This is a genomic window from Bordetella genomosp. 5, assembly GCF_002261475.1.
Classification (GTDB): Bacteria; Pseudomonadota; Gammaproteobacteria; order Burkholderiales; family Burkholderiaceae_B; genus Bordetella.
The window spans coordinates 173,015-230,202 of record NZ_NEVN01000011.1; the positions used below are offsets into that span (position 1 = coordinate 173,015).

General features: G+C 66.3%; 48 protein-coding genes, 1 tRNA gene and 1 pseudogene (2 of these 50 running past the window's edge). 30 read left to right on the forward strand and 20 right to left on the reverse strand.

What is annotated here, in order from left to right:
* The 3 genes in view from CEK29_RS20330 to CEK29_RS20340 are tightly spaced (at most 35 nt apart) and all read right to left on the reverse strand, a layout consistent with a single transcriptional unit that may run on beyond the window.
* Positions 1 to 715, reverse strand: the 5' end (the start) of a protein-coding gene (locus CEK29_RS20330; protein ID WP_217903893.1) for an efflux transporter outer membrane subunit. It extends 761 nt beyond the left edge of the window; 715 of the gene's 1,476 nt are visible here — the first part of the coding sequence; its start codon is at positions 713 to 715; its stop codon lies beyond the left edge, outside the window.
* Positions 716 to 720: 5 nt separating this feature from the next.
* A complete protein-coding gene (locus tag CEK29_RS20335; protein WP_094804184.1) occupies positions 721 to 3,852 on the reverse strand; it encodes an efflux RND transporter permease subunit in 3,132 nt (1,043 codons plus the stop codon).
* Positions 3,853 to 3,887: 35 nt separating this feature from the next.
* On the reverse strand, positions 3,888 to 5,072 hold the full coding sequence (locus tag CEK29_RS20340) for an efflux RND transporter periplasmic adaptor subunit (RefSeq protein ID WP_094804186.1): 1,185 nt from the start codon (positions 5,070 to 5,072) through the stop codon (positions 3,888 to 3,890).
* A 198-nt stretch (positions 5,073 to 5,270) separates the two neighbouring features.
* Between CEK29_RS20340 and CEK29_RS20345 the strand changes: the two genes are divergently transcribed.
* The 3 genes from CEK29_RS20345 to CEK29_RS20355 all read left to right on the forward strand — a co-directional run bounded on the left by CEK29_RS20345 (position 5,271) and on the right by CEK29_RS20355 (position 9,087).
* Complete coding sequence (locus CEK29_RS20345; protein ID WP_094859156.1) at positions 5,271 to 5,828, forward strand: TetR/AcrR family transcriptional regulator; 558 nt, start codon at positions 5,271 to 5,273, stop codon at positions 5,826 to 5,828.
* A gap of 269 nt (positions 5,829 to 6,097) precedes the next feature.
* The gene (locus CEK29_RS20350) at positions 6,098 to 8,398 is read left to right on the forward strand and encodes a TonB-dependent receptor (RefSeq protein WP_094859157.1); all 2,301 of its coding nucleotides are present in this window, start codon (positions 6,098 to 6,100) and stop codon (positions 8,396 to 8,398) included.
* A gap of 8 nt (positions 8,399 to 8,406) precedes the next feature.
* Positions 8,407 to 9,087 carry a Fe2+-dependent dioxygenase gene (locus CEK29_RS20355; protein ID WP_094859158.1) on the forward strand — a complete coding sequence of 227 codons (681 nt, stop codon included), beginning with the start codon at positions 8,407 to 8,409 and terminating at the stop codon, positions 9,085 to 9,087.
* A 33-nt stretch (positions 9,088 to 9,120) separates the two neighbouring features.
* On the opposite strand, the gene CEK29_RS20360 is transcribed toward CEK29_RS20355, so the two are convergent.
* Positions 9,121 to 9,939, reverse strand: a complete 819-nt coding sequence (locus tag CEK29_RS20360; protein WP_094804194.1) for an SAM-dependent methyltransferase — start codon at positions 9,937 to 9,939, stop codon at positions 9,121 to 9,123.
* A gap of 528 nt (positions 9,940 to 10,467) precedes the next feature.
* Between CEK29_RS20360 and CEK29_RS20365 the strand changes: the two genes are divergently transcribed.
* From CEK29_RS20365 to CEK29_RS20375, 3 genes are all read left to right on the forward strand, one after another.
* Positions 10,468 to 10,989 (forward strand): sigma-70 family RNA polymerase sigma factor, encoded by a 522-nt coding sequence (locus tag CEK29_RS20365; RefSeq protein ID WP_094804196.1) that lies wholly within the window; start codon positions 10,468 to 10,470, stop codon positions 10,987 to 10,989.
* A 7-nt stretch (positions 10,990 to 10,996) separates the two neighbouring features.
* Complete coding sequence (locus CEK29_RS20370; RefSeq protein ID WP_094804198.1) at positions 10,997 to 12,022, forward strand: FecR domain-containing protein; 1,026 nt, start codon at positions 10,997 to 10,999, stop codon at positions 12,020 to 12,022.
* A 112-nt stretch (positions 12,023 to 12,134) separates the two neighbouring features.
* Positions 12,135 to 14,573: a TonB-dependent receptor gene (locus CEK29_RS20375; protein ID WP_176456944.1), complete on the forward strand. Its 2,439-nt coding sequence runs from the start codon at positions 12,135 to 12,137 to the stop codon at positions 14,571 to 14,573.
* 72 nt (positions 14,574 to 14,645) lie between these two features.
* Here the strand turns inward: CEK29_RS20375 and CEK29_RS20380 are convergent, their stop codons facing one another.
* A complete protein-coding gene (locus CEK29_RS20380) occupies positions 14,646 to 15,800 on the reverse strand; it encodes a hypothetical protein (RefSeq protein ID WP_141218367.1) in 1,155 nt (384 codons plus the stop codon).
* 102 nt (positions 15,801 to 15,902) lie between these two features.
* Here CEK29_RS20380 and CEK29_RS20385 point away from each other — a divergent pair, with 102 nt between their 5' ends.
* On the forward strand, positions 15,903 to 16,934 hold the full coding sequence (locus CEK29_RS20385) for a WG repeat-containing protein (protein WP_217903894.1): 1,032 nt from the start codon (positions 15,903 to 15,905) through the stop codon (positions 16,932 to 16,934).
* A gap of 114 nt (positions 16,935 to 17,048) precedes the next feature.
* On the opposite strand, the gene CEK29_RS20390 is transcribed toward CEK29_RS20385, so the two are convergent.
* From CEK29_RS20390 to CEK29_RS20425, 8 genes are all read right to left on the reverse strand, one after another.
* Positions 17,049 to 17,747, reverse strand: a complete 699-nt coding sequence (locus CEK29_RS20390; protein WP_094859161.1) for a glutathione S-transferase N-terminal domain-containing protein — start codon at positions 17,745 to 17,747, stop codon at positions 17,049 to 17,051.
* 54 nt (positions 17,748 to 17,801) lie between these two features.
* Positions 17,802 to 20,420, reverse strand: coding sequence for an aconitate hydratase AcnA (gene acnA / locus CEK29_RS20395; protein ID WP_094859162.1), 2,619 nt, complete (start codon positions 20,418 to 20,420; stop codon positions 17,802 to 17,804).
* Between the two features lie 77 nt (positions 20,421 to 20,497).
* Entirely contained in the window at positions 20,498 to 21,223 is a 726-nt protein-coding gene (locus CEK29_RS20400) for an amino acid ABC transporter ATP-binding protein (protein ID WP_094859163.1), read from the reverse strand.
* Positions 21,220 to 21,936 carry an amino acid ABC transporter permease gene (locus tag CEK29_RS20405; RefSeq protein WP_094859164.1) on the reverse strand — a complete coding sequence of 239 codons (717 nt, stop codon included), beginning with the start codon at positions 21,934 to 21,936 and terminating at the stop codon, positions 21,220 to 21,222. Before CEK29_RS20405 ends, CEK29_RS20400 begins: the two co-directional genes overlap by 4 nt.
* A gap of 1 nt (position 21,937) precedes the next feature.
* Entirely contained in the window at positions 21,938 to 22,639 is a 702-nt protein-coding gene (locus CEK29_RS20410) for an amino acid ABC transporter permease (protein WP_094804209.1), read from the reverse strand.
* A gap of 25 nt (positions 22,640 to 22,664) precedes the next feature.
* Positions 22,665 to 23,483 (reverse strand): ABC transporter substrate-binding protein, encoded by an 819-nt coding sequence (locus CEK29_RS20415; protein WP_094859165.1) that lies wholly within the window; start codon positions 23,481 to 23,483, stop codon positions 22,665 to 22,667.
* Positions 23,484 to 23,586: 103 nt separating this feature from the next.
* Positions 23,587 to 24,798: an aminotransferase class I/II-fold pyridoxal phosphate-dependent enzyme gene (locus CEK29_RS20420; RefSeq protein ID WP_094804213.1), complete on the reverse strand. Its 1,212-nt coding sequence runs from the start codon at positions 24,796 to 24,798 to the stop codon at positions 23,587 to 23,589.
* The gene (locus tag CEK29_RS20425; RefSeq protein WP_094804215.1) at positions 24,795 to 25,469 is read right to left on the reverse strand and encodes an RraA family protein; all 675 of its coding nucleotides are present in this window, start codon (positions 25,467 to 25,469) and stop codon (positions 24,795 to 24,797) included. Before CEK29_RS20425 ends, CEK29_RS20420 begins: the two co-directional genes overlap by 4 nt.
* 182 nt (positions 25,470 to 25,651) lie before the next feature.
* Here CEK29_RS20425 and CEK29_RS20430 point away from each other — a divergent pair, with 182 nt between their 5' ends.
* From CEK29_RS20430 to CEK29_RS20475, 10 genes are all read left to right on the forward strand, one after another.
* Positions 25,652 to 26,551, forward strand: a complete 900-nt coding sequence (locus tag CEK29_RS20430; protein ID WP_094859166.1) for a LysR family transcriptional regulator — start codon at positions 25,652 to 25,654, stop codon at positions 26,549 to 26,551.
* Between the two features lie 132 nt (positions 26,552 to 26,683).
* On the forward strand, positions 26,684 to 27,658 hold the full coding sequence (locus CEK29_RS20435) for a Bug family tripartite tricarboxylate transporter substrate binding protein (protein WP_094804219.1): 975 nt from the start codon (positions 26,684 to 26,686) through the stop codon (positions 27,656 to 27,658).
* Positions 27,659 to 27,826: 168 nt separating this feature from the next.
* Positions 27,827 to 28,282: a hypothetical protein gene (locus CEK29_RS20440; RefSeq protein WP_094804221.1), complete on the forward strand. Its 456-nt coding sequence runs from the start codon at positions 27,827 to 27,829 to the stop codon at positions 28,280 to 28,282.
* 211 nt (positions 28,283 to 28,493) lie between these two features.
* Entirely contained in the window at positions 28,494 to 29,465 is a 972-nt protein-coding gene (locus tag CEK29_RS20445) for an aliphatic sulfonate ABC transporter substrate-binding protein (RefSeq protein WP_094804223.1), read from the forward strand.
* Between the two features lies 1 nt (position 29,466).
* Entirely contained in the window at positions 29,467 to 30,339 is an 873-nt protein-coding gene (locus tag CEK29_RS20450; RefSeq protein WP_094859167.1) for an ABC transporter permease, read from the forward strand.
* 21 nt (positions 30,340 to 30,360) lie between these two features.
* On the forward strand, positions 30,361 to 31,095 hold the full coding sequence (locus CEK29_RS20455) for an ABC transporter ATP-binding protein (protein ID WP_094804227.1): 735 nt from the start codon (positions 30,361 to 30,363) through the stop codon (positions 31,093 to 31,095).
* Positions 31,096 to 31,475: 380 nt separating this feature from the next.
* Positions 31,476 to 34,019, forward strand: a complete 2,544-nt coding sequence (gene pgaA, locus CEK29_RS20460) for a poly-beta-1,6 N-acetyl-D-glucosamine export porin PgaA (RefSeq protein ID WP_094859168.1) — start codon at positions 31,476 to 31,478, stop codon at positions 34,017 to 34,019.
* Positions 34,020 to 34,031: 12 nt separating this feature from the next.
* Positions 34,032 to 36,143, forward strand: coding sequence for a poly-beta-1,6-N-acetyl-D-glucosamine N-deacetylase PgaB (gene pgaB, locus CEK29_RS20465; protein ID WP_094859169.1), 2,112 nt, complete (start codon positions 34,032 to 34,034; stop codon positions 36,141 to 36,143).
* Positions 36,143 to 37,405 carry a poly-beta-1,6-N-acetyl-D-glucosamine synthase gene (gene pgaC / locus CEK29_RS20470; protein ID WP_440588338.1) on the forward strand — a complete coding sequence of 421 codons (1,263 nt, stop codon included), beginning with the start codon at positions 36,143 to 36,145 and terminating at the stop codon, positions 37,403 to 37,405. The genes pgaB and pgaC overlap by 1 nt, the downstream gene beginning before the upstream one ends.
* A complete protein-coding gene (locus CEK29_RS20475) occupies positions 37,398 to 37,889 on the forward strand; it encodes a hypothetical protein (RefSeq protein WP_094859170.1) in 492 nt (163 codons plus the stop codon). Before pgaC ends, CEK29_RS20475 begins: the two co-directional genes overlap by 8 nt.
* A gap of 77 nt (positions 37,890 to 37,966) precedes the next feature.
* Here the strand turns inward: CEK29_RS20475 and CEK29_RS20480 are convergent, their stop codons facing one another.
* The gene (locus CEK29_RS20480; protein ID WP_094859171.1) at positions 37,967 to 38,521 is read right to left on the reverse strand and encodes a class I SAM-dependent methyltransferase; all 555 of its coding nucleotides are present in this window, start codon (positions 38,519 to 38,521) and stop codon (positions 37,967 to 37,969) included.
* Positions 38,522 to 38,971: 450 nt separating this feature from the next.
* Between CEK29_RS20480 and CEK29_RS20485 the strand changes: the two genes are divergently transcribed.
* From CEK29_RS20485 to CEK29_RS20495, 3 genes are all read left to right on the forward strand, one after another.
* Positions 38,972 to 39,499, forward strand: a complete 528-nt coding sequence (locus tag CEK29_RS20485; RefSeq protein ID WP_094859172.1) for a TetR/AcrR family transcriptional regulator — start codon at positions 38,972 to 38,974, stop codon at positions 39,497 to 39,499.
* Positions 39,496 to 40,638 carry an MFS transporter gene (locus tag CEK29_RS20490; protein WP_094859173.1) on the forward strand — a complete coding sequence of 381 codons (1,143 nt, stop codon included), beginning with the start codon at positions 39,496 to 39,498 and terminating at the stop codon, positions 40,636 to 40,638. The genes CEK29_RS20485 and CEK29_RS20490 overlap by 4 nt, the downstream gene beginning before the upstream one ends.
* Before the next feature lie 74 nt (positions 40,639 to 40,712).
* A complete protein-coding gene (locus CEK29_RS20495) occupies positions 40,713 to 41,624 on the forward strand; it encodes a bifunctional GNAT family N-acetyltransferase/nucleoside diphosphate kinase regulator (protein ID WP_094804297.1) in 912 nt (303 codons plus the stop codon).
* A 148-nt stretch (positions 41,625 to 41,772) separates the two neighbouring features.
* On the opposite strand, the gene CEK29_RS20500 is transcribed toward CEK29_RS20495, so the two are convergent.
* The 3 genes from CEK29_RS20500 to CEK29_RS20510 form a co-directional block, all read right to left on the reverse strand.
* Positions 41,773 to 42,531, reverse strand: coding sequence for an SDR family oxidoreductase (locus CEK29_RS20500; RefSeq protein WP_094859174.1), 759 nt, complete (start codon positions 42,529 to 42,531; stop codon positions 41,773 to 41,775).
* A 129-nt stretch (positions 42,532 to 42,660) separates the two neighbouring features.
* Positions 42,661 to 43,611 carry a GlxA family transcriptional regulator gene (locus tag CEK29_RS20505; protein ID WP_094859200.1) on the reverse strand — a complete coding sequence of 317 codons (951 nt, stop codon included), beginning with the start codon at positions 43,609 to 43,611 and terminating at the stop codon, positions 42,661 to 42,663.
* Between the two features lie 120 nt (positions 43,612 to 43,731).
* Positions 43,732 to 45,090 carry an MATE family efflux transporter gene (locus tag CEK29_RS20510; RefSeq protein ID WP_094859175.1) on the reverse strand — a complete coding sequence of 453 codons (1,359 nt, stop codon included), beginning with the start codon at positions 45,088 to 45,090 and terminating at the stop codon, positions 43,732 to 43,734.
* A 751-nt stretch (positions 45,091 to 45,841) separates the two neighbouring features.
* Here CEK29_RS20510 and CEK29_RS20515 point away from each other — a divergent pair.
* The 3 genes and pseudogenes from CEK29_RS20515 to CEK29_RS24215 all read left to right on the forward strand — a co-directional run.
* Positions 45,842 to 46,459, forward strand: coding sequence for a hypothetical protein (locus CEK29_RS20515; RefSeq protein WP_141218369.1), 618 nt, complete (start codon positions 45,842 to 45,844; stop codon positions 46,457 to 46,459).
* A 77-nt stretch (positions 46,460 to 46,536) separates the two neighbouring features.
* Positions 46,537 to 49,467: a hypothetical protein gene (locus tag CEK29_RS20520; RefSeq protein WP_141218370.1), complete on the forward strand. Its 2,931-nt coding sequence runs from the start codon at positions 46,537 to 46,539 to the stop codon at positions 49,465 to 49,467.
* 111 nt (positions 49,468 to 49,578) lie between these two features.
* A pseudogene (locus CEK29_RS24215) lies at positions 49,579 to 49,735 on the forward strand (IS3 family transposase); the annotation flags it as partial.
* A 316-nt stretch (positions 49,736 to 50,051) separates the two neighbouring features.
* On the opposite strand, the gene CEK29_RS20525 reads toward CEK29_RS24215, so the two are convergent.
* Positions 50,052 to 50,125, reverse strand: a tRNA-Gly gene (locus tag CEK29_RS20525).
* A gap of 79 nt (positions 50,126 to 50,204) precedes the next feature.
* Entirely contained in the window at positions 50,205 to 50,552 is a 348-nt protein-coding gene (locus CEK29_RS20530; protein ID WP_094859178.1) for an antibiotic biosynthesis monooxygenase family protein, read from the reverse strand.
* Positions 50,553 to 50,856: 304 nt separating this feature from the next.
* On the opposite strand from CEK29_RS20530, the gene trmB reads away from it, so the two are divergent.
* From trmB to thiS, 3 genes are read left to right on the forward strand one after another with little or no spacing between them, the layout of a single operon-like run.
* Positions 50,857 to 51,651, forward strand: a complete 795-nt coding sequence (gene trmB / locus CEK29_RS20535; protein ID WP_094859179.1) for a tRNA (guanosine(46)-N7)-methyltransferase TrmB — start codon at positions 50,857 to 50,859, stop codon at positions 51,649 to 51,651.
* Positions 51,652 to 51,684: 33 nt separating this feature from the next.
* Positions 51,685 to 52,626 (forward strand): prolyl aminopeptidase, encoded by a 942-nt coding sequence (pip, locus tag CEK29_RS20540; protein WP_094859180.1) that lies wholly within the window; start codon positions 51,685 to 51,687, stop codon positions 52,624 to 52,626.
* Positions 52,627 to 52,637: 11 nt separating this feature from the next.
* The gene (gene thiS, locus CEK29_RS20545; protein WP_094804258.1) at positions 52,638 to 52,838 is read left to right on the forward strand and encodes a sulfur carrier protein ThiS; all 201 of its coding nucleotides are present in this window, start codon (positions 52,638 to 52,640) and stop codon (positions 52,836 to 52,838) included.
* 357 nt (positions 52,839 to 53,195) lie between these two features.
* On the opposite strand, the gene ffh is transcribed toward thiS, so the two are convergent.
* On the reverse strand, positions 53,196 to 54,602 hold the full coding sequence (ffh, locus tag CEK29_RS20550) for a signal recognition particle protein (RefSeq protein ID WP_094804260.1): 1,407 nt from the start codon (positions 54,600 to 54,602) through the stop codon (positions 53,196 to 53,198).
* 87 nt (positions 54,603 to 54,689) lie between these two features.
* On the opposite strand from ffh, the gene CEK29_RS20555 reads away from it, so the two are divergent.
* The 4 genes from CEK29_RS20555 to CEK29_RS20570 form a co-directional block, all read left to right on the forward strand.
* Positions 54,690 to 55,532 (forward strand): cytochrome C assembly family protein, encoded by an 843-nt coding sequence (locus CEK29_RS20555; RefSeq protein WP_094804262.1) that lies wholly within the window; start codon positions 54,690 to 54,692, stop codon positions 55,530 to 55,532.
* 6 nt (positions 55,533 to 55,538) lie between these two features.
* Positions 55,539 to 55,799 carry a PP0621 family protein gene (locus CEK29_RS23975; RefSeq protein ID WP_176456945.1) on the forward strand — a complete coding sequence of 87 codons (261 nt, stop codon included), beginning with the start codon at positions 55,539 to 55,541 and terminating at the stop codon, positions 55,797 to 55,799.
* Between the two features lie 142 nt (positions 55,800 to 55,941).
* Entirely contained in the window at positions 55,942 to 56,535 is a 594-nt protein-coding gene (ampD, locus tag CEK29_RS20565; RefSeq protein ID WP_094804266.1) for a 1,6-anhydro-N-acetylmuramyl-L-alanine amidase AmpD, read from the forward strand.
* Positions 56,536 to 56,595: 60 nt separating this feature from the next.
* Positions 56,596 to 57,188: the 5' portion of a glutathione S-transferase family protein gene (locus CEK29_RS20570; RefSeq protein ID WP_094859182.1), read on the forward strand. The gene runs 28 nt beyond the window's last position; 593 of the gene's 621 nt are visible here — the first part of the coding sequence; it begins with the start codon at positions 56,596 to 56,598; its stop codon lies beyond the right edge, outside the window.

Sequence of the window (57,188 nt, forward strand, 5' to 3'; positions counted from 1 at the left end):
CGAGCTCGGCGCGCGCCTGCTCGGTGAGGCCCAGCGCCTCCTGATAGTCCAGCGCGGTGGCCGTTCCGGCCTTGCGGCGCTCCTGGATCAGCCCCAGCGAGGACTCCCGGGTGCGCAGCGTGTCCGCCGTCAGGAGACGCCGCCGCAGTGCGCCGTCGCGCGTCAGGTAGGCCTGCACGACTTCGGCCACGAGCGTGATCTCGGCGCTGCGTGCGCCGCTTTCGGTGGCGAGGTACTCCTGCAGCGCCGATTCGGACAGGTTGCGCACGCGACCGAACAGATCGATCTCGAACGCGGCCAGGCCCACGCCTGCCTGCCATTGCGATTGCACCTGCGACTGCTGGGTCGCGCTCAGGTCGGCGGGCACGCGCTGGCGCGTGCCGCTGCCCTGCGCCTCGATGCCGGGCAGGCGGTCGGCACGCTGCACGCGGTATTGGGCGCGCGCGGCCTGCACATTCAGGAGCGTCTGGCGCAGGTCGCGATTGTTCGCCAGCGCCATGTCGATCAGCTTGCGCAGATCGGCGTCGACGATGAAGTCCTGCCAGTTCAGGGTGGCCGCGGCCGACGCCGGCGCGGCGTCGGTCGCGCCCTGTCCCGGCCACTGCGCCGCGATCGGCGCGGCCGGACGTTCATGGGTCGGCGCCAGAGAGCAGCCGGCCAGCACCGCGGCGAGCGTGAGCACCATGCCGGTACGGAGAATTGCGTGTTGCGTCATGATGGTCATTCCTCGATTGCGCGCGGGGCGGTGGCGGCGCGTTCCTTGCGGCGCCGCGCGAACGACAGCACCCAGACAAAGAAGATCGGCACGAACAGCACGCCCAGCGTGGTCGCGGTCAGCATGCCGCCGATCACGCCGGTGCCGATCGCGCGCTGACTCGCGCCCCCCGCGCCCGACGCGATGGCCAGCGGCACCACGCCCAGGATGAAGGCGAGCGAGGTCATCACGATGGGCCGGAAGCGCAGGCGCGCGGCATGGATGGCGGCGTCGAATACCGACTTGCCCTGCTCCACCTCGTTCTTGGCGAACTCCACGATCAGGATCGCGTTCTTGGCCGACAGACCGATGATGGTGATGAGGCCGACCTTGAAGTACACGTCGTTCGGCATGCCGAAGGCCATCACGGCCAGCACCGCGCCGATGGCGCCGATCGGCACGATCAGCATCACCGCGGCCGGCACGGCCCAGCTTTCGTACAGGGCCACGAGCACGAGGAACACCACCAGGAACGCCAGACCGATCAGCATCGGCGCCTGCGAGCCCGCCAGACGCTCCTGGAACGACAGGCCGGTCCATTCGTAGCCGATGCCCTCGGGCAACTCGGCCACGATCCGCTCGATTTCGGCCATGGCCTCGCCGCTGCTGTAACCCGGCGCGGCATCGCCTGCGATGCGGAACGCCGGATAGCCGTTATAGCGGGCGATCTGCACCGGGCCGATTTCCCAGTCGATCTTGGTGAACGCGCTCAGCGGCACCTGCTCGCCCCGGCTGTTGGGCACGTTGAGTTCGAGCAGGCGTTCGGGCGTCATGCGGTCGGCCACGTCGGCCTGCACCACCACGCGTTGCAGACGGCCGGCGTTGGCGAAGTCGTTGACGGTGGCCGAGCCATAGGCGCTCGAGATCGCGGTGTTGATGATGTCGAAGCTGATGCCGAAGGCCTCGGCCTTGTCGCGGTCGATGTCCAGGCGCAGCTGCGGCGCGTCTTCGAGCCCTTCCGTCATGGCGTAGAGCAGCACCGGCGACGCATTGGCCTTGGCCAGCAGCTCGTTGCGCGCAGCCACCAGGGCTTCGCGGCCGAGACCACCCCGGTCCTGCAGGCGCAGCGCAAAACCCCCGGCATTGCCCAGGCCTTCGATCGGCGGCGGATCCACGGCCATCACCCGGCCGTCCTCCAGGCTGGCGAAGTGGGCGTTGAAGGCCGCCACGTCATCCGAGGCCGAGCCCTCGCGGTCGGACCAGTCGTGCAGCGTCGGGAAACCCAGCGCGGCGTTCTGACCCGTGCCCGAGAAGCTGAAGCCCAGCACCATCACCGTCTGCTGCGTCGCATCGCGCTTGAGCAGATACTCGTCGAGCTCGCGCACCACCTTCTCGGTGCGCTGGTACGTCGCGCCCGGCGGCAGTTGCACGTCGACGATGTAGTAGCCCTGATCTTCGGTGGGCACGAAGGCTTCGGGCAGGCGCGTGTACATGAAGCCCAGGATCGCGACGATCACCGCGTAGATCACCATGTAGCGGCCGGCGCGGCGCGAGAGCCGTGCGCTGAGCCACTCGAACTTGCCCGTGAGGGCGCCGAACTTGCGGTTGAACCAGCCGAAGAAGCCCTTCTTCTCGTCGTGATGACCCTTGGGGATGGGCTTGAGCAGCGTCGCGCACAGCGCCGGCGTCAGCGTCAGCGCCAGGAACCCGGAGAACAGGATCGACACCGCCAGCGACAGCGAGAACTGGCGATAAATCACGCCCACGGATCCGCTCATGAAAGCGAGCGGGAAGAACACCGCCGAGAGCACCAGCGTGATGCCCACGATCGCGCCCGACACCTGCTGCATGGCCTTGATGGTGGCGTCGCGCGGACTCAGGCCCTCTTCGGCCATGATGCGCTCGACGTTCTCCACCACCACGATCGCATCGTCGACCAGAATACCGATGGCCAGCACCATGCCGAACATGGTCATCATGTTCACGGAGAAGCCGAGCCCGTACATCACGCCCAGGGTGCCCGCCAGGCACACCGGCACCACGATCGTCGGAATCAGGGTGTAGCGGAAATTCTGCAGGAACAGGAACATCACCAGGAACACCAGCACCACGGCTTCGATCAGCGTGTGCACCACCTTCTCGATGGCCACCTGCACGAAGCGCGATGTGTCGTACGGCACCTGGTATTCGATATCGGCCGGGAAGCCGGCGGACAATTCCTGCAGGCGCGCCTTGACGGCCTCCGCGGTCTGCAGCGCGTTGGCGCCCGACGCGAGCTGCACCGCGCCGCCCACGGCCTTGGCGCCCCCGGCCAGCATGTCGAAGTTGTAGTCCTGGCGGCCGATTTCCATGCGCGCCACGTCGGACAGTCGCACCGACGAGCCGTCCGGATTGGCACGCAGCACGATCCGGCCGAATTCTTCGGGGGTGTCGAGCATGCCCTTGACGGCGATGGTGGCGCTCAGCTCCTGGTCCGGAGAGCCGGGGCGGCTGCCGAAACTGCCGGCCGGCACCTGGACGTTCTGCGCGGCGATCGCCGCGTTCACGTCGGCGATCGACAGGCCGTAACCCAGCAGCTTCTGCGGATCCACCCACACGCGCATCGCGGCCTCGGCCGCGAAGAACTGCAGGCGGCCCACGCCTTCGACGCGGCGCAGCTCGTTATTGATGTTGCGCGCGGCATAGTCGGCCAGCTGCACCACATCCTTGTTTTCGGCGCCGTCTTTGTAGGTGAGCGTGTAGATCAGCAGAAAGCCGGCGTTGGCCTCCTCGACCTGCAGGCCCTGCTGCGTCACCGCGGCGGGCAGGCGTGCCTCCGCCTTCTTGATGCGGTTCTGCACGTCGACCTGCGCCAGCGCCGGATCGGTGCCGGGCTTGAACGTGACGGTGATCTCGCCGCTGCCCGAAGAGCTGCTCGACGACTCGTAGTACAGCAGGTCTTTCGCGCCGTTGAGCTCTTCCTCGATGACGCTCGTGACGGAGTCGACCACGGTGGATGCCGAGGCGCCCGGGTACGTGGCCATGATGGAGATCTGCGGCGGCGCGACCACCGGGAATTGCGAGACCGGCAGCGCCTTCATGGCGAGCAGGCCGGCCAGCGTGATGAAGATGGCGATCACCCACGCGAAATTGGGGCGATCGATAAAAAACTTTGGCATGTCTGAACCTCGATGGGCAGCGGCGCGGGCCGTGTTCAGCCGCGCGGCGCGGCGGTGGCGGCTTGCTTGGGTGCGTCGCCGCCGGCGGCGGGCGCGGCCACTTCGACCTTCTGGCCGGGCTGGGCGTTGCCGCCCACGATGACCTGCTCACCGGCCTTCAGGCCCTGCACGATGTGCCAGTCGGCGCCGCGCATCGTGCCGGTGACGACCTCGCGGGCCTGCGCCGCGCCCTCGCCATCGACCACCATGACCTGCGCCTTGCCATCGGGAGCGCGTTGCACGGCGCGCTGCGGCACGAGGATCGCCTGGGGATCGGTGCCCTGCTGGGTGTGCACGCGTACGTACATGCCCGGCATCAGCATGCCGTCGGCGTTGTCGAACTGGCCGCGCAGCGACACCTGCCCCGTGCCCCGGTCGACCGTAATGTCGGAGAACAACAGGTGGCCGTCGCGCGTCTTGTCGGTGCCGTCGATCGTGATCGAAATCCGCGCGCCCTTGTCCTTGTCCTGCGCCAGGCGGCCCTCGGCCAGCGCCTCGCGCATGCGCAACACCTCGGCGATGGGTTGCTTGAAGTCGGCGTAGACGGGGTCGAGCTGTTGAATCGTCGCCATCGGCGTGGCTTCGTTCTGACCGACCAGCGCGCCTTCGGTCACGAGCGCGCGCCCGATGCGACCCGAGATCGGCGCGGTCACCGTGGCGTAGTCGAGGTTGAGCTGCGCGGTTTCGACGCCGGCACGCGCGGATTGGCGGGCGGCCTGCGCGCTCTTGTAGCGCGCCACCGCCGCATCGAACTCCTGACGGCTCACGGCCTCGATCTTCACGAGCGGCTCATTGCGGCGCACGACGGCCTGCGCGTCGAACAGCGTGGCTTCGGCCTGGGCCAGCTCGCCCTGCGCGCGCGACAGCGCGGCCTTGAACGGAGCCGGGTCGATCTGGAACAGCACCTGGCCCGCCTTCACATCGGCGCCTTCTTCGAAATTGCGCTTGAGCACGATGCCCGCGACGCGGGCCCGGACTTCCGCCACCCGCACCGGCTCGATGCGGCCGGGCAGTTCGCTGGCCAGGGTGAACGACTGCGGCTGGACCGTGACGGTCTGAACGCGAGGCGCCTGGGCCTCCTGCGGCGGACCGCCTTCCTGGCCGCACGCCGCCAGCGCCAGCACCAGGGCCGCCAGCACCAGCCGGCCGGCCGGCTTCGATCCAAGTCGATGCACCTTCATGATTTTTATCCAGATTAACCCTTAGAGGTCGCTTATGTTATAGAAAAGCGTAAAATGAATCCACTTAGATTCATTTGGGGTTATTCTTGACCAAACCGGTATACTGTGAGCAAAGAGACAACCCCGCCCCTGGGTGAGACGATTCCGCGGCGATTCGCCCCCGGTTCCGCCACCCTCGCTACGCGCCTCCGCCCGCCCATGGCCCATTCCACTCAAACGGAAGACCCCAAGTTCCTCGCCGCCCTGGCCATCGCCCTGGTGGAGCGCCCGCGCGCCAGCCTGCAGGAGCTCGCGCGCGCCGTGGGGGTGAGCAAGGCCACGCTGTATCGCTTCTGTCATACGCGAGAGGAGCTGATCGAGCGCCTCATGGCGCACGGCATCGAGATCTTCAGCCAGGCCATCGATGAAGCTGGCCTCGACGACTCGCCGCCCGCCGATGCGCTGCGCCGTCTGGCCCAGATCAGCTTCGAGCACCGCGAGATCAACGCCTTCCTGATGTACTACTGGAAGCCCGACTCGCCGATGGAAATGCAGCTGCAGGCGGAGTCGCGCTGGTCTTCCGCCCTCGACCGTTTCTTCCTGCGCGGCCAGCAAGCGGGGGTTTTCCGCGTCGACGTCACGGCGGCCGCGCTGACCGAAATGTGGGTGTCGCTGCACTGTGGCCTGATCGACGCGGAGCGCCGCGGCCGCATCGCCCGCTCGGGCCTGGCCCACGTGCTCGAGAGCATGTTCATCGAAGGCGCCCGCGCGCGCTGACACGCTCGGGCGGTTCGCCCGGCTCGGCGCATAGGCCTCGGGCGGCTCGCCCGGCTCGGCGCATGGGCCTCGGGCGGCGGCTGCACGACCGCCTCTGCGGGTTCCCGCCCCCTCCCCGTCCGTGCAGGCCCCTGTCCGCCCCTGCCGCCCGCGTCTTAACGCAGCGTTGACAAAGCCCTCCCTACACTGCGCCGCCAACAAGACGCATTTTCATTACAGGGACGGGAAAGATGGCGGAATCGACACAGGCGCGGCGCACCGCGCGACACATGCGCGCGACCGCGCTGCAGGCGGCGCTGGGTCTGGCGTTCGCGTCGACGGCACAGGCGCAATCCACCGATGCCGGCGCCACCACGCTGGCGCCGGTGCAGGTGCAGGGCGAAGCGCCGGGCTATCAGGCCGAGCGCCTGAGCTCCGGCAAGTTCACGCAGCCGTTGCTGGACACGCCGCAGAGCATCACCGTGGTGCCGCGCGAAGTCATCGAAGAACAGCGCGCGCAGAGCCTGCAGGATGTGCTGCGCAATGTGCCGGGCATCACCTTCACATCGGGTGAAGGCAATCTCGGCTGGGGCGACATGTTCACGATTCGCGGATTCTCCGCCGAGCAGAGCATCATGGTCGATGGCATCCGCGACGCGGGCCTGGCCAGCCGCAGCGATACCTTCAACCTGGAACGCGTCGAGGTGTTCAAAGGCACGGGCAGCCTGGAGTCCGGCGTTTCGGCCGTCGGCGGCGCCGTGAATCTGGTCAGCAAGGAGGCCCGCCTCGGCAGTTTCCGCGATGTCTCGGCCACGCTGGGCACCGACGAGTACCGCCGCGTGACGGCCGACATCAACGAGCAACTCGGCGATTCGAGCGCCCTGCGCGTCAACCTCATGCGCCACGGCAACAACGTGTCGGAACGCGCCGTGACCGACAACGATCGCTGGGGCCTGGCCGGCTCGCTCGCGCTCGGGCTGGGCACCCCCACCCGCATCACCGTCGACTACCTGCACCAGGAGGACCGCAATACGCCCGATGGCGGCGTGCCCATCCTGCGCGGCACCCACGGCAAACGCATGCCGGGCGTGGCGCGCAATGCCTGGTACGGCGACCCTGACCTCTACCGCGACGACACGCGCACCGACGTGGCCACGCTCAAGCTCGAGCACGATCTGTCGGACGACACCCGCATCTCGAACATCACGCGCTACGAGCGCACCACCCGCCTCACCGTGCTGTCGCCCGCGCGCTTCAACGAAGCGGCCGGCAATTCGTATGGCTATGCGGGCGTGGGCCCGCTCACGAACGCCTCGGGCGTGCCCTCGTACAGCGGCTATACCGCCATCGCCAACGGCGATTCGACCACGGCGCGGCTGCGCGGCAACGATTTCGGCTTGTCCAAGCGCTACACGATCCTCGCCAACCAGACCAACCTCGCGTTCACCGCCGACACGGCGGGCGTGCACCACGATCTCGTGGCCGGCGTGGAGTTCTACCGCGAACGCTATGGCGATCTCAAGCGCGGCGTGCGGGTGCCCTCGATCAATCCGTTGATCGATCTGCGCGAGCAGCACGGCACCGACCTGGGCGGCGTCGACGGCGTGAAGGGCGCGGCGGGCAACTACGCCGAGATCCAGAACACGGGCTTGTATCTGGCCGACACCGCCACGCTCAACCCTGCCTGGAAGCTGATGGGCGCGCTGCGCTACGACCGCTACCACGTGAAGCAGGTCAACGGCACCGCCGGCGCGCACACGACCGAGCGCAGCACGGATGGCGCGTGGAGCGGCCGCGTCGGCCTGAACTACAAGCCGATGGACAACGGCAGTATCTACGTGAGCTACAGCCAGGCCGCGCAGCCCTCCGCCGTGGGCGCATCGTCCAACAACATCATCTACGGCAACACCAGCAGCGAGCGCTTCAAGCCCGCCGTGTCGCGCACCTGGGAGGCCGGCACCAAGTGGGACCTGTTCGGTGAATCCATGTCGGTCACGGGTGCGGTGTTTCGCACCGAGCTGACGGATTCGTGGGACTACGGCGATGACGCGACGGTGGTGCGTTCGCTGCCGGCCAAGGCCGTGCACGGCCTGGAGCTGGGCCTGGCCGGGCAGATCACGCCGCGCTGGTCCGCCTTCGCGGGCGTGGCACTGATGAAGAGCCGCATCACCAAGGGCGAGAACAAGGGCGCCGAAGCGAAGAACGTTCCCGACGCCACGTTCAACCTCTGGACCACCTACGCCGCCACCGACAAGCTCGCGCTGAGCTACGGCGTGCAATACATGGGCAAGCGCCGCTACAGCGACAACAAGTACGTGGGCGGCCTGAACAACAACAGCAGCACCGTCAACGGCGCGCTCGGTCGTCATCCCGTCTACGTCAAGGACGGCGAAAAGGCGCCCTCGTACTGGCTGCACTCCGTGGCCGCGCGCTATCGCGTCGACGACACGCTCACGCTCGGCCTGAACGTGGATAACCTGTTCAACACGTTCTACTACAGCCGCGTGGGGGCCTCGCTCGACGGCTTCCAGCTCTACGGCGTGCCCGGGGCGGGCCGCACGGTCACGCTCTCGGCCGACCTGCACTTCTAGGCGCCATCATGATGGTCACCATCCCCGCCGTGTTCTCGCCGGCCGAAGCGCGCATGCTGTGCGACGAACTGCTAGCCGCCGACTGGGTAGATGGCAGGCAGACCGCCGGCCAGCAATCGGCCCGCGTCAAACACAACCGTCAACTGGCCGCGGAGGATCCGCTGGCGGCCCGTATCGGCCAGCACATCATCGACCGCCTGGCGCAGAACGCGGTGTTCATGGCGGCGTCGCTGCCGGCCAGGATCTATCCGCCGCTGTTCAACCGTTACGCGGGCGGCGAGGCCTTCGGCGCGCATGTGGACAATGCGGTGCGCGGCGTGCGCGCCAGCCGTGAACGCGTGCGCACCGACCTTTCGGCCACGCTGTTTCTGGCCGAGCCCGACACCTACGACGGCGGCGAGCTGGTGGTGCAGGACACCTATGGCGAGCATCGCGTGAAGCTGCCCGCCGGCCACTTGGTGCTGTACCCGGGCTCGAGCGTGCACCGCGTGGAGCCCGTCACACGGGGCGAACGGATCTCATCGTTCTTCTGGATCCAGAGCCTCGTGCGCGGCGATGCGCAGCGCAATCTGCTGCTCGACCTTGATGTGGCGATCCAGCAGCTGACGCAGCAACAGGCCCCGAACGAACCGCTCGTGAAGCTGACCGGCTGCTATCACAACCTGCTGCGCATGTGGGCGGAGGTGTAGGCGGCGCGGGCGTGCGCACGCCCGCGCAACGCTTTACATACGCGCGGCCTGCCAGGCGGCGCCGCTCGACGTGGTGCCGGCCATCGTCTTGCCGTTGACCTGGCCGGTGTAGCGTTCGCTGCCGACGCTGAACTCGATATTGGCGCCATCGAGACGCGTGTTGCTGAGCGCGAGTGCGTTGTCGCCCTGGCCCAGCTTGCCCGTGAACTTCTGGAACTTCTGCTCGAGCGCCAGCGGCTTGCCGCCCAGCGTCCAGTTGCCCTCGACCTTGGCCGGCACGATCCACAGGAATGCATTGCAGAAGCTGTTGCAGCCTTCGGAAACGCGCGCCGAATCATCGGGCTCCCAGTCGTCCATCGTGAACGAGTTGGACACCACGCGCGTGCCCGGCTTCATGTCCAGCAGCGTCGGCCGCAGGCGCAGGTTGAGGTCGGACAACAGGAACAGCGTCACGACCGACGCCTTGGTGAAATCGGTCTTGAAGATGTCGGCCTGTTCGAAGGTCGCCGTCTCGGCCACGCCCTCGCGCTGCGCGGCGCGCTTGGACACCTCGACCAGATCGCCGTTGAACTCGATGCCGTGCGCCCGCGTGCCGCGCTTGGCCGCGGTGATCACGGTACGGCCATCGCCGGAGCCCAGATCCACCAGATAGTCCTCGGGCTTGATTTTCGCGAGCCCCAGCATGCTGTCGACCAGATGCTGATTGGTCGGCACCCAGATCACGTCCTTGCCCGACTGCCCCACGGTGGGCTCGTAGGCCGCGCCCCCGGCGGGCGGGGTCTGCGCCGAGGCGCAGGCGCCCAGCGCGATCGTGCACACCGCGGCAGCGACGGTTTTACGGAAACTCAACATGGGCCTGACTCCTGAAAGATGACGGTCCTGCGACCGGAAGATGGGGATGCGTTGCGGACGGTCCGCAAGCGGGCGATGGGAAATAGCCTCCATAGCGGCCGGCACCGGGGTGCGGCCGGACAAACGTTCAGCTTGGTCGTTCAGCTTGGTGACAGATACCGAGCATAGCGTCCTCGCCCGCGCGGGCCAACCCGCGCGCGCGGCGAACTGTTCGGCAGGAGATGGACTGGTGAGGCGCGGCCGGCCAGGCGCGGCCGGCCAGGCGCGGCTGGCGAGGTGCGCCCGGCGAGGTGCGGCCCGGTTGCGGCCCGGTTGCGGCCCGGTTGCGGCAAAGTGTCGGCCACGAATGGCGGGCGCGGCGGTTTACCAACACCTTGCAGGGGAATTTGCACCACGTCGGTGCATCGGCGGCCTGTCGCATTGACAGACGCAGCGGCACTCAAAATAATAACCATTTCCATTTCAGTATTCTGCGGTTGTTCGGCGCCGATCCGTGAGGAGGTAGTCGCTCGATCTGAAGGTTCGACCTTGACTACGCCCCACAGCCTCGCCTCACCGACCGTCGAATCGCTGTACTGCAGCCATCATTCCTGGCTGCGGTCCTGGCTGCAGCGCCGGCTGGGCAATGCCGAGCAGGCCGCCGACCTCGCGCAGGACACCTTCATCCGCCTGCTGTCGAGCGACCGGGTGCCGCCGCGGCTCGACGAGCCCCGCGCGTTTCTCACGACCGTGGCGCAACGCCTGCTGTCCAACCACTGGCGCCGCGAAAAGCTCGAACGCAGCTATCTCGACGCGCTGGCTCAGGCGCCCCAGGAACTCGCCCGCTCGCCCGAAGAGCGCGCGCTGATCCTCGAAACGCTGCACGAGCTCGACCGCCTGCTCGACGGCCTGCCCGAACCGAGCCGCCGCGCCTTCCTGATGTCGCAGCTCGAGGGCCAGACGCACGCGCAGATCGCGCAGGCGCTGGAAGTCTCCATCCCCACGGTGAAACGCTACATCGCGCGCGCACTGCAGCGCTGCTATTTCGCCGACCTGAGCTTCACGGGCTGAACGCGCCATGTCCGCTTCGCCCTGGTACCGCGCCACGCCCGATGTCGGCGAGCTCTCGCCCGAGGTCGCGCAACGCGCGCTCGAATGGCTCGTCGACCTGCAGGACGCCCCGGCCTGTCCGGCGCTGCTGCAAGGCTGGCAGAGCTGGCGCGCCGCGCATCCCGATCACGAACGCGCGTGGCAGCGCATCGAATCCGTACAGCGCCGCCTGCAGCCGCTCTCCGGCCCGGGGCCTGCCGGCCTGGCGCAAGCGGCGCTCGCCGCCCCCCGTAACGGCGCGCCGCGTGCGCCGGATCGCCGCCGCGCGCTCAAGGCGCTGGCCGTCATGGCGATCGCCGGCGGCGCGGCATGGCAACTGGAGCCGAGCGTGCCGTGGCGCCGCTGGGCCGCCGACTTCCGCACGGTGGCGGGCGAACGCCGGCGCGTCGTGTTGGCCGACGGCACGCAGGTCACGCTCAATACCGGCAGCGCGATCGACGTGCGCTTCGACGCCCGGACGCGCCGCGTGGCCCTGATCGCGGGCGAAATCCTCATCGTCACCGCGCGCGACACCGAGGCCGCGTCGCGGCCGTTCCTGGTGGAGACCGAGCACGGCACCGCGCGCGCGCTCGGCACCGAATACGCCGTGCGTCGCCACGACGAAGGCACCGAGGTCAATGTGTTCGCCGGCGCCGTGCAGGTGCGGGCCCGTCTCAACAACGATGAGACGCGCGTGCTGCATGCGGGCCACCGGGCCTGCTACAACGCGCGCGCCATCAACGACGACGGCCCCACCGACGAGACCAGCGTCGCCTGGAAAGATGGCTTCATCGTGGCGCGCGGCATGCGCCTCGATGCCTTCGTGGCGGAGCTGGCGCGCTACACCGACCAGACCCTCGTCTGCGACCCGGCCGTGGCCGCCCTGCGCGTGTCGGGCTCGTTCCCGGTGGCCGACGTCGGCATGGTGCTCGACACCGTCAGCGCCACGCTGCACATCCGCACCGAGACGCGGGCACGCTTCTGGCGCGACGAACGCCACCTGCTGCCGGCCTGAGGTGCCGTCGCGCCGCCGTTACAAAATAATCGGCCCGGCCCTGATCCCTTTTTGAATCTCGCGGGTCATGTCAGATGACACCTCCCCTTTTCGTCTTCCCGAAGGCACTGACATGACGCAAACCCCGGCCACCCGGCGAGCCGCCCCCCGCCTCTTCCAGCGCACCGTGCTGGCCTGCGCCACCGGTCAGCTGCTGCTCGGCGCCCTCGCCGGCACCGCCGGCCTGGCCGTGCCGCTGGCGGCCCATGCGCAGGCAGCACCTTCCCGCGCCTACGACATCCCGGGCGGCACGCTTGAAGACGTGCTGGGCCGCTTCGGCCGCGAATCCGGCATCATGCTGTCGTTCACCCCCGAGGTCACGAGCGGCTTGCGCAGCCCCGGCCTGAAGGGCAGCTACACCGTGCGCGGCGGCCTCGACGCCCTGTTGGGCAGCACCGGCATCGCCGCCACCCGCCAGGCCAACGGCAGCTACGTCCTCAACCGGATACAGACGGGAGACGCCGCGACGCTGCCCACCGTGACCGTGGCCGCCAGCGTGGCGGACGGCCTGCAGCCCGCCTATGCCGGCGGCCAGATCGCGCGCGGCGGCAGCCTCGGCGTGCTCGGCACGAGCGACGTGATGGACACGCCGTTCAGCACCGTCAACTTCACCGCCCAGACGCTCGACAACCAGCAGGCCCGTTCGCTCGGCGACGTGGTCGTCAACGACTCGTCGGTGCGCATGCTGACCGGCAGCGGCGGCTTCGGCGAAGAATTCCAGATCCGGGGCTACAACGTGAACGCCGGCGACGTCGGCGTGAACGGCCTGTACGGCATGGCGTCGGGCAGCCGTATGCCGGCCGCCATCATGGAACGGGTCGAGTTGCTCAAGGGCCCCGGCACGCTGATGAACGGCATCGGCCCCAACGGCAGCATCGGCGGCAGCATCAACGTCGTGACCAAACGCGCCGGCGACGATCCGCTCACCCGCGTGACCGCCACCTACGAAAGCAAGGCGCAGTTCGGCGGCCAGCTCGACATGGGCCGCCGCTTCGGCGAGAACAAGGAATGGGGCGTGCGCGTGAACGGCGCCTACCGCAATGGCGAGACCGGCATACGCGGCAGCGACCAGCAGCTGGGCCTGGGCGCGCTCGCGCTCGACTACCGCGGTTCGCGGCTGCGCTGGTCGCTCGACGCCTACGATCAACGCGAACACATCGACGAGTTCCGTCCGCAGGTGGCCTTTCTGCCGAACCTGACCAGCCTGCCCTCGGCGCCCTCGGCCCGCGAAAACTTCTATCCGGGCACCAATCTGCAGCTGCGCGACACGGCGGTCATGTCGCGCCTCGAATACGACATCACCGATCAGCTCACGGCCCACATCGCGGGCGGCTACCGCTACGGCACGTCGGACCAGGATTTCCCTGGCACCGTGTGGGGCTCGCAAGTCGACCGGAACGGCGACTTTCGCGTGCAGAACGCTTACTACGATGCCTATTCGCACTCGCGCACCGCCGACGTCGGCCTGCGCGCGCGCTTCGATACGTTCGGCGTCAAGCATCAGCTCAGCCTGAGCGCCACGCGCCTGGAGCAGCAGATCGGCTATGCCTACGCCACCTCGCTCACGAGCGCCCCGTCGAACATCTACGACCCGGCGCCGCTGCCGCCCATGAGCGGCGACCGCGAGTCGCCCTCCAAGACCTCGAAGAACGAGCTCACCAGCTTCACGCTGGTCGACACGCTGTCGTTCGCCAACGATCGCGTGCTCATCACCGGCGGCCTGCGCCAGCAGCGTGTGCGCACCGACAACTTCAGCATCGCCACGGGCGAGCGCACTTCGTCGTATGACGAGAGCGCGATCTCGCCGTTGGCCGGCTTCGTGGTCAAGCCGCTGGAAAACGTGTCCGTCTATGGCAACTTCACCGCGGGCCTGTCCAATGGCGGCACCGCGCCCGCCGGCACGGCGAACGCCGGTCAGGCCTTCGCGCCGTCCAAGTCCAAGCAGTACGAAGCCGGCGTCAAAGTCGACTGGGGCAGCATCATCACCACGGCCTCGGTGTTCCAGATCGATCGCCCGAGCGGCATCACCAACCTCGCCACCAACACCTACAGCCTCGATGGCGAGCAGCGCAATCGTGGCGTCGAGCTCTCGGCCATCGGCGAAGTCACGCGCGGCCTGCGTGTGATGGCGGGCACCACGTTTTACGACGCCAAGCTCAAGCGCACCAACGGCGGCCTGAACGACGGCAACAAGGCCAACAGCGTGCCGGACTACACCTTCAGTCTCGGCGTGGACTGGGACACGCCGTGGGTCCAGGGCCTGAGCCTGAACGCTCGCGCCATCCACACCTCGTCCACGTACTACAACGCCGAGAACACCGCCAAGGTGCCGTCCTGGACGCGCTACGACATCGGCGCGCGCTACGCGACCGACATCGCCGGCCGCGCCGTGGTGTTCCGCGCCAACGTCGAAAACCTCTTCAACAAGAGCTACTGGCTCTCGAGCAGCAGCTCGTATGCGACCGTCGCCGCGCCGCGCACGTTCCTGCTGTCGGCCCAGATCGATTTCTGATCGCCGCGGTGGCTTGCTCGAACGAAAGGGGCCGCGAGGCCCCTTTTTCATGCATGTCGCCGGACGCGCGTGTCAGCGGCGCGGCAGCGCCACGGTCAGGACACCGTTGGCGACCGCCAGCATCAGCGGCGGATTCTGCCAATCGACCGGTAGCGCGACGCGCCCCGATCGCACGGGCTCGCGCGTTTCGCCGTCGGCGGTCCAGGTGCTCTGGTGGGCCTCGAACAGGATGTGGCCGTCATCGGTGACGCTCAGCGGCCGCGTGAAATACGGCGTGATGCTGCCGCCCACGGCCGGGCGGATGGCCGCCTCGACATGGGCGCGCAGCGAAAACCAGCGGCCCGCATGCCACGCATGCCAGAGCCCCTCGTCCGGCACCATGGCCTCGTTCAATCGATAGCCCCGCACCACCACGCATTGGCCGCCGGGGCTTTCGAACACCTCGTCGAGCGCAAGCACATGACGCTGGCTCTCGGCGCCATCCAGCGTGAGCGCGTAAGGCGGCGCGCCCGCCAGCCGCAGCGGATGCGGGGTCAGGCGCAGATCATTGGGCAGCAGCAAATGCGCGGCGAGACGATGGCCGCGCGGCGTTTCGAGCCTCAGCATGGACGACGGCGGATGGCGCGTCGCCGCGTGGTTTTCGGGCAGCCACAGGCCGCGGAAAGGCTGGAACGCGATGACGTGGCCGGCGGCCTCGAAGCAGGCACGGGTCTGGGCCGCATCGCCGTGCAGACGCCGGTACAGCACGTCGGCCGGACCGGCGTCGGCCTCGAGCACCGCCATCCGCTTTTGCGCGGGGCTGTAGATGGCCACGCGCTCGGCGGCGTGCTCGACCAGCACCAGACCGACCCTCAGCCCCGCGGCATCGGGCGCCGCATAGCCCGCGGCCGTGCCGTCCACCACCGCTCCATCGCTGAGCATCCAGCTGATGGCGACGGGCCCACCCATGCCGATCTCGTGCTCGCTCAGCGCCGTGTCGCCCCGCGGCTCCGGCCCCACGGGCGCCCATTGCGCCGCGGACCGCAGACGCGCGCCGCCATGCGGTGCGCCATCGGGCACGACGCCACAGGCGCGATCGATGCGGTCGGTCAACACCGACAGCCCGATCAGCACCGCGAAGGCGCCGACGGCACCCTCCGCCGATTGCAGCAACAGGAACACCAGGCCCGATACCAGCACGGGCAGGAGTTTGAACCAGACGCGATAGCGCAACCAGAGCTGTGACATGGCGCACATCCTAGCAAGATTCCGGCGGCCGACCCACCGCGTGGCGCGCGCGGCGCCGCCGAATTTGGCAGAATGAAAGCCCCTTTCCGCCAGCGAGCCGTCATGCCCCACCCCGCCGTGCGCCTGTCTTCCCTCCTCCGTCTCATCGCGCCGTATGGCGCGAAACCGGCATCTGCCCATGCCTCGCGCCACCCGGCGCGCCGCGCGGGCGTGGCGCTCGCCCTCGGCGTGGGCATGACGCTGACGGCGGGGCTGGGCCTGCCCGGCGGCGCCCACGCGCAGACGGACGATGGCGCCATGGACGCCGTGGGCGTCACCGAGGCCGATGGCAGCCTCACCACCTACAGCGATCCTTTCTGCGCCGGCTATGCCGTGGCGTTCGCCGCCAACGGCGGCGACAAGACGCTCACCCCCGAGTGCCCCGAAGAGCCCGTCGAGCCGCTGTCCCTGTCGGGCCACGCCAAGGGCGAACGCGCCGGCAAGGCCTCGGCGCAGGCCTTCCAGCAGTTCATGAAGCAGCAGGCGGCGGTGCGCCAGAAGCGCCCGGAGCAGATTTTTCTGCCGGGCTTCTACGATAAATCGCGCGACATCTGGGCGACGTCGGAACCCGGCATGTATCGCGTCACGAGCTTCGACGGCGGACGCTTCGCGGTGGTCAACCGGGAAGACGTGGGCCTGGGCGTCGTCGACAAGACCGGCGCGCTCATCGTGCCGATCGAATACCCGCAGATCGGCTTCGAGCAGGGCGAAACCTTCATCACGGCGCAGAAGGACGGCAAGACGGTCGTCTTCGACGGCCAGGGCAAGGTGATCGTCCCGGCCCGTTACGAGCGCGTGCTCATCCTCGACAAAAACTATCTCATCGCGCAGAACGACGGCCGCAACGAGGTCTACGATCCGCAGGGCAAGCTGCTTTTCGCGCTCGACAAAGACGTGATCCCCGCGGGCGAAGGCCTGTTCTGGTTCATGCAGGAGCCCCAACGCTGGGGCCTCGTGGATGGCGCCGGCAAACCCGTGGTCAAGCCCGAGTTCACTTACACCTCGAGCTTCCAGAAGGGCAAGCTCACCTCGCAGAAAAGCGACGGTGAAAACTACACCATCTTCGCCAATGGCAAGGTCGTGAAGCAGCCCTGAGCGCGGCGCCCGGGCTCAGGGCGCGAGCGAAGCGGCGCGGTCCGGGTTGAGAAACGATGGCCCGGCCGACGCCGGCCGGGGATATCGCGCGGCCCGCGCGCCTGCGTGGCCGCGTCAGCCCGGAATCGTGAGGCCGCGCGCCACGGCGGGACGGGCGACGAAGGCGTCGAGCACGCGTTGCACGTGGCTGAACTCATCGAACGCGACGAGTCCACCGGCGCCGTAGAAACCGACCAGATTGCGCACCCACGGGAAGATCGCGATGTCGGCGATGGTGTACTGATCGCCCATCATCCATTCGCGGTCGTGGAGGTGCTTGTCGAGCACGCCGAGCAGCCGCTTGCTCTCGGCCACGTAGCGGTCGCGCGGGCGCTTGTCTTCGTAGTCTTTGCCGGCGAACTTATGAAAGAAGCCGAGCTGGCCGAACATGGGGCCGATGCCGCCCATCTGGAACATCACCCATTGCAGCGTCTCGAAGCGGCCGGCATCGTCTTTTGGCATGAAGGCGCCGGTCTTGCTCGCCAGATACACCAGGATGGCGCCCGACTCGAACAGACCGAAGGGTTTGCCGCCGGGCCCGTTGGGGTCGAGGATCGCCGGGATCTTGTTGTTGGGGCTGAGCGACAGGAACTCGGGGGAGAACTGATCCTGCGTGTCGAAGCTGACCTTGTGCACCTCGTACGGCAGGCCGGTTTCTTCGAGCATGATCGATGCCTTGACGCCATTGGGCGTGGGCAGCGAGTAGAGCTGAATGCGGTCGGGGTGGCTGGCGGGCCACTTGCGGGTAATGGCGAAGGTATCCAGGGCGGTCATGCGAGGGGTCTCCCGTAACGGCGGCGGTGTGCCGGACCTCGCGAAATCATAATCCTACCCGCCCGCCGCGCGTGCCAGCGTCTGGCGCAAAATGGCGGGGATCACGCCCCCCGACCCCAGCAGCATCGCCTCGAGCTGGGTTTCGACGGCGGCCGTGGCCTCGAACCGCAGTTCCTCGCCATTCGCGCGCATTACGGTCACCGGCACGCGCACGCGCGGCGCGATCTCGTGCGCCTCGACCCGGATCCGGTCACCCGGCCGCAGATCCAGCGCGTCCGGGCCGAACGACGCGGGCAGCCGCAGCGGCAATACGCCCATACCGATCAGATTGGAGCGATGAATGCGCTCGAAGCTCGACGCCAGCACGGCGCGGATACCGAGCAGCCGCTGGCCCTTGGCCGCCCAATCGCGCGACGAGCCGGTGCCGTAGCGTTCGCCCGCCACCAGCACCACCGGCTCGCCCGCCTCCCGATGCCGTCGCGCCACCTCCCACAGCGGCAGCACCTCGCCCGACGGCGCATGCACGGTGTGCGCCACCGGTGCGCCGGGCGCCAGCCGGTTCACGAGCGTTTTGCTGTGAAACGCGCCTCGCAGCATCACTTCCCAGTTGCCCCGGCGCGATGCGAACACGTTCAGGTCGTCGCGCTGCTCGCCGCGTGCCACCAGGAAGTCGGCCACCAGGCTGTCTGGCGGGATCGCGCTCGCCGGTGAGATGTGGTCCGTGGTGATGTCATCACCCAGCACCAGCAGCGGATAGGCCTCGTATCGGCCCAGCTGCGACCCGTGGTCCAGCGCGGCGAAGGGTGGCCGGCGCAGCGTGGTGGAGGCGGGATCCCACGGGAAACGTGGGCTGTCACTCGTCGTCAGCGCATGCCAGCGCGGGTTGGCCTGGGCGAGCGTGAAGCATTGTTTGAAGTCATGCGGATCCAGTGCCTGCGCCAACACCCGCGAGATCTCTTCGTGCGTGGGCCACAGGTCCACCAGCAAAACGGCGCGGCCATCCGCCGTATGGGCCACCGGCTCGTCGCGCAGATTGCGCGCCGCATCGCCCGCCAGCGCATACGCGATCACCAGCGGCGGCGACATCAGAAAACCCAGTTCGAGATCGGGATGAATGCGGCCGGGAAAATTGCGGTTGCCCGACAGCACCGCGACGGGCCGCACCTCGCCCGCGCGCGCGGCGTCGACGATCTCGTCGGGCAAGGCGCCCGAGTTGCCGATGCAGGTCGTACAGCCATATCCCACGATGTCGAAGCCCACCGCGCCCAGATCGTCCAGCAGGCCCGCGCGGGCCAGATAGGCCGCGGCCGCGGGCGATCCCGGTCCGAGCGAGGTCTTCACCCACGCCGGCACGCGCAGCCCGAGCGCGCGTGCCCTGCGCGCCACCAGCGCCGCCGCGATCAGCAAGGCCGGGTCGGAGGTGTTGGTGCAACTCGTGATGGCCGCGATCGCGACCGGATGACGGGGCAGTCGAGCCGGCGTGCGGGGCGACGTATCGAGCCCCGCCAGCGTGGCCGGAATGCGGGCGATCTCGAGCAGATCCTGCGGCCGGCGGGGGCCGGCGGCGTGCATGCCGATCGCCGCGAGGTCGATCTCGACGACCCGCGTATAACGCGGCCGCGCGGATGGATCGAACCAGAGGCCGGTGCGCTGCGCATAGGCCTGCACGCGCTCGACCGCCGCCGCGCCCCGCCCGGTCTGGCGCAGATAATCGAGCGTGCGCGCATCGATCGGAAAGTAGCCGGTCGTGGCGCCATACTCGGGCGCCATATTGGCCACCACTGCGCGCTCTCCGGCCGACAGCGTGGCCACGCCCTCGCCAAAAAACTCCACGAACTCGCCCGCGACACCGATGGCCCGCAGCCGCTGCGTGACCACGAGCGCGAGGTCCGTCGCCATGACGCCCGGCGCCAGCCGCCCCGCCAGCGCCACGCCGACCACATTCGGGATCCGCAGCATCGTCGGCATGCCGAACATCACGGTCTGCGCCTCGAGTCCGCCCACGCCCCAGCCGAGGACGCCGATGCCGTTGATCATCGGCGTATGGCTGTCGGTCCCGATCATCATGTCGGGCATCGCCCAGCGCCGGCCCTGCGCGTCCGTCGCGGTGGTCACGACGGTCGCAAGCTGCTCCAGATTGAGGGTGTGCATGATGCCGGTGCCCGGCGGATGAATCCGCACCCCGGTGAGCGCGCGCGACGCCCAGCGCAGAAAGCGATAGCGCTCCTGGTTGCGCCGGATCTCGATCGCGATGTTTTCGTCTGCGGCATCCGGGCGCGCGTAGGCCTCGACCGCCAGCGAATGATCGACCGACACATCCACCGGCAGCACCGGGTTGAGCAGCGCCGGATCGGCGCCTGCCTCAGCCAGCGCGTCGCGCATGGCGGCGATATCGACCAGCGCGGGCGTGCTGGTGGTGTCGTGCATCAGCACGCGGGCCGGCTGGAATGCGATTTCGGCTTCGCTGTCGCCGGTGTCGAGCCAGTCGAAAAGCCCGCGCACCGCCACGTCGCGCTCGGCCCCCGTGGTGTTGCGCACGACGTTTTCGAGCAGCAGCCGCAACACGACCGGCAGGCGGGCCAGCCTGGCCCCGCACAGGGCCGGCAGATCGACGATCAGATGCGGCTCGCCGTCCAGGTCCAGGACGGCGGGCGGGTAGGCGGAGGTCTCCATCCGGCAAGTATTGCATTTTGAACGCTACAAATGCAATCTGGGATCCTACTCGCCTGCGGAGAGGCCGCGGCCGCGCGTCAGTGCCGGATGTCAGTCAGGAAGCGCTGCGCGCGTTCCGTCTGCGGGCGCAAGAAGAATTCTTCCGGCGCTGCGGTCTCGACGATCCGACCGGCATCCATGAACCACACGGTGTCCGCCACCTCGCGCGCAAAGCCCATTTCATGGGTCACGCACACCATGGTCATGCCCTCCGCGGCGAGCGACTTCATCACCTGCAGCACTTCGCCCACCATCTCGGGATCGAGCGCGCTGGTCGGCTCATCGAACAACATCACGGGCGGATTCATCGCCAGCGCCCGCGCGATGGCCACGCGCTGCTGCTGGCCACCCGAGAGCTGCGCCGGATAGGCATCCGCCTTGTGCGCCAGGCCAACGCGGTCGAGCAGGCGCATCGCCGTCTGCTGCGCCTCGGCGCGCGTGGCGCGGCCCAGCATCTGCGGCGCCAGCGTGAGGTTGCCCATCACGTCCAGGTGCGGAAAGAGGTTGAACTGCTGGAACACGAAGCCGATATGGCTGCGCAGCTCGTCTACCCCGCGACCGCGGTCGTAGATATCGCGGCCGTCGAGCTCGATGGTGCCCTTCTGGATCGGCTCCAGACGATTGAGCGTGCGGATCAGCGTCGACTTGCCCGAGCCGGACGGGCCGCAGACCACCACGACCTCGCCCCGGCGCACGTGCGCGCTCACGTCGGCGAGCGCGTGGTAGTCGCCATACCATTTGTTCACATTGGAAAGCTTGATCATTGCGGTTGCACCACGGGCGGAGCCGGTCTGGCGCTGCGGCGCCGGCCGATGCGCCGTTCGGCCAGCCGCGCCAGCCCCGTCAGGCCGAGATTGAGGAAGAAGTACGTGAGGGCCAGCAGACCGAACACCTCGAACGGCCGCGTGAGCAGCAGGGTGTTGATCTGATTGGCGGCGTAAGTGAGCTCTTGCACGCTGATCACATAAGCGAGCGAGGTTTCCTTGACCGTCGAGATGAACTGGCTGAGCATGCTGGGCAGCATGCTGTAGAGCGCCTGCGGCAGGATGATGCGGCGCATGGTCTGCATGCGCGACAGCCCCAGCGCGCGGCCGGCTTCTTCCTGGCCCGGCGGCAGCGCCTGGATGCCGGCGCGGATGATCTCGGCCAGGTACGCGCTTTCGTAGCAGACCAGCGCGACCACCATCGTGGTGGTGCCCGCGACCGGCCGGCCGATCACGAGCGGCACGAAGAAATACGCCCAGAAGATGAACATCAGGAGCGGCAGGCCTCGCACGAAGTACACCAGCGCCGTCGACGGGATATAGAAAATGCGCAGCGGGCTGACGCGGCCGAGCGCGAGCAGCACACCGCAGGGCAGCGCGAGCGCGAGGCTGATCGCAGCGAGGCCCAGCGTCGCCACGAGGCCGCCCATTGGCCCGTGGGGATACTGCCCGACCAGCAACAGCAGCCAGTTGTCCTGGAGAATCTCGAGCATGTCAGCGCACTCCCAGCGGACGATAGCGGCGCTGCAGCAGGACGCCTCCCGCCATGATCAGACCCGACAGCAGCAGGTAGATCACCGTCACGACGGCGTAGGCCTCGAAGGTGCGGAATGTCGTGTTGTCGATCTCGCGGCCGACCGCCGTGAGTTCGATCACGCCCACCGCCATCGCGAGGCTGGTGTTCTTCACCAGCAACAGCGTCTGGTTCAGCAGCGGCGGGATCGCGATGCGAAACGCCTGCGGCAACACCACCTTGCGCATGGTCTGCAGAAACGACAGACCCAGTGCCCGCGCGGCTTCGACCTGCCCGGGCGGGATGCCCCGCACCGCGCTGCGCAGGTCTTCGCAGATGTATGCCGACATCACCATGCCGATGGCGATGCACGACATGATGAACTCGCTGCCGTGGCTGTTGAGCCAGTCTGTGATGCCCTGCGGCAGCAGCGCCGGCACGCCGAAGTACCAGAACATGATGTGCACCAACATCGGCACATTGCGGTGGAACGCCACGTAGAGCGAGACCACGCCGTGAGCAATGGGCGAGCCGGTCAGCCGGACCACGGCCAACAGGCTGCCCACCACGAAGGCCAGGATCCAGGCGCACAACGCCAGGGCCAGGGTCGTGCCCAGCCCCCGGATCAGCCAGTCCGTGTACTCGCCCTGGAAGATGGCGCCGAAATTGAAGACATATTGCATGGTGACACCGCGCCGGCGCGCGTCCTCAACCCTTGATGGGCTCGATGCGGAAGTCGCGCTTCATGCCGTACGGCGTGCTCGGGCCGAACCATTTGTCGAACACCTTGAGCGCCTGACCCGAACTCTCCATGCCGTCGAGCACCTTGTTCACCTGGTTCAGCATGGCGGTATCGCCCTTGCGCACGCCCACGCCCCACGGCTCGACGAACAGCGCCGGCTCCAGAATCTTGACCGGCACGGCGCCGCTGGCGGCCTGCTGACGCAGCTTGACCAGCATCAGCTCCGATCCCACGAAGCCGCTGACCTTGCCCTGCTGCAGCGCCAGGAAGGCACCGCTCGGATCCTTGAACGGCACCGGATCGACATTGGGAATATGTTTGCGCGCGCCCTGCTCCGACGACGAACCCCGCACCGCGCTCACGCGCTTGCCGGCCAGATCCGCGGACGACTTCAGCGCGGTTTCGGACTCACGCGCAAGGATCTTCTGCAGGCTCACGAAATGCTGATGCGAATAGTCGATCTGCTCCGCACGCTGCGGGCTCCAGCCCAGATTGGCGGCCACCACGTCGACGCGGCCCGCGATCAGCTCGGGGATACGCGCCTCCACGGCGATCAGCTTGAGCTCGAGCGGCACGCCCAGGCTGTCGGCGATGGCCTGGCACACATCGACCTCGTAGCCGACGATGGCGCGGGTCTTGGGATCCTGGAAGCTGAACGGCTCGGCCGTGCCCATGGTGCCGCAGATGAACTTGCCGCGCGACTTGATGTCGGCCAGCGTATCGGCGTGTGCGGTCGCGCCCAGGGCAGCGCCCGCCAGCGTCAGGATGCAGACGATTTTCTTCATGTGTATTCCCCTTGCAGTGGTTTTTGTACGTGTTGCGGTGAGTGCTGCGGGTGCTGCTTGAATGCGTTGTGCAAGTCGCGCCCGGTTGGGCCGGGCCCGGCTGTCAGGCGAGGTTGGCGCAGGCCTGCGCGATACGGCGGCAACCTTCTTCGATACTGTCGAGATCGGTGGCGAAGCTCAGTCGCAGATAAGGCGACAGGCCATATGCGCCGCCGTCGAGCACGGCCACGCCGGCTTCGTCGAGCAGGTACATGACCACGTCCAGATCGCTCTGCAACACCGCGCCGGCCGGGGTGCGCTTGCCGATCAGGCCGGCGACGCTCGGATAGACATAGAACGCGCCCTGCGGCGCCGGACAACGGATGCCCGGAATCGCGTCGAGCAGGGCCACGATACGGTCGCGGCGCTGGGCGAAAATCGCGGCAAACTCGCTCACGCAGGTTTGATCGGCCTGCAGGGCGTGCGCGGCGGCGGCCTGGCTCACCGCGCTGACGCAGCTGGTGCTCTGCGAAATCAGCGTGGCCATGGCCTTGATCAGCGCTTTCGGACCGCCGGCATAGCCCAATCGCCAGCCCGTCATGGCGTAGGCCTTGGACACGCCGTTGATGGTCAGCGTGCGCTCGGCCAGGGCCGGCACCGCGGCGGCCGGCGAAACATGGCGCGCGCCGCCGTAGGCCAGATGCTCATAGATCTCGTCGGTCAGCAGCCATACGTGCGGGTGGCGCTCCAGCACCGCCGCGAGCGCGCGCAGCTCGTCCGTGTCGTACATCGCGCCGGTCGGGTTGCCAGGCGTGTTCAGCAAGAGCCACTTGGTCCGCGGCGTGATCGCACGCTCGAGCGCGGCGGGCGTGAGCTTGAAGCCGGTTTCTTCGCCGCAGGTGACGATCACGGGCGTGCCGTCGTTCACCAGCACCATGTCGGGATACGACACCCAGTAAGGCGCGGGCACGATGACTTCGTCGCCCTGCTCCACCGTCGCGGCCAGCGCCGTATAGATCAACTGCTTGGCGCCGACGCCCACGATGAGCTGATCCAGACCGTAGTCGAGACCATTCTCGCGAGAAAACTTGGCCTGCACGGCCTGCAACAGCGCGCGTGTGCCGGTGGACGCGGTGTACCGCATGCCATCGCCACGCAGGGCCGTCACGCCGGCCTGCACGATGTGCGCGGGTGTCGGCATGTCGGGCTCGCCCACCGTGAAGTCGACGATGTCGCGTCCTTGCGCGCGCAACTGATCGACGCGCGTCTTGGCCGCCATGCTGGGCGAAGGTTTGATGGCGCGGGCCCGCGCCGCAAGAGCCAGCGTGGCGCTCATGCCAGCCCCCGCGCGGCGAACGCCGCCTGCATCCAGCTCTGCTCGCGCACGCCGGTGGCGATTTCGGCCATGATGCGCGCCTCTTTGGCGGCATGCGCGTGGGCCGCCTCGATCAACGCCTCGGCTTGCTCCACCGGAAAGCTGACCAGCCCGTCTTCGTCGCCGACGATCAGATCGCCCGGGTTGATGACCTGGCCGCCGATCGACACCGGCACATTGACCTCGCCGGGGCCGTCCTTGTAGGGGCCGCGATGAATGTGGCCGCGGGCATAGCACGGAAAGCTGTCGCTCTCGAACGCGCCCACATCGCGGATGGCGCCGTCGACCACCACACCCGCACAGCCGTGCTGCTGCAGGTAGCGCTTCATGATCTCGCCGAGCACGGCATTAGACAGGTCTCCGCCGGCATCGATCACCAGCACGTGGCCCGGCTGCAGCTGGGTCATGGCCTTGTAGATCAGCAGGTTGTCGCCCGGCCGGGTCTTGACCGTCAGTGCGGTGCCGACCAGCTTGCCCTGGCGGTTGTAGCGATGCAGGCCCGCGATGCCTTCGCGGCGCGCGAGGTTGTCGCTCAAATGCGGCGTGACGATGTCGGCGAGCGCCGCCAGGACGCTGGCGGAGGCGACGGGAGAAGGGGGCAGGATGCGGGAGCCGTTCAGCGGTGAGGCCATGGATCGGGGAGTGTCGAGGGACAGTGAATTCGCAAAACGAGAGCACGCAGCCCTCGGCCAGGTGCACATGTTGCGAGCTTTCCGGCCGGGGAAAAAGGGATTAAATTTCCGGACGCTATATCGATTTTCGGAATATAGGGGTTAGTACTTATGAGAATATTGGGAATCAAGAAGGCACGGGGATGCTGACGTTCAAACAGATCGAAGCGCTCTACTGGACGGTACGTCTGGGCACTTTCTCGGCGGCCGCGCAGAAGCTGCACACGACGCAATCGGCCATCACGAAGCGCATCCAGGAGCTCGAGGCCGACTTCGACATCGCGCTGTTCGACCGCTCGGGCCATCGCGCCGAACTCACGGCGCGCGGGCACGAAATCTATGCGATGGCCGAAGAGATGCTGGGTCATCGCGATCGGCTGCTCGTGAGGCTGAAGGGCCAGCACACACTGACCGGCACGTTCCGCTTCGGCATCACGGAGATCACGGCCATGACGTGGCTGCCGGCCCTGATCCGGCTGCTGCGCGCGCACTATCCGCGCATCACGCTCGAACCGCACATCGACCTCGGCGCCGATCTGCAAAAACGCCTGCAGGCCGGCCAGCTCGACATGGCCTTTCTGCACGGCGAGTTCGCCGAACCCCAATTGCAGGTGGTGCCGCTGCAGCGGCTCGAGTTCGGCTGGATGGGCAGCCCCGACATGATCGATCCCAGCCGGATCTACACCCCCGGCGACATCGCGGCATTGCCGCTGCTGCGCCAGAGCCGTGAATCAGGGCTGAACATGATCTACGACGGCTGGCTGCGTCCGCACCGGCCCGCCAGCAACCTGTTCACGATCAACAGCCTCATCGCCATGGCGGGCCTCACGGCCGCCGGCTTCGGCGTGAGCTGCCTGCCGCGTGATTACTTCGCCGGCATGGTCAGCGCGCGCCAGTTGGTGGTGGCGCGCACGAGCATCGCGCCGCCTCAATCGCTGTACTGCGCGATGTTCCGGCGCGAGGCCGATGTCGCGTTCTGCGAGAGCGTGGCCGCGCTGGCGCAGAGCTGCTGCGACTTCTCCAACACGACGCAGGCCCGATGATTCCTTCCGAGAATCAAGCTCGTGGAGAATTTCTCGCTATCGGCGCCGCGCGAGTCTTCGTAGAGTAGGGTCGACGCCTGCCGCGACCCCGACGCGGCAGGCAAAACAAAAACATCGACCGAAGGAGACCCCATGCCCATGGGATACGCACGCCGCGTCTGCGGTGCTCTGCTGCTGGCCGTTGCCAGCGCAACGATCCCGGCCCACGCGGCCTACCCCGACCGCCCGATCAAGCTCACCGTGCCCTGGCCGCCGGGCGGCGCCACCGACGCGCTGGCACGCATGCTCGCGCAGCAGCTCACGCTGCAGATGGGACAGACCGTCATCGTCGACAACAAGGCAGGCGCGGGCGGCAACATCGGCACGGCCTCGTTCGTGCGTGAGGCGGCCGATGGCTACGCGCTCCTGATGGCGACCAGTTCGACCAACGCCGCCAATCCCCATCTGTATGCGAAGCTTCCCTTCGATCCGATCAAGGATTTCACGCCGGTGGCTTTCGTCGGCGCCATCCCGAACATCCTCGAGGTGCCGAAGAACGCGCCGTACAAAAACCTGGACGAGCTGCTGCGGACGGCGCGCGCCGAGCCCGGCAAGCTCACCTATGCGTCGGGCGGCGTGGGCTCGTCGCAGCATCTGGCCGGCTCGATGTTCAAGCATCTCACCCAGGTCGACATCCTGCATATTCCATACAAGGGCAGCGGCCCGGCGGTATCGGACCTGCTGGCCGGGCAAACCAACATGATGTTGGACACGGGTTCGCTCTCGCAGGTGCAGGCCGGCGCGCTGCGGGCGCTCGCGGTCGCCTCGTCGCAACGACTGGCCGCGCTCCCCGATGTTCCGACCTTCGAAGAGCTGGGCGTGAAAGGCATGATCGCGTCGGCCTGGTACGGCGTGGTGCTGCCGGCCGGTGCCCCGCCCGAGGTCGTGCAACGCCTGAACCAGGAAATCAACACGGCGCTACAGACGCCCGCATTGCGCCAGAAGCTCGAAGCCGTCGGCGTTCAGCTGGGTCAGCCGCAAACACCCGCGCAATTCGGATCGTTCATCCAGGCCGAGGTCGATCGCTACGCCGAGATCGTCAAGCAGTCGGGCGCGAAGATGGAGTAAAGCAAGGCCCCTCGTGCGCAACCTGGCCTGCGCGCCGGTTGCGCGCGCAACCTCGCCTGCGGGAAAGGCCCCGCATTTACCAACCCTGCACACCCGAAACATTTCGCCGTGTTTGTGCGGCCTCCGATTGCTAAGCTCGACGCGCCTCAATCCGGAGATCCCGCCCCCATGTCTCGTGTTTCCGCTTTCACCGCCGCCCTGCTCGCCTGCGCCGCCGCGGCGCCCGCCTACGCGCTGTCCGACCGCGAAGTGGTCGAGCTCACCGTAGAGAACAGCAGCGTGGTCTGCCCAGGCTTTCGCAAGGAAGTCATGACGCCCCTCGCCACCGCCACGCCGGTCGGCGCGCTGCGCGTGCTGCTCAAGAACGCCCACGTCATCTGCCCGGACGGCCGTCTCGACGCGCAAGCGCCCGTGGTCTGGTACGGCGACCCGGGTGTGTTCGCCTGGAACCCGGACGTGGCCGGCGCGGACAAGGCATTGATCGCACGGATCGACGCGATCACGCGCACCGAAAACTTCCCCACCAGCCTGCTCGTCTGGGATGCCCAGGGCAAGGCGCTGAAGGAGCAAGTGGTGCCGCGCTTCGAAGCCCGGCCCGGCGCCTACGTGCGCAAGGTCCGCTGAGGCGCCGCGCGGGACGCCCCGCCCCGGGATGCCCCGCGCCGGGGCCCCCGAGCCGGGGTGCCCCGCGCCGAGCCCCGCGCCCGGAGCCCGTTTCAGACAGCAAATAAGCTAGCTTGAATATCGTATTTGGGCTCGCTCCGCACGCCCCCTAGACTGCCACATTCATCCTCCGGCCATCGTGGACCGGCCCTACCCGTCAGTCAGGTGTCGCATGCGCTTTCGTCAGTTTGCCCTTTCCCTGTTCGCGGCCGGCGCCGCCTTCGCCGCCCCGGCCCACGCCCAGGCCCCGCTCAAAGAAATCAAGCTGGACTACGCCTACTATTCGCCGCCCAGCCTCCTGATCAAGAAGAAGGGCTGGCTCGAGGAGGCCTTCAAGTCCGGCGGCACCGAGGTGAAATGGGTATTCACGCGAGGCAGCAACAACTCGCTCGAGTTTCTCAACAGCGGCGCGTCGAATTTCGCGCTCACCTCCAGCGTGTCGTCGTTCGTGGCGCGCGCCAACGGCCAGCCCGTGAAAGTGATCTTCAATTACTCGTGGGCGGAGCCCAGCACGGTGGAGGTGTTGCCCAACTCGCCCATCAAGTCGATCACCGACCTGAAGGGCAAGAAGGTCGCCGTGACCAAGGGCACGGACCCGTACTTCTATCTGCTGCGCGCGCTGGGCGAGAACAAGCTCACGCTCAATGACGTGGAGATCGTGCATCTGCAGCATCCCGAGGGCAAGACCGCCTTGGAACAGGGCCGCGTCGACGCCTGGGTCGGGATCGATCCGCACCTAGCCGCGGCCAAGGTCGGCGGCTCGCGCACCGTGTATTCGAATCCGCAGTTCGCGCTCGGCGCGGTGCTCAACACCAACGAAGCCTTCCTGAAAGAACACCCCGACGCCGTCAAGACGGTGGTGCGCACGTACGAACGTGCACGCCAATGGATCATCGCGCACCCGCAGGAGATCGTGGACCTCGTGGCGGAAGAGACCAAGCTGCCGAAGGAAGTCGCGGCCAAGCAGCTCGGCCGCATCGACTTCACCCGCTGGATCCCCGGCGACTACACGATCACCTCGATCGAACCGGTGGTGCCGCTGTTGCAGGAGTCCGGCATCCTGCGCAAGAACGCCGACGCCAAGCAGGCGCTCGCCACCCTGATCGACGCGGCGCCGGCCACGGCGGTGTCCAAGGAGAAGTGACATGAGCCGCGCCGGGGCCGACGCCAGCACCACCCTGCCCGATCCGCTGGAGCGGCCCCCCGCACAGGCGCATGCGCCGGACAGCTCCGCGGCCGCCCGCACCGGCTGGCGCGTGCCCGCATGGCTGCGCGGCTGGGTCCTGCCGGTCTTGATCCTCGCGTGTCTCGAGGCGCTGGTGCGATCGGGCACCATGCCCGATTACCTGATGCCCGCGCCCAGCCAGGTGTTCGACACCATCGTGGACCTGGCCGACGGCCCGCTGTGGCAACACATCGGCATCAGCTCGTTTCGCGTGTTCAGCGGCTTCGCCATCGGCGCCGCGCTGGCGCTGCTGATCGGCACCTGGGTGGGTCTGAGCCGCCGCGCCGAAGCCTATCTCGAGCCCAGTTTCCAGGCGCTGCGCGCCGTGCCGGGCCTGGCGTGGGTGCCGCTGCTGCTGATCTGGCTGGGTATCGACGAGGCCTCCAAGATCACGCTGATCGCCATCGGCGCCTTCTTCCCCGTCTATCTCAATCTTGTCGCCGGCATCCGCAACGTCGATCGCAAGCTGGTCGAAGTGGGCGCGCTGTACGGCTTCTCGAGCTTGCGTCTGGTGCGCTACATCTTCGTGCCCGCCGCGCTGCCGAATCTCTTCACCGGCCTGCGGCAGGCGCTTTCGATGGCCTGGCTGTGCGTCGTGGCGGCCGAGCTGCTGGCCGCGACCAAAGGCATCGGCTATCTGCTGACCGACGGCCGCGAGACCTCGCGGCCCGACCTGGTGCTCGTCGCCATCATCCTGCTGGCCGTGATGGGCAAGCTGACCGACTCGGTCCTGCGCTTCTTCGAGGTCAAGAGCCTTGGCTGGCGCGATGCCTACGCCGGCCGCGCCGGCTGAATCCCATAACCCGGAACCGTCATGTCCACGCTGCTGAACGTCCACGTCGCCGAAAAATGGTTCGGCGCCAACAAGGTGCTGGACCAGGTCGAGTTCGAACTCGTCGAGCAACAGGTGGTGGCACTGCTCGGCCCGAGCGGCTGTGGCAAGAGCACCCTGCTACGCATCGCGGCGGGCCTCGATGAAGACTATCGCGGTCACGTGCGCCCGGGCCCCGCTATCGATCGCCAGCGCAAGGCGCCGATCTCTTATGTGTTTCAAGAGCCGCGCCTCATGCCGTGGCTCACGCTCGAAGACAACATCAGTTTCCTGGACAGCGGCGCGCGCCCCGACCGCGCCTGGGTGCAGGACCTGATCGACGCCGTCGGCCTCAAGGGCTTCGAGAAGGCCTTGCCCAAGCAGCTCTCGGGCGGCATGGCGCAACGCGCGGCCATCGCGCGCGGCCTCTACTCGCGCCCGCAGATCCTGCTGCTCGACGAGCCCTTCAGCGCCGTCGACGCGTTCACACGCATGAAGCTGCAAGAGCTCGTGCTCAGCCTGATCGCGCGTTACGGCATCTCGATCCTGCTCGTCACGCACGACATCGACGAAGCCCTGTATCTGGGCGACGAGGTCCTCGTGCTGGGCGCCAAACCCGGTCGCGTCTGCGCCCGCCTGGCCGTCGGACTCCCGCATCCGCGCAGCCGAGGCGACGCCATCCTGGCCGCGTTGAAGGAAGACGCGCTGGTGCAACTGCACGGCGCGCACGCCCTCTGACTGCCCGCCAGACGGACGCTGGCAAGTGCGAGTGCGTTACGCGCCTTACGTGCCGCCCGCGCAAATGTAAGAAACAAGTCCTTGCATCAGCGACTTCTGAGTCGCTAGAAGCGCTGCCCGGGTGAGACATCCGTCTCTTATTTCCCGGTTACACCTCTGCCGGCGCCTCCCGTCCGGCGTAACAGGCCTACACACCTTGTCGGCTTCGCTGGCGATATGCCTTCCTGCCCACTGATACCTTTTTCTGGAAATCAAGAGCCAATAACCAATAACGAGCATGACGTCGTGCGGCGAATTCGTCGCGGGCAGAGACTGACCGGTCCACACGGCGGACGACAGGGAGGCGCGCCCGCGATTGGCATGGATCGGTGCTGTAGCAGATGCTGGAACTCAAATTAATAAGCTGTCGCCTCTCCTCCCTCTCCCTCAAAAGTCTCATCGCTCTCGCTGTCCTCGGCTGCGCGACCCCCGCGGCCGCGCAGCAGGCCTACTCGAGCTCGCTGCACGACTTTCTGGTGCGCCAGACCGCCACGCAGCATCCGGACGACGTCGCCCGCATCCTGCGGCAATGGCTCGACCGCAATGATGCCGATGCGCCGCCCGCCGCGGATCGCGCGCGCGTGCTGGCCGACTACGTCACGCTGCAGAGCCGCGCGGGTCATGATCGCGATGCGCTGAACGCCGCGCGCGCCGCGGGCTTTCACACGCTGCCGGCCTACGCCCTCGATCCTCTGTTCCTGGCGGCGCGCCGCGAAGCGGCGCTCGATGACGAACGCGCGCTGCTGATCGCGCTGCGTCGGCACGACGCCGCCGCCCCGCTCACGCGCCTGCGCTCGGCGCAATACGCGTTCGACCAAGGCACGCCCGACGTCGCCCGCACCCTGGCGCGCCAGCTGATGGCCGACAGCACGGCGCCCGCGGACGTGCGCGCCGCAGCCGCCGAACTGGTCGGCGCCGCCGAAGAGCAGGCTCAGCGCTTTCGCGAGGCGTCGCAGGCGTATGCCCGTGCGCTCGAACTGGAGCCGGGCTCGCGCAGCGCGCGGCGCGCCGACATCTATCTGATCGCACGCCAGGGCGCGGCCGCCGCGGCACTGGACGAGGCGCGACGCGCCAACGCCGGTGCCGGGCAGGCAGGCCAGCCCGCCCTCTTCACGCCCGTGGAGATCCTCGGACTTCGGCAACAGGCCGTCGGCCAAGACATCGTGTGGGGCATCGAACAGCGTGACATCGTCGGCGGCGCGCGGCGCTTCGACGCCCTCGATGCGGCGCTGGCGCGCTCGGCAACACTGCTGGATGAGATCGGCACGCCCGACGACCCGGCCTTGCGGGCGGTACGCAACCGCGCACGATTCGACCGCCTGGTGGCGCTGAGCGCGCGCGGCGAGGCCCAGGCCTGCGTCGATCTTTACGAAACGCTGGTGGCCGAAGACGTGCGGGTGCCCTACTACGGCTTGGCTCCGGCGGCGGATTCCTATGCGCGCCTGCGCCGATCCGACCTGGCGGTGCCGCTCTACGAGCGCGCCGTCGCCGAGGCCGGCGAGCGTCTGCCGATGCCCAGCGACACCCACATCGGCCTCTTCTACGCCTACATCGACACCGCGCGCTTTCGTCAGGCGGAAGCCTTGCTGAGCCGAATGGAAGCCGGAACGCCGCCAACGGTGCGGCTCGCGCCCCTGCCCGACACGCCGAATCCCGATTACACCGAGGTGCGCGATCTGCGCGGCCGGTACTTCCTTTACACCGACCAGCCCGCGCGCGCCGAAGAGACCTACCAAGCCCTCACGCGCGAAGCCCCGTTCAACGCGGCGTTCGCCGACGGCCTGGCGCGCACCGAAGCCGCGCGCGAGCATCCCCACACGGCACTGAGGCTCGCGCGCACGAGCGCCGTCGATCACCCGGACTCCGTGCCGCTGCGCGAGAGCGTGGCACAGGGCCTGTCCGCCACCGGACAGCACCGTGCCGCGCGCGAAACGGTGGAACAACTGCAGGCCGACTACCCCGAGTCCGGCCCGGTGCAGAACACCGCGCGCGAGGCGAAGGCGCAACGCGCGCCCACGCTGACGGTCGATGCCACCTACGGCAAGGGCAACAACAACAGCGCCCTGTCGGATGAAGACTTCGTCATCGACGCCCGGCTGCAATCGGGGCTCATGGACGATCAATGGCGGCTTTTCACGCGCCAGGCCTGGGCCTACGGCAACACCGAGAACGGCCGAGCCCATCGCGGCCGCACCGGTCTGGGCCTGCGTTGGGAGCGCGACGGCTTCACCCTCGAGGGCGAAGCCCATCGCGACACCGGCGGCCCGCGCAGCGGCGGTTTCGCCGCCGCAGGCACCTATCGCTGGGGCGACCACGTCGAGCTCGGGCTGGCGTACGACACGAACGCGCTCGACGTGCCCTGGCGCGCCTACGACGCAGGGATCGCGGCCAATCAGATGCAGGCCTCCGCCGCGTACATCGTCGACGAGTCGCGCCGCTTCGACCTGCGCTATCAGCGCATGGACTATACCGACGGCAACCAGAACCACGCCGGCTCGCTGGCCTGGACCGAGCGCTGGTACAGCGGTCCGTCGCAGCAATTCCAGACCACGCTGCGTACGGATATCTCGCGCAATCGCCGCAGCGATGTTCCCTACTACAGCCCGGACTCCGACGGCTCGGTGGAGCTGGAGGCGCGCTATCAACTGCTGACCTGGAAGCGCGATCACCGCACCCTGGTGCAACGCGTCTATGCCAATGCGGGCACATACCGTCAGTCGGGATTCGGCTCTGAAGCCATGTACGGGCTGCGCTACGAGCACGAATGGATCTTCCGGCCAGGCTGGTCGGTGACCTACGGCGTCGGCACCGCCTGGCATCCCTACGACGGGCAGCGCGAGCGGCGCACCATCGGCTATCTCAATCTCGCCATCCCCTTTCTCTGAGCGGAGCGTCCAATGATGAAATTGATGCGCCCGCTGGGGCTGCTGTTGTGTGCGTGCCTGATGTCGGCGGCCGCGATCTGGCCGCAGGGCGACGCGTGGGCGCAGCCCCTGTTTCCGCCCGATCCGGACGACGGCCAGACCTTCCGCGTCCTCACCTTCCACGACGTGCGGCAGAACGTGCGCGCCAGCTTCGAGACCGCGCCCGACGCCACCGCGGTCGACGAGAGCACGCTGTTGGCGGCTTTCACCTGGCTGCGCAGCGCCGGCTACCAGCCTGTCAGCCTGTCGCAGATCATCGCGGCGCGCGAGGGCGGCGCACCGCTGCCGCCCAAGCCCGTGCTCCTGACCTTCGACGATGGCTACGAAAGCGCCTACACCGTGGTCTATCCGATGCTGCGGCGCTTCAACTATCCCGCCGTGATGGCGCTCGTGAGCGGCTGGATGAACGCGCCCGCCGGATCGCTCACCTACGGCGAGCGCGCCGCGCTGCCGTTGCCCAACGCGCGCTTTCTCACGTGGGCGCAAGCGCGCGAGATGGCGCAGTCGGGCCTGGTCGAGCTGGCCGGCCATACCGACGCCATGCATCGCGGCATTCCCGCCAATCCGCAGGGCAACCTGCTGCCCGCGGCCACCGCCCACCGCTACGACGCCGCGAGCGACACGTACGAATCGGAGGCGGCGTATCGCGCGCGGATCTCCGCCGACCTCAAGCGCAACAAGGAAGAGATCGAGCGGCACACCGGCGCCAAGGTGCGCGCGATCGTGTGGCCATACGGCTCGTACAACGAAGCCGCGATCAGCGCCGCGCGCGACGTCGGCCTGCCGATCGCGATGACGCTGGACGACGGCCCCAACACGCCGAGCGTGTCGCTGGACCGCATCCGGCGCGGACTGATGACGTACGAGGATGAAGGGCCGGAGCTGCTGCGCGAGTTGCGCTCGCCCGCGCCGGCCGACGCGCGCCACGTCGAAGTCAATCGCATCATGCATGTGGATCTGGACTACGTGTACGACCCCGATCCGGTGCAGCAGGAGCGCAATCTGTCGCGCCTGCTCGACCGTGTGCGCCGCATCCAGCCCAGCAGCGTGTTCCTGCAGGCCTTTGCGGATCCCGATGGCGATGGGGTGGCGGACGCCCTGTACTTTCCCAGCCGCCGCATGCCCATGCGCGCGGACCTTTTCAATCGCGTGTCGTGGCAATTGAGCACCCGCGCCCGCGTGCGGGTCTATGCGTGGATGCCGGTATCGTCGTTCGAACTGCCGGCATCCGACCCCGCCGCGCAACGCCGCGTGCAGCAGATGCCGGGCGCGCCTGCCGGCGCGGCCGACACGTACTCGCGGCTGTCGATCTTCGATCCGCAGGCACGCCAGGCCATCTTCGATATCTACGAAGACCTGGGCCGGCATGCCTCGTTCGCGGGCGTGCTGTATCACGACGACGCGATGTTCAACGACTTCGAAGACGCCAGCCCGGCGGCGCTGCAGACCTACGCGAGCTGGGGCCTGCCCGCCGACGTGGCCGCCATTCGCGCGTCCGCGCCGCTGAAGCAGCGCTGGACGAAGCTGAAGACGCAGGCGCTCATCGACTTCACGCACGAACTCACCGGCATCCTGCGCCAGTGGCAGCCGGTGCTCAGCACCGCGCGCAACATGTACACCCTGCCGCTGCTCGAGCCCGAAAGCGAAGCCTACTTCGCCCAGAACTTCGAACAGTTCGTCCAGGCTTACGACTACACCGCGCTCGAAGCCATGCCCTATATGGAGAACGCGCCCGACCCCGACGCCTGGCTGCGCAAGCTCGCGCGCGTGGTGGCCGCGGTGCCCGGCGCCGCGCCGCGCACGCTGTTCGAACTGCAGGCGCGCGACTGGCGCACCGGCAAGCCGATCCCGGACAGCGTGATGAACCGCCACCTGGCGCTGCTGCGCCAGGCCGGCGTGCGCAATCTCGGCTACTACCCGGATGACTTCCTCAACGACCAGCCGGCGCTCGACGCCGTGAAGCCGCACCTGTCGATCCAGCAGACGCTGGGCCGCGAGTTCTTCCGCGACCCGGTGAACGCCACGGGCGCGGCCGATCCCGCCGCCGTCGCGACGCCGCCGTCCATGAGCCGGGGTGCGCGATGATGATGACCTGGGACCTCGCCGCCAGCCTCGTGCTCGCCTACGTCTTCTACTACCCGTTCTGCATGGCATGGCTGTGGATCACGGGTGGCATCGCGCACTACTACCAGTTCGAGCGCAAAGAACAGGGCGACATCGATCCGCTGTCGCTGCTGCCCTCGATCCCGATGGTCAGCATCCTCGTGCCATGCTTCAACGAGGAGGACAACATCGACGAGGTGATCGAAGCGCTGATGGCGCTGAACTACCCCGATTACGAAGTGATCGCGGTCAACGACGGCAGCACCGACGGCACGGGCGACCGGCTGAGCGCGCTGGCCCTGCGGCATCCGCGCCTGCGCGTCGTGCATCAGAACCATAACCAGGGCAAGGCCGTGGCGCTCACCACCGCCTCGCTGCTCGCGCAGGGCGAGTACGTGCTCGGCATCGACGGCGACTCGCTGCTCGACAGCAATGCGATCCCCTGGCTGCTGCGGCACTTCCTGCGCGACGGCAAGGTTGCGGCCATTACCGGCAATCCGCGCATCCGCAGCCGCACCACGCTGCTGGGCCGCATGCAGGTGGGCGAGTTCTCGTCGATCATCGGCCTCATCAAGCGCACGCAGCAACTCTACGGCCGCCTCTTCACCGTGTCGGGCGTCATCGTGATGTTTCGCCGCCAAGCCCTGGTCGACGTGAACTTCTGGAGCGTGGAGATGCTCACCGAAGACATCGACATCAGCTGGAAACTGCAGCTGGCGGGCTGGCGCATCGGTTTCGAGCCGCAGGCGCTGAGCTGGATCCTCACGCCCGAAACGCTGCGCGGCCTGTGGCGCCAGCGCCTGCGCTGGGCCATGGGCGGCGTGCAGACGCTGTTCAAGTACACGCCGCAGGTCGCGCGCTGGCACATGCGCCGCATGTGGCCGATCTACGCCGAGTACTGTCTGAGCGTGCTGTGGGCCTACCTGATGGCGCTGGTCCTGCTAGGCGGCCTCATCGGCACCGCGCTCGGCCTGCCCGGCGCGTGGCGCGTGGGCTTGCTGCCGCAGTGGCACGGCCTGCTGCTGGCGATCGCCTGCATGCTGCAGATCCTCACCAGCATGCTGGTCGATCGCAAATACGACCGCGGCCTGCTGCGCTACTACTTCTGGACGTTCTGGTATCCGGTTGGATTCTGGTTCATCAACATGGTCACGACCGTGACCTCCGTGCCCGCGGTGCTGATGCGCAGCCGCGGCAAACGCGCCGTCTGGGTCAGCCCGGACAGAGGAGAGAGAGATGCCTAAAGAGCCCATCATCGACAACACCGATCGTTCGCTGTCGACCTGGCTGCGGGTGTCCGGGCCGGCGGGCGCGGGCCGCTGGCTCTGGCTCACGATTCTGCGGCCGCTGCTGCTCGTGGCCGTCTGGGCCGGCTTCATGTTCTTCGTGTATTGGGATTTCTTCATGACCACGGCCGAGTCTGCCGAAGACCGCCGTTTCCTGCTGATCTGCGCCATCGGCGTCTGCATGCTCGCGGCCGTCATGCTGATCACCGCGCGGCTGGTGCGCCATCGCGGCAACAAGGAAAACGACGAGGCCGACACACCCGCGAAGGCTCGGCCGGTGGGCGTGCAGGACGTGGCCGCCGTGGCACGCGTGCCGGTGCGTGAGATGTCGCTCTGGCAACGCGCGCGCAGCCTGGTGGCGATGCACGACGACGAAGGCCAGTTCCGCGCTGCCGTCGTCAAACCGCTGGGCGAACCCGTGCGCCGGCGCGAGCGGCGCTGAACGCAGCGCGAGGCCGGGCCCACGCGCGGGTGGCCGGCGTCCGGGCTCAACCCGACGCGGGGCCCCGCGTTCGGCCCTCAGCGGGCGTCGCGGCCGCTCCCGCTCGACTTTCTTTCGAGCACATACACCGAGGCCGGCGGCAGATTGAGCGGCACGAAATGACGCCGCCGCGCCTGCAGCCCGCAGGCGTCGAGCACGACCGGAGAAACCGGGCAGCGCCAGCCATACGTGAAGAGATGCAGCGAACCGTCTTCGGTCATCGCATCGAACGCCGTAGTCAGGATGCGGAAGGTATCCGCGTCGCTGAAATTCAGTAGCGGCAAACCGCAGATCGTCGTGGCGATGGGCTCGAGCGCGGCCAGCTCGGCGGCCAGCTCCTGCGCCGGCGTATCGAGCACCGTGGCCCGCGGAAATTGTTCGCGCAACGCGCCGCACATGCCGGCATCACGCTCGACCAGCACCAGCTCGCGCGGCCACACGCCGCGCCGCACGATCTCGCGGGTGAACACTCCCGTGCCGCAACCCAGCTCGAGCACCAGGCCCGCGCCGGGGCGCACCGTATCGGTGATCGCGCGGGCCAATGCCGCGCTCGACGGCGCGATGGCGCCGATGGCCGAAGGATTTTCCAGCATCGCCGACAGAAACTGCCGACGCTCGTTGAACCACGGGAGGACATTGCGTAAGGCGGCGCTCGGGAAAGCATTGAGCCTTCCTGACAGCTTTGAAATCATGCACTTCCTTTGATGCCTGGATCCCGCCCGTGGCCGGGGATCCGCTTGTGAATGACACCCGCGGCGTCACGAGGCAAGACGCCTCGCTCGCGCTGCCAGCGCCTCGTTTGAGGGCGAGCATGCAGGCAAATTCTTAAGCGATTCTGAAGACGCGCGCGGCCGGGCCGCGACGCCGAAAATAACCGACGATTTCGCTTCAGCGACACCCTAGCATGGGCGTCCCGCGCGATGGCCGATCGAGATGCCTCGTAACACTTCGCTGATTACGGACAAGATTCCCCACCCCGTTCACCCTTGCGCTCGGGAGCCCACACGTTGACGCATGTAAAACGATCGTTTTACACTGACCGCATGGATACGCACACCAAGCTCATGCAGGCCGCCGAAGCGCTCTTCCATCGCAAGGGTTTCGGCCAGACCGGCATGGACGACCTCGCGCAGGCCGCCGAGATGTCGAGCCGCACGCTGTACAAGCATGCCGGCAGCAAGACCGCGCTCATCGCGAGCGTGCTCGCCGGCCGCGACCAACGTTTCATGGCGCTGCTGCGCGTGAACACCGTGTCTGAAGTCTTCGACACACTCGACCAATGGATCCGCGACGAAGGCGCGCATGGCTGCCTGTTCCTGCGCGCGCATGGCGAAACGGGCGGCGCCACGCCGGAGATCGAAGCCGCCGTCCTGGCCCACAAAAACGCGGTCGCCGATCGCATTCGCGCCATCGTCCAGCACGAGCTGGGTGGCCGTGGCCACAAATCGCTCGCCGAACAGATCGTCGTCCTGTTCGAAGGGGCCACCGCCACCGCGATCTATCGCGGCCCGCAGGCCATCACCGCCGCCCGCCGCGCCGCCGCGGTGCTGATGGCGCACGCCGATCGATGAGCGCCGACGCGCGCCTCGCCGCCGCCGGATTCGGCCTCATCGCCGTCTGCTACGGCTTCGCGCGCTTCGCATTCGGCCTGTTCCTGCCGCAGATCGATGCCGAGCTGTCGCTGCCGCCCATGCTGGCGGGGCTCATCTCCGGCGGCTCGTTTCTCGGCTACTGCCTTGCCATCGTGATGTCCGCCTGGCTTACCGAACGCGTGGGCGCGCGCACCGCGGCGCTCGCCGCGGCCCTGATCGCCGCGATCGGCATGACGGGCATCGCGCTCGCGCCATCGGCCCTGCTGCTGGCCGTGGCGGTGCTGCTGGCAGGCGTGAGCACCGGGCTCGTGTCCCCGCCCCTGGCCGCCGCCGTCAGTGCCGTGGTCGAGGCGCGCAGACAGGACGCGACCAACACCATCATCAACGCCGGCACCAGCGCGGGCGTCGCACTCGCCGGCGTGATCGCGCTGATGCTCGGGCTGCCATGGCGCTGGGTGTACGGCCTGTTCGCGCTCACCGCCGTGCTGATGGCCGTCGCCATCGCGCGCAGCGTGCCGCCCGCGTCCCCGTCGCACACCACCGCGCGGGGCGGCCTGCCCAAGCTGAACCGCTCCCTCAAGCGCCTCGTGGCCGCCTCGCTACTCACCGGCGCCGCCAGCACCGCCGTCTGGTCCTTCGGCAGCCAGCTCGCGATGTTGCGGCTGGGATGGGACGAAGCCAGCGCCGGCTGGCTCTGGATCGCCATCGGCATCGCGGGCGTCGCGGGCGCGAGCGCCGGCCTGCTGATGCGACGCTTCGGCATCCGCCTCGTTCATGTCGCGTTTCTCGCGGCCCTGGCCGTGGGCACGCTGCTCGTCGGCAAGGCTGGCACCAGCGCCGCCCTCGCGCTGGCTGGAGGTGCCCTCTTCGGCCTGGCCTACATCACCCTCACCGGCGTCTATCTCGTGTGGGGCGTCACCGCGCTGCCCGACCGCCCCGCCACCGGCCTCACCATCAGCTTCCTCTTTCTCGCCATCGGCCAGACCCTGGGCGCCCCGCTCTTCGCCGCCGTGATGAACCATGTCTCTCCCGACGCGGCGGTCATCGGCTTCGCGGCGCTGGCACTGAGCGCGGGGCTGGTGCGCACGGCCGCGCACGAAACGCCCGCCGGCCTATAATGCGGGCTCTTCAGAAAGAACCGTCACGGCCACGGCCATGAAGGGCTTTCATACTTGCAACTCACCTTGTGAAGATGACCAAGCCTTTTATTGCGCTGTGCCCGGAGATCACTCGGGCCAACGCGCTCGACTTGATTGAATGGTTGGACGACGAGAGCGTCACACGCTATCTGAGCGATTCGCGGCATGTCTCGCGATTCATCGAACAGCTCGTCGGCCGCGTTCAACTGCCCACGCTCACCCACCTGTTCAATCAGGGCGGCCGGTTTTTCATGGCGTACGACCGCCATGACGTGCCCGTCGGCTTCGTGCGGCTCGTCCAGACCGGCACCGACTGCGAAATCGTGCTGGTCATCGGCAACCGCGACAACTGGGGCCGCAGGCTCGGCGCCAGCGCAATCGGCGAAGGCATGAAACTCGCCTTCCTCGAGATGCGCGCCGACAAACTGATCGCCAAGATCCACGTCGACAACACGCGCTCGGTCAACGCCTTTCTGCGCAGCGGCTTCCTGCTCGACAGCGAAACCGCCACGCTGAAGTCCTTCTCCATGACCTCGGACCGCTACCGCCAGCACCTGCGCGACAACGCCATCGGCACCGCATCCGACATTTACGTCACCGAGATCGACAAGACCCGCCTGCAAGACCTGATCGCCCTCGAGACCGCGCCGGACATTTTCGAGCTGGAGCACGAAATCGAGCGCGCCATCGTCGTCGCCCCGGCGCAAGTCGCGCCCGACGTCGTCACCATGAACTCGCGCGCCGTCCTGCACCTGAACGACGAGAAGATGGAAGTGGACCTGGTCTATCCCCAGGACGCCGACGACGGCGCTCGCAAGCTTTCCGTGAGCTCCGGCATCGGCACCGCCATCCTCGGCTACAAGGCCGGCGACGCGATCGACTGGCGCGTATCGAACCGCACGCACCGCATTCACATCGAAAAGGTGCTGTACCAGCCGGAAGCGGCCGGGGATTTTCATTTGTAGGAGTGGGCGGTCGAGAGGGGGCCCCCGACCGGGACGCGCCGGTGTGGACGGCAACAAACGGGCGCGCGAATCCTGGACACGCGTTGCGGTCGACATGCAACGCTCCCGACTGGGGTTCGAACGGACGCGAGCCCGTCAGACCGGTGCCTTACACGGGGATCGGATTGGCCGCGATTTCCGCGTTGAAGCCATCGACGAACGCGTGTTCGTTAATGCCGGGGTTGTCACGCAAGGCGCGGATTCCCTCGACAAATACCTCCGGCGCATCGGTTGCCAGCCCCTTCATCGTTTCGGCGATGAAGGCGTCCAGCGGCATGGCACGAGGGTCGCCACTCTTCTTGATCAGGTCGGTGTCCACCCACGGAGGCGCGATTTCCTGGACCGATACGCGGGTGCCCTTGAGCATGAAACGCTGCGACAAGGCATACGAGTGCAATGCTGCCTTCGAGGCCGAGTAGACCGCATTGGTGGCGATCGGCACGTAGGCCAGAACCGAGGTGTTGTGGATGATCGTCGCGCGCGGCTGCGCCTTCAGGTGATCGATCAGCGCAGACGTCAGGCGGATCGGGCCCAGCAGGTTCGTAGCGAGAATCTGGCGGGACACGGCATCGTCCATCGCCCCCGAAGGATCGTCGAACGGCATGATGCCGGCGTTGTTGATCAGCACGTTCAACGTCGGGTAGTCGCGAATCAGTTGCGCGGCGACCCGGTCGATGTCGTCCGCATCCGAGATGTCCAGGGCGACGCCCTCGATCCCCGGATGGGCCGCGGCGACTTCATCCAGCAGGGCCTGGCGGCGTCCGGCAATGATGACCTTGTTACCCAGGGAATGAAACTGCTCCGCGAGCGCGCGGCCGATGCCCGAAGTGCCGCCAGTGATAAAGATCGTGTTGCCCGTCATCTGCATGATTTGTCCTTGTGGTGCGCCGGGATGGCGCCTTCGATGGACGTACTATGCGCTGCCACGGCCAAGTCTCAAATGTCATAGATCCGGCAAAAACGGACACGAGGAGGACACTCGGCTCACCGCCGTCGTTCAGGCGGGCTCGGTGTGCTGCGTCGCCATCAACCCCCGTTTCACGCTGGCCGGAGGCTGCCCGAGATTGCGCAGGAAGGCGCGCCGCATCCGATCACGATCGGCGAAACCCGTGTCACGCGCCACGATTTCCAAGGGGTGACGGCCGTCTTCCAGCATGACGCGCGCGGCTTCCAGCCGCAGCATCTCCACGGCCTTCGCGGGCGACCGCCCGGTCTCTTCGCGGAAGACCCGGCTGAACTGACGCGGTGACAGGCTGGCCGCCTCGGCAAGCTCTTCGACCGACAGGGAATTGCGCAGGTTTTCACGCGCGTAAGCGAGCGCGCGTTTGACCCGGTCGGAGCGCGGCTCCAGTGCCAGCATCGCCGAGAATTGCGACTGGCCGCCATGACGCCGATGGTAGACCACCAGCTTGCGCGCCAGTGCTCGCGAAAGCGTGGAGCCATGGTCCTCTTCGATCAGCGCCAGCGTCAGGTCGATCGCCGACGACATTCCCGCCGACGTCCAGACATTGCCGTCCCGGATGAATATGCGGTCCTCCTCGACCCGGACCTTCGGAAAGCGCGCCTGAAGCGTGCGTGCGTGCGCCCAGTGCGTGGTGGCGGCGCGCCCGTCGAGCAGACCCGCCTGCGCCAGCACGAAGGCGCCCGTGCACACCCCAGCCACGCGACGCGCGTGCTTGCCCGCGCGGACGAGATACGCGCGCAGCCCCGGCGAAATATCTTGGGGCGCCAGCTGACCGGCGACCATCAGCGTGTCGGGCATGACCCCGAGCGGTGTCGTCTCGATCCCCGCATTCATCGACGACCTGATCGTGCCGCCCTTCTCGGACAACACCGTCAGCCGATAGCCCTTATCGCCCAGCTCGGCGTTGGCCAGTTCAAAAGCGGAGAGCGCCGCCAGACCCATCAGCTGGAAGCCATCCTCCAGGATCAAACCCACGTGCCGCATCATGCGTCCTTTTCAAGCAAGTGAAGATCAGCTTAATCCGGCACGTGGAACGGCATCCACGTTGTTTACCGAAACCTTCGCGCGCTGTTGCGCCATGTCGACGCCGGACGCCGCCCTTCGTCATTCCTGTTTTCGCCAATCGCGCATCAGCGCATAGAGCCCCGCCGCGGCAAACGCCGCCATACCCAGGCCCACGCTGGTGAACAGTCCGGCCTGCGTGGTGGCGATCAGGCCGCCGCCCACCGCAATCGCCGTGCGCGCCATCGCCCCGATCAAAGGCACCGTCATTTTTCCGGTGCCCTGCGCCGCGCAGTACTGCGTGAAGCCAAGGCCGAAGAAACCAAAGAAAGGGCCGACATGGCGCAGATATGCGCTTCCCGTCGCCAGACTCAGCGGGTCCGTCAAAAACGCGCGCAGCCAAACCTCGGGCCAAATCGCGGCCAACAGCCCGATGGTTTCCGCCACCGCAAAGCCCAGACAGGCGGCGATCAACGCGGCGCGGCGTGCGCGATCGTGCCTGCCGGCCGCCGCATTGGTGCCGATCAGAATCGCGGCGGGCCCGCCGATGCCGAAACTGATCGGCACCAACAGGAACTCCAATCGGGCGGCCGCACCGTATCCCGCCACCGCCGCCAGACCGTAAGACCCGACATAACCGGTCACGACGGCAATGGTGAGATTGGTACTCGTGGCAATGAGCGCCGACACCCCGCCGACCTTGAGAATGTCGGCGAAGAGACCACCCTGTAGCCGCGGCGGTCTGGCAGAAGGCCGCAACACTCCTTGGCCGCGCCAGAGATAGATCGCGAAAATCAGGCTGCCGGCGGCGTAGTACAAAACCATCGCCAGCGCGCCGCCGGTCACGCCCAGCCCTCGAAAGTCTGCCGCACCGAAAATCAGCAGCCACGATACCGGTATCAGGATGATCCCGCCGCCGCACACCACCCGCATCGGCAAAACGACATTGCCACTGCCCCGGATGACGGCCAGCAAGGCATTGAATAGCCATATCAGCGGCGCGCCGCCGAAGACGACGGCAGCATAGCGGTTGGCGTACCCCAACGCTTCCCCGCTCGCTCCCATGGCGCCGAACACCGCGCCGCCAAACGTCAGGACTAGCCCCGCCGTGCCGACCCCGAACGCCAACGCAATGGCCACGGCATGCCAGACCAGCGCATTGGCCTGCGCACGATCGTCGCGTCCAAGCGCCCGGGCCACCCCGCCGAGCATGCCCCCACCCACCGCGCCGGTCGCGAGCGCCGTCGTCAACGCCAACAAGGGGAACACGACCGACACACCCGCCAGCACGTCCTCCCCAAGCCGCGACAGAAACCACACCTCCAACAATCCCACGAGCGTCTGGGTGAGCATCACCAACAGCGTCGGGCCGGCCAGCGACAACATCACCGGAAAAATCGGGGCGGTAAGCAGGCGCTCGGTATGGGCGTCACGGCTGCGGGGATGCGTCTGCGCTGTCACGACGGCACTCGAAGAAGGTCCTGGGCGAGGGCAGCATATGCCAAGGTCGCAATAACCGACATGTCAAATACACGGCGATTTGCGCCATATGGGCCTGACGAACCTGATCGCGAATGCAGTCAGGATCACCCCGGCCAAGCGGCAACCACGCGCCGGGTTTCACGGCGCAAACGGCTTCCGTGCTTCGCGTTCTCGCCCCAGATCCGCAACGTGATTTACGCGACCCCTGCGACGAGCGCATCACCGCCCGGTGCGCAAGATCAGCGCGACCCGGAGGTCACATTCCGTGTGACAACGCGGGCCCAAAACTGAGCGGGCTGATTCTGCGAAAGCTCACCGCTGATTGAGTCCAAGCTGCCGGTGATCAGAAGCGGGCCTTAAATCCATTCACACCGCTACAACAGCGGGCCTGCCCCCGCCTCGCCCGTATCTGTGCGCCCGCCGCCTTCGGCTGATCTTCTTCAGCACCTCTCCTTCACCCCATTCGTTGGCCCTGATGCGCGCGACAGGGATAGGTTTTCGGGAAGTCTCGCGAGCGCCGGCCATCACAAATTGGCAAAAATTCTATTTGGCGATTTCTAAAACAAATCAATGCTGTCAAACGATGTTTGCACATTACATCTTTGTGCCAACTCGATAACTAGCCTGCTGATCTCTCTGCACAGCGCACGATTAGCTTGCATCTATCCCGCAGGATTCGACGCAAGTTCGAATTTTCTCCTAAATTTTTTAGCCTCAGGACAAAGCCAAAATGACAGTCCCCGTGGATGTGATCTCTTTTGACCAGGACGGCGCGATAGCGGGCAGCTTGGTAAAGGTGACAACAGCGCCTCTTTCACCGGCTAACCCTGGCAGCATGAAGTTTTTTGGTGGTCGCCTCGGAACCGCTCAATTGAGCGCGGTTGTCTGCGACGACTGGGACACATTCTCGAGTTATGAATTTCTCATTCCGGAAGGACTGGAAGACGGAATGTACGGCTTCGAATTCAGATTTTCCGACCTGCAGGAAATTTATCTGTATTCGAGCGCAGGTCCGGTGACGGTAAGCAACAAAAGCGAACCCAGCGGGCCTCCATCCATCTCGAGGGTAAATCCCACCACCGTCACCCCTGAAGAATTTCGTACACAGAAATTCCGCGTATACGGAAATAATCTGGCGGACCTGGTCTCGTTCTACATGATGAGAATCGAGGGTGACGGCCCCGCGCGAGTCAACGTGCGCGTCACACGGCTGGATGCCGAGTCCATCTTCCTGACACCCAACACCGGTTCAGTAGAGATCAAGAATTGCAAATATAAGGTGGTGGGCGTGACGGAAGGGGGCGAGTCGGTACAGGCGCGCCTGCCGATCTCGATCGAATCAGAGTAGTAAAGACAGTTCAGACATCACCCAGATCCCCCGAACTTCGGGGGATTTTATATTGACTTTCGATGGCGCCCCACATCATGTCAAACCGCGTGCATGACAACAATCCTTTTGATCATCCCCATCGCTCTATCAATAACACCTATCCCGTCCCACCCATTCCGGTAGGCGCAGGATACAGAACAGAATATCCGGTGCTCGACACCATCTGCATATTATTGACCAACAGCGAAAATTACGGCTTTGCCTGGCATGCATACTACACTTCGGCCGATGCGAAGACGCAACGCTGCATCAAAATTGCCGAAGGTGATGAAGTACTGCTTGACGTGAAGAGTGTCCATTCTGGCGCTGACGCACGAGAGTGCGTCCACGTGGTGAAGCAAAACAGAGTCTCGGTAAAGATTAGCCTGGATCTGCACACTGGCGAACTGGTGACAGAAGAAAAAATAGATGGCTTCGTCACCAGCGATCAATGGAACAGCATAAAAACGCTGGGCTCCGTTCCTCTGCTGTCCCGACACGCGGGGGACCAAAAAGATTTGACTGCGCTCGCGATGCTTGATGGCAATCCAGCTTGCTACTTCCCCGATCTGGGCGCCGTCAGATTCTCGGGGATGGGATGGTACGACGAAATCATCGGAATGACGATCGTCCAAAATAATATGTCGCAAGACATAGTACTGCTGTTACGCCACGATAGACATACACTGGACCTGCCGGCCACGAAGCTGGCCATGAATCTACCCACCCCCGTCATCTCAACCCTGATGCTGGTTTCGGTAGACATCGGCACCTTCATGAATCACGAAACCTTAGACCAGAGTCAGTTCAGCTACTCGGTGGTTTCCGATGATTTTGTTTACATCCCATGCGACAGCAGTTCCGATCCGAATGTGAAATCGCTGCAGGGAATGTACAAAGGAGTTGACCTGAAGCCGGTCGCTCCGAGTGCGAATTCGCCACGAACAGGAAGATTTGTTCTACGTTATTGCACGTGGAATGGGAGCATCACGACGACTACGGAATTGTGGCAGGCCCAAGGAGGGCTTCTGAACCGCAATTCACGAAGCATCCCCAGCGCAGGCCAGGTGGAGTTGGTGCTATTGCAAACGACGCTGGCCAATCTATCCATTACGCCTCTCAGCTATATATCAGCCCCCAACAGGTATATCGTATGTGACTCGTGGCTGAAGCCCGACTTGTACGGCGACAAAAAGTCTCAGGTATGGATCACCATTCTGCACGCGGCCGACGACAACAGCCTTCAAACTGAAAGTGTAGTTGCCATTAATTATTTTCAGCCCGGGGCCCTGTTTTTGAGCTACACGGCAATTCCATTCAGCAGCAAATCCGCTGACATGGAGGTGGGCGGCGTGAACTTCCTTGCCACCAGTTACCTAAATCCCGAGGAGGCTGGTAAGTGGCAACAAGGCCAAAATATCAGGCGTGCCACGATTCCGATTGAAGTGCATGGTCCCGCCGGAGTGGCGACCGTGGCGTTCAAATGGCCAACCTATGAGCTGGACTGGCTGACCTTCCCGATATGGATAGACAGCAACACTGATTCCTACGACAGCAGCCTGGGGATAATGGCCGGAATGGCCTACATCTTTGGCGCCGATTTGTCAGGCAACTGCTTTTATATTGGCACGCCCACCCTGATAGAATCGACACAGGCGAAGCAGATAATGGCCGTTTATCAAACTCCGCCATTCGAACATAGTCTGACGAGTGGGCAGCCCATGCTGACACTTGGCTCCACCGCAACTACCGTCAATGGCCTGTCGGCCACTGAGCACAAAAACTGGTCAGTAACCGCAGAGGAAAGCTTCAAGGCCGGAAGTGGGATTTTAGAAGTAAGTGCGCACGCAAGTTTTGCGTATGGCGAGGATTTTTCTCAAGTCTCAGGATCGAGCAGTTCGACTGATTTGCATGTATCCGTGGGGGTGAGCCAGAACGATGCGGTTCACGGCTTACTACAGCCTTACTATTATTGGGAATACCCAATATTCAAGGGCGTAAACGGAGTAAAAACGTATGCTGGCGTGCTCACGGTTGTCTTCCCGATCGGGCAAGCCCAGGATGCTTATTTTCCGACCACGATCAAGGATTTCGCATACGATTCAGACTACGAAATCGGTTCAATTCTGACCTATCTCGAAGCGTCGAAACCCGGCTACACCAGCCCAAAAACGCTGATGTTCGACCTGGAGGATATCCCGGTAACCGATGACACCGCCGCTGGCACTTCCACCCACTATACCAACCAAAATAGCACGCATAAGGACAAAACCTACAGCACAAACACTACCTTCAGCGTGGGGGGAAGCCTCACGATTGGGTGGTTCACGACCACCGTGAACTATCACAACAGTGACACCGAAGCGAGCACAACCAGTGTCACCACGTCGTCGTCTTTCAGCATCTCGATTTCTACAGGGGCGGTCAAAGATGCAATCTACGAATACCAGTTGACTCCCTACATTTATAAGTCATCCCAGACTAAAATCATGCACGTCAAGTATGACGTGCAGCTCACGGGACCAGGCTGGCAAGAGTATTTTGGTGTCCCAAAAGTTGTTTTGTTCCGCGTTTATCCTCTCTCGAACGACCTGTTTTTCAATGCATTCTCAAGGTCGATCAGATTCACGCCGAGCAAGACGACGAAAGGCAACGCGGACATCACCGTGATGATGTTCAATAATTCGTTGTATAGCGCAAAAACGGTTGTTTGTGAGTTGTATCTGGTTAAACCCCGACTCACGGGCTCCGCGCAGGGGCAGGTGTTGATACTCGACCCCAAGAAAAAAGTCGCCACTCAGGAATTGGAAGCCATGGCGCCTATCGAGCGCGCCAGTGTGGTGTTTCCCGATATGAGTCTGGGCACGGTGTCTTATGTCTCGGTCAAGATCTACAACGATGATGATCCGGACAGCGCCCGAATATATTGGGGAATCTTCCCCTACGAAAGGTTTGGCGATCTGCCAGAAACCCTGGCTTTGCCATGAGGGTCTCGTCTGTGAACGGCCCACGTGCAGCGTCTACCAACACGCGCTCATGACGAGAAGCACGGCGGTTCGCTGCCTTTTAAGGCGAAGCCGATATTCCGGGGGCCGAGTTTCGGCACGCTCGAGGCAGCGTTCTTCCAGCTGAACCGCTGCGAGTGCATCGACCCGTTGCATGCGGGAGTGCGGCAGCACGCCCGTCCGTAGCGACAATCACGACCGCATCGAGTTAAAGCTAAAAGGCCTGAGCCCGGTGCAATATCGAGCTCAGGCCTTCGTGCTTCAGCTTCTGACCGTCTCGCTTCTGCGGGTCAGTGCAAAGAGCGATCGCCATATCGAAACGCGCAGGCTTCAATCCTCGATCCCGGATCGAGCGGAGATGGGCGTGAGTTTCTGTCCGGGCGATGCGACTGCAGCAACCATGCGGTACACCAGCCCACGGATCGATGGACTGACAATGCGCTGAGGGAGGTCGCGGCTCGAGCATTCCCCGACGTCATTGGACATCCTCAAAAGGAAATGCGCTGCCGGATAAAGGCATCGATCACTCAGTGAGCGTCCTGCGCTTGCCGTGGACCTCAGTGAAGTGGAGCGGGTGATGGGAATCGAACCCACGCTTGAGGCTTGGGAAGCCGCCGTTCTACCATTGAACTACACCCGCGTCGGTGTGTCGTACCGGCCTCAAAGGCTGGCAGAGGCGTGAATTATAGCGAGGAACTCACGGGCGCGCTTCGCAAAAACTAGCAGCCGCGCACCTTGATCGCGACGTCTCGTCCGGCCAGCGGATGAGGGATTTTGTTGTTGCCGTGGCTGCCGATCACTTCGGCCACCACCACGTGATAGCCGTCCAGCCAGCGCGACTGCGCCTGCTTGGCTTCGCGGTGGCGCGGCAGGTTAATCAACTGCTCGAGGGCCTCGAGCGTCTCCCAGTAATACACGTTCGAGACGAGTCCGGTGGCGGCATTTTCCCAGGCTTCTTCGCCCAGATAACCGGGGATGGCGCGGGCCGCCTGGGCGATCGCGTCGTCCAGCGCGTGAAAGTCGGTGTCGAACTCGCCCTTGGCGAAGGTGAACGTGGAGGAATACATCGCTGCTCCTGAACTCGCGGCATCGGAACCGCGTTCCTCGCGGAACGCACAGGGCCGCAGTGTACTCACGATGGTCGGATGACCCGCCAGCAGGCGGCAGCCCGGGCTTGCCCTTGCGAGCGACACGGTGCGGGTTCAGGCGGCGATCCGCTGCTGCCGGTCGTGCGCCGGATGTCAGGCTGCGTTTCCGCTTTGTGCGGGAGACCAGGCCTCGCCCCGGCTCGATACGTCCAGCGGGTTACCGCCCCCCGGCCCGATCCGTCCCTCCCCACCTCCCCGCGCGCGCCTACTACAATCGCGGGTTATGAATACGAACACCCCCGAACACCAACCCGGCGCCCCCGCGCCGGCCGGCGACGCCGACGCGTCGCAGCCCCTGTCGCAGGGCACGCAAGAGGCGCTCGCCCAGGCCGGCCATGCGCCCGCCAGCCCCGGCGCCACGCACATCCGCAGCTTCGTGCATCGCCGCGGCCACATCACCCAGCGTCAGCGCGATGCGCTTGAGCAGCTGATGGAAAAGTGGGCCATCCCGTATGCCGCGCGCACGCTCGACGTGCAGGCCGCCTTCGGTCGCAGCGCCCCCACGATCCTGGAGATCGGCTTCGGCATGGGCGAGACGACCGAGAAGATCGCGCTGGCGCGTCCGGGCGACAACTTCATCGGCGTCGAGGTCTTCAATGCCGGCGTGGGCTCCATGCTCCACCGCATCGAGACCTCGCAGATCGAGAACCTGCGCATCATTCAGCACGACGCCGTGGAAGTCGTGCGCGACATGATTCCGCCGGACTCGCTGGATGGCGTGCATGTGTACTTCCCCGATCCGTGGCCCAAGAAGCGCCACCACAAGCGCCGCCTGCTGCAGCCGCCGTTCGTGCAATTGCTCGCCAGCCGCATCAAGCCGGGCGGCTACTTCCATTGCGCCACCGATTGGCAGGACTACGCCGTGCAGATGCTCGAGGTCCTGGGCGCCGAGCCGCTCCTGGCCAACACGGTGGACGGCTACGCGCCGCGGCCCGACTATCGCCCGCAGACCAAATTCGAAACGCGCGGCCTGCGTCTGGGCCATGGTGTCTGGGATCTGATCTTCAAGCGCGTCTGACACGCGCCGGCTTTTCTAACGTGTGAGGTTGCAATGCTGTATCCCGCGATCGAACCCTACCGTCACGGCATGCTGGACACCGGCGACGGGCATCAGGTCTATTGGGAGCTCTGCGGCAATCCGCAGGGCAAGCCCGCCGTGTTTCTGCACGGCGGCCCCGGCAGCGGGTGCTCGCCGGTGCACCGCCAGCTGTTCGATCCGCGCCGCTACCACGTGCTGCTGTTCGATCAGCGCGGTTGCGGGCGGTCGAAGCCGCACGCGAGCCTGGACAACAACACCACCTGGGATCTCGTGGCCGACATCGAGCGGCTGCGCGGCGAGATCATGGGCGTGGATAAGTGGCTGGTGTTCGGCGGATCGTGGGGCTCGACGCTCGCGCTCGCGTATGCCGAGACTCACCCGGATCGCGTCAGCGAGCTCGTGGTGCGCGGCATCTTCTCGCTGCGCCGTTCCGAGCTGCTCTGGTTCTACCAGGAAGGCGCGTCGTGGCTGTTTCCCGATCAATGGGAAGAGTACCTTGCACCGATCCCGGAAGCCGAGCGCGGCGACCTGATCGCCGCCTACCGCAAGCGGCTGGTCGGCGATGACCCCGTGGAGCAGTTGCGCGCGGCCAAGGCGTGGAGCAAATGGGAAGACAACACGATCACGCTGTTGCCCAGCCCGCGCCATCAGCAAAGCCACGCGGCCGACCGCGCGGCGCTCGCCTTCGCGCGCATCGAAAACCATTACTTCGTCAACGCGGGCTTCATAGAAGAAGGCCAGCTGCTGCGCGACGCGCACAAGCTTGCCGACATCCCCGGCACCATCGTGCAAGGACGTTACGACGTCTGCACGCCCGCGCGCACCGCGTGGGATCTGCACCGCGCATGGCCGCAGGCGGCGTTTCATCTGGTGCCCGACGCGGGCCATGCGTTCGACGAGCCGGGCATCCTGGCGCGTCTGATCCAGGCCACCGACGGCTACGCCAATCAATAAGGAGTCATTAGATGCACATCACGCTCAACGGGCAGGCCCGCGAGGTTGCGCCTGCCACCACCGTGTTCGGCTTGCTCGACACTCTGGGCTACGCCGGCAAGCGCGTGGCGGTCGAGCGCAACGGCGAAATCGTGCCTAAAAGCAAGCACGGCGAGACCGCGCTGGCCAACGGCGATCAGATCGAAATCGTCGTGGCGGTCGGCGGCGGCTGAGTCGTTTTTCCTCGCGTGGCACGGCGCCGGACGCCGCGCCACGCGATAGCATGTCGTTACACCATCACGCTTTCGCGGGCCTGTCCGCCGCGACCATAATCAGCCCCACGGTGCCTTTTTCTTCGATGCAAAAAGGAGCGACCCCGGGCTTGCATCACGTCCCCAAGCCCCTTCGCTCGCAGCCCGGCTAGATCCGCCCCGGCCGCGTCTCGACGCGTGCCGCGGCTTCCCGGAATATCCGCACAGACCGGCAATCCCCGCAGCGTTTGCCGGAATGTATCGGGACAGGCTATCCCCGCTTGCCCCGATCGATTCGGCCAGACGCAAGGTCTGGCCGTTTTTTTGGCTGGTGCGAACTCAGCGCATGCCGAACTTGCCCAGGCCCTTCATGCCACCCATGGCGCGCATCATCTTGGCCATGCCGCCCTTCTTCATCTGCTTCATCATGCCCTGCATCTGATCGAACTGCGACAGGAGGCGGTTGACCTCTTGCACAGGCACGCCAGCGCCCGCCGCGATGCGGCGCTTGCGCGCGGCCTTGATGAGCTCGGGCTTGGCGCGCTCGAGCGGCGTCATGGAGTTGAGGATGCCTTCGGTGCGGCGCAGCTGCTTCTCGGCCTGGCCGCCCTGGATCTGACCGGCCGCCTGCTGGAACTGTGCAGGCAGCTTTTCGAGGAGCGAGCCCATGTCGCCGAGCTTCTTGACCTGGCCGAGCTGTTCGCGGAAGTCGTTCAGGTCGAACTTGTTGCCCGACTTGATTTTGGCGGCAAGCTTCTGCGCCTCGGCGATGTCGATGTTTTTCTGGGCCTGCTCGACCAGCGACACGATGTCGCCCATGCCGAGCACGCGTTGCGCCATGCGCTCGGGGTAGAAGGGCTCGAGGCCCTCGAGCTTTTCGGACACGCCGACGAACTTGAGCGGCTTGCCGGTGACATGGCGCACCGAGAGGGCCGCGCCGCCGCGGGCATCGCCGTCGAGCTTGGTGAGCACCACGCCGGTGAGGGGCAGCGCGTCGGCGAAGGCGCGCGCGGTGTTGACCGCGTCCTGACCCTGCATGGCGTCGACCACGAACAGGGTTTCGATCGGCTTGACCAGATCATGCAGCGCGCGGATCTCGCGCATCATGGCCTCGTCGATACCCAGGCGGCCGGCCGTATCGAGGATCAGCACGTCGTAGTGATGACGGCGCGCGTGGTCGACCGCGTTGCGGGCGATGTCTTCGGGCTTCTGGCTGGGATCGGACGGCAGGAAATCGACGCCGGCCTGCGCGGCCACCGTTTTGAGCTGTTCGATCGCCGCGGGACGATACACGTCGGCGGACACCACCAGCACTTTCTTCTTGCCGGTTTTGCGGCCGCCCTGCATGTGCTCGCCGGAGACGAGCCAGCGGGCCAGCTTGCCGGTGGTGGTGGTCTTGCCCGCACCCTGCAGGCCGGCCATCAGGATCACGGCCGGCGGCTGGGTGGCCAGCGACAGCTCGGCGGCATGCGCGCCGAGATCGCCGCCCATGAGCGCGGTGAGCTCCTTGTGGACCACGCCCACGAGGGCCTGGCCGGGCGACAGGCTGGACGCCACTTCTTCGCCGAGGGCTTTTTCTTTGACGCGCGCAACGAAGTCGCGCACCACGGGCAGGGCCACGTCGGCCTCCAGCAGTGCCATGCGCACTTCGCGCAGCATTTCCTGGGTGTTGGCCTCGGTGAGACGGGCTTCGCCGCGCAGCGTCTTGACGACGCGCGACAAACGTTGAGTCAGGTTATCGAGCATGAGAGGCGTTTCCGCTTACACTAGTTGATTGAATCTTGGCCTCGGGCGCGCGATGCACCAGAGGCTTTCATCCACCCAACGGTTTCTATGTCATCAGGCATTGTATTTCACGCCGTGGCTGCCCTGGCTTACGCCATTCTGGGCGGCTCGATGTGGCGCCGGCTGGCGCAACACGGCAGTGTCGAGCAGACCGGACGGATCGCCCGGGTGTGCCTGCTTGGCGCCCTGGTCCTGCATGGTATCGCGCTGTGGCAATCCATGTTGGGGACACAACATCTTTTCATCGGCTGGGCGCTCGCCATGTCGGCCGCCATCTGGCTCGGCCTGCTGGTGTTCTGGCTCGAGAGCCTGCTGGTACGCATCGATGGCCTGCAGCTGCTGCTGCTGCCCGCCGCCACGCTGGTCACGCTGCTGGCGGCCGTGTTTCCGCAGGGGCAGGTCGTGCCGCACGCCGCCAATGGCTGGTTGCGCCTGCATCTATTGATCGCGCTGGCCGCCTACGGCCTCATCACCATCGCGGCGCTCCAGGCCATGCTGATGGCGCTGCTCGACCGCCATCTGCACCGCCCGCTCGAATCCCCGGCCGAACGCAGCATCATCGGCCGCGTGCTCGACGCCCAACCGCCGCTACTGATCCAGGAGCAACTGCTGTTTCGGGTGATCTGGGTCGGCTTCTCGGTGCTGACGCTGGCCGTGGCCACGGGCTCGGTGGCCTCCACCCTGCTCACGGGCCGGCTGCTGCCGTTCGATCACAAGACCGTCTTCACGCTGCTGTCGTGGCTGACCTTCGGCGTGCTGCTGGCCGGCCGCCACATTCGAGGCTGGCGGGGCCGCGTGGCGCTGCGCTGGACGCTCACCGGCTTCGCGTTTCTGATCCTGGCTTACACCGGCAGCCGCTTCGTCCTCGAAGTGATCCTGCATCGAGGCTGAGCAAACATGGGCAAGATTCTTTTCTGGGTGCTGGTGATCCTGGCGGTGCTGATGATCGCCCGCATCGCCGGCGCACGCGCGGCCCAGCGCAAGAAGCCGCAGGCCGCCTCGCGCCCATCGGGCTCGAAAAACGCCCCGGTGCCGAGCGAGCCGATGGTGCGCTGCGCGCACTGCGGCATCCACCTGCCCCGCTCCGAAGCCCTGCTGCAGCAGGGCCAGACCTGGTGCAGCGCCGAGCATGCGCGGCTGGGCAAGCCCGGCAGTTGATGCCCGGAGTCCCGCTCAGGAGCCCAGGCCGTCATGCCTGGGCTTTTTGCTTCCTGCGCCGCTCCCGGCATAATGCAGCGATCGCCTGCCCGCCGGGCACGGCCTTCCCCGCGCACCCTCGCGCGACGCTGCAGATGTCGTCATGCAAACCCTGATCCTCGATCGGCACGGCTGGCTTGTGCCGGGCGCCACCGTCACGCGACTGCCCTCGCCCAATACCGACCCACGCCCCGCCGGCACGCAGGTGAGCCTGCTGGTGATGCACAACATCACGCTGCCGCCCGGTGAGTTCAAGACCGCGGGCGGCCCGGATTACGTCAGCGATCTGTTTCTGAATCGGCTCGACCTGAACGCCAACCGGTGGTTTTCCCGCCTGGCCGGTCTGCGGGTGTCGGCGCATTTCCTGGTCCGGCGCGACGGCAGCATCGTGCAGTACGTGTCGACCGACGCGCGGGCCTGGCATGCCGGCGTGTCGCGTTTTGCCGGCCGCGAGCGCTGCAACGATTTTTCGATCGGCATCGAGATGGAAGGCACCGACACGCTGCCCTACACCGATGCGCAATACAAGGCGCTGCCGCCATTGACCGCGGCGTTGCGCGCCCGCTATCCGCTGCGCGCCGCGTGGGGACACGAGCACATCGCGCCCGGACGCAAGACCGATCCCGGCGCGGCCTTCGACTGGCCGCGCTTTGGCCGCGATAACGGCTTTTTGCCCCGCGCGCTGCCACCGCGCTGACCCGCCCTGCCGCCCTTGGCCATCCCGGCCCGGCAGACGCACCGACCACAAGGAATCATCATGCTGAAGATTTGGGGAAGACTGAGTTCGCTGAACGTGCAGAAGGTCATGCTGGCCGTGCGCGAGCTGGCCTTGCCGCACGAGCTCGTCGAGGTGGGTGGCAAGTTCGGCGGGCTCGACACGCCGGAATACGGCAAGCTCAATCCGAATCGCCGCGTGCCGGTGATCGACGACGGTGGTTTCGTGCTCTGGGAATCGAACGCCATCGTGCGTTACCTCGCGGCACGGTATGGCAGCGGCACGCTCTGGCCCACGGACCCGTGCGTGCGCGGCGATGCCGATCGCTGGATGGACTGGCAGACGACCGAATGGCAGCCCGCCATGGTGCCGGCCTTTTTGCAGCTGATCCGCACGCCCGAAGGCGAACGCAATCAGGCCGTGATCGACAAGTCGGTGAAGCAGATCAATGCCTGCGCGCAGTTGCTCGACGCCGCGCTGCAGGAGCGCGATTACGTGAGTGGCGCGCAGTTCACGATGGGCGACGCGGCGCTGGTGTGCTCCACCCATCGCTGGCTCGGACTGCCCATCGAGCGCCCGGCCACGCCGGCGCTGTCGGCCTGGTACCGGCGCGTGATGATGCGGCCGGCCACGGC

Coding starts and splice junctions, on each gene's coding strand:
- CEK29_RS20335 (WP_094804184.1), bottom strand. CDS start 3,852: ATGCCAAAGTTTTTTATCGATCGCCCCAATTTCGCGTGGGTGATCGCC.
- CEK29_RS20340 (WP_094804186.1), bottom strand. CDS start 5,072: ATGAAGGTGCATCGACTTGGATCGAAGCCGGCCGGCCGGCTGGTGCTG.
- CEK29_RS20345 (WP_094859156.1), top strand. CDS start 5,271: ATGGCCCATTCCACTCAAACGGAAGACCCCAAGTTCCTCGCCGCCCTG.
- CEK29_RS20350 (WP_094859157.1), top strand. CDS start 6,098: ATGCGCGCGACCGCGCTGCAGGCGGCGCTGGGTCTGGCGTTCGCGTCG.
- CEK29_RS20355 (WP_094859158.1), top strand. CDS start 8,407: ATGATGGTCACCATCCCCGCCGTGTTCTCGCCGGCCGAAGCGCGCATG.
- CEK29_RS20360 (WP_094804194.1), bottom strand. CDS start 9,939: ATGTTGAGTTTCCGTAAAACCGTCGCTGCCGCGGTGTGCACGATCGCG.
- CEK29_RS20370 (WP_094804198.1), top strand. CDS start 10,997: ATGTCCGCTTCGCCCTGGTACCGCGCCACGCCCGATGTCGGCGAGCTC.
- CEK29_RS20375 (WP_176456944.1), top strand. CDS start 12,135: ATGACGCAAACCCCGGCCACCCGGCGAGCCGCCCCCCGCCTCTTCCAG.
- CEK29_RS20380 (WP_141218367.1), bottom strand. CDS start 15,800: ATGTCACAGCTCTGGTTGCGCTATCGCGTCTGGTTCAAACTCCTGCCC.
- CEK29_RS20385 (WP_217903894.1), top strand. CDS start 15,903: ATGCCCCACCCCGCCGTGCGCCTGTCTTCCCTCCTCCGTCTCATCGCG.
- CEK29_RS20390 (WP_094859161.1), bottom strand. CDS start 17,747: ATGACCGCCCTGGATACCTTCGCCATTACCCGCAAGTGGCCCGCCAGC.
- acnA (WP_094859162.1), bottom strand. CDS start 20,420: ATGGAGACCTCCGCCTACCCGCCCGCCGTCCTGGACCTGGACGGCGAG.
- CEK29_RS20400 (WP_094859163.1), bottom strand. CDS start 21,223: ATGATCAAGCTTTCCAATGTGAACAAATGGTATGGCGACTACCACGCG.
- CEK29_RS20405 (WP_094859164.1), bottom strand. CDS start 21,936: ATGCTCGAGATTCTCCAGGACAACTGGCTGCTGTTGCTGGTCGGGCAG.
- CEK29_RS20410 (WP_094804209.1), bottom strand. CDS start 22,639: ATGCAATATGTCTTCAATTTCGGCGCCATCTTCCAGGGCGAGTACACG.
- CEK29_RS20415 (WP_094859165.1), bottom strand. CDS start 23,483: ATGAAGAAAATCGTCTGCATCCTGACGCTGGCGGGCGCTGCCCTGGGC.
- CEK29_RS20420 (WP_094804213.1), bottom strand. CDS start 24,798: ATGAGCGCCACGCTGGCTCTTGCGGCGCGGGCCCGCGCCATCAAACCT.
- CEK29_RS20425 (WP_094804215.1), bottom strand. CDS start 25,469: ATGGCCTCACCGCTGAACGGCTCCCGCATCCTGCCCCCTTCTCCCGTC.
- CEK29_RS20430 (WP_094859166.1), top strand. CDS start 25,652: ATGCTGACGTTCAAACAGATCGAAGCGCTCTACTGGACGGTACGTCTG.
- CEK29_RS20435 (WP_094804219.1), top strand. CDS start 26,684: ATGCCCATGGGATACGCACGCCGCGTCTGCGGTGCTCTGCTGCTGGCC.
- CEK29_RS20440 (WP_094804221.1), top strand. CDS start 27,827: ATGTCTCGTGTTTCCGCTTTCACCGCCGCCCTGCTCGCCTGCGCCGCC.
- CEK29_RS20445 (WP_094804223.1), top strand. CDS start 28,494: ATGCGCTTTCGTCAGTTTGCCCTTTCCCTGTTCGCGGCCGGCGCCGCC.
- CEK29_RS20450 (WP_094859167.1), top strand. CDS start 29,467: ATGAGCCGCGCCGGGGCCGACGCCAGCACCACCCTGCCCGATCCGCTG.
- CEK29_RS20455 (WP_094804227.1), top strand. CDS start 30,361: ATGTCCACGCTGCTGAACGTCCACGTCGCCGAAAAATGGTTCGGCGCC.
- pgaA (WP_094859168.1), top strand. CDS start 31,476: ATGCTGGAACTCAAATTAATAAGCTGTCGCCTCTCCTCCCTCTCCCTC.
- pgaB (WP_094859169.1), top strand. CDS start 34,032: ATGATGAAATTGATGCGCCCGCTGGGGCTGCTGTTGTGTGCGTGCCTG.
- pgaC (WP_440588338.1), top strand. CDS start 36,143: ATGATGACCTGGGACCTCGCCGCCAGCCTCGTGCTCGCCTACGTCTTC.
- CEK29_RS20475 (WP_094859170.1), top strand. CDS start 37,398: ATGCCTAAAGAGCCCATCATCGACAACACCGATCGTTCGCTGTCGACC.
- CEK29_RS20480 (WP_094859171.1), bottom strand. CDS start 38,521: ATGCTGGAAAATCCTTCGGCCATCGGCGCCATCGCGCCGTCGAGCGCG.
- CEK29_RS20485 (WP_094859172.1), top strand. CDS start 38,972: ATGGATACGCACACCAAGCTCATGCAGGCCGCCGAAGCGCTCTTCCAT.
- CEK29_RS20490 (WP_094859173.1), top strand. CDS start 39,496: ATGAGCGCCGACGCGCGCCTCGCCGCCGCCGGATTCGGCCTCATCGCC.
- CEK29_RS20495 (WP_094804297.1), top strand. CDS start 40,713: ATGACCAAGCCTTTTATTGCGCTGTGCCCGGAGATCACTCGGGCCAAC.
- CEK29_RS20500 (WP_094859174.1), bottom strand. CDS start 42,531: ATGCAGATGACGGGCAACACGATCTTTATCACTGGCGGCACTTCGGGC.
- CEK29_RS20505 (WP_094859200.1), bottom strand. CDS start 43,611: ATGCGGCACGTGGGTTTGATCCTGGAGGATGGCTTCCAGCTGATGGGT.
- CEK29_RS20515 (WP_141218369.1), top strand. CDS start 45,842: ATGACAGTCCCCGTGGATGTGATCTCTTTTGACCAGGACGGCGCGATA.
- CEK29_RS20520 (WP_141218370.1), top strand. CDS start 46,537: ATGTCAAACCGCGTGCATGACAACAATCCTTTTGATCATCCCCATCGC.
- CEK29_RS20530 (WP_094859178.1), bottom strand. CDS start 50,552: ATGTATTCCTCCACGTTCACCTTCGCCAAGGGCGAGTTCGACACCGAC.
- trmB (WP_094859179.1), top strand. CDS start 50,857: ATGAATACGAACACCCCCGAACACCAACCCGGCGCCCCCGCGCCGGCC.
- pip (WP_094859180.1), top strand. CDS start 51,685: ATGCTGTATCCCGCGATCGAACCCTACCGTCACGGCATGCTGGACACC.
- thiS (WP_094804258.1), top strand. CDS start 52,638: ATGCACATCACGCTCAACGGGCAGGCCCGCGAGGTTGCGCCTGCCACC.
- ffh (WP_094804260.1), bottom strand. CDS start 54,602: ATGCTCGATAACCTGACTCAACGTTTGTCGCGCGTCGTCAAGACGCTG.
- CEK29_RS20555 (WP_094804262.1), top strand. CDS start 54,690: ATGTCATCAGGCATTGTATTTCACGCCGTGGCTGCCCTGGCTTACGCC.
- CEK29_RS23975 (WP_176456945.1), top strand. CDS start 55,539: ATGGGCAAGATTCTTTTCTGGGTGCTGGTGATCCTGGCGGTGCTGATG.
- ampD (WP_094804266.1), top strand. CDS start 55,942: ATGCAAACCCTGATCCTCGATCGGCACGGCTGGCTTGTGCCGGGCGCC.